This window comes from Streptomyces sp. NPDC003943 (assembly GCF_053605265.1).
On record NZ_JBSGIW010000053.1, the window covers coordinates 1 to 54,102 of the forward strand.

Annotated in this window: 46 protein-coding genes and 1 pseudogene; 28 read left to right on the forward strand and 19 right to left on the reverse strand. The window is 72.4% G+C overall.

Going from position 1 to position 54,102, the window contains the following annotated elements; all coding sequences use genetic code 11:
* Positions 1–876, forward strand: an 876-nt coding sequence (locus ACWEV0_RS21655; RefSeq protein WP_453151006.1) for a helix-turn-helix domain-containing protein, incomplete at its 5' end; no start/stop codon positions are given.
* Here ACWEV0_RS21655 and ACWEV0_RS21660 read toward each other — a convergent pair.
* From ACWEV0_RS21660 to ACWEV0_RS21670, 3 genes are read right to left on the reverse strand one after another with little or no spacing between them, the layout of a single operon-like run.
* Positions 877–1,062, reverse strand: a complete 186-nt coding sequence (locus ACWEV0_RS21660; RefSeq protein ID WP_453151007.1) for a DUF6191 domain-containing protein — start codon at positions 1,060–1,062, stop codon at positions 877–879.
* 21 nt (positions 1,063–1,083) lie between these two features.
* Entirely contained in the window at positions 1,084–2,214 is a 1,131-nt protein-coding gene (locus tag ACWEV0_RS21665; RefSeq protein ID WP_453151008.1) for a PQQ-dependent sugar dehydrogenase, read from the reverse strand.
* A 34-nt stretch (positions 2,215–2,248) separates the two neighbouring features.
* Positions 2,249–3,250, reverse strand: a complete 1,002-nt coding sequence (locus ACWEV0_RS21670) for an aldo/keto reductase (RefSeq protein WP_453151009.1) — start codon at positions 3,248–3,250, stop codon at positions 2,249–2,251.
* A gap of 76 nt (positions 3,251–3,326) precedes the next feature.
* Between ACWEV0_RS21670 and ACWEV0_RS21675 the strand changes: the two genes are divergently transcribed.
* The 7 genes from ACWEV0_RS21675 (at position 3,327) to ACWEV0_RS21705 (ending at position 14,476) form a co-directional block, all read left to right on the forward strand.
* Positions 3,327–4,301: a 2-hydroxyacid dehydrogenase gene (locus ACWEV0_RS21675; RefSeq protein ID WP_453151010.1), complete on the forward strand. Its 975-nt coding sequence runs from the start codon at positions 3,327–3,329 to the stop codon at positions 4,299–4,301.
* A gap of 1,062 nt (positions 4,302–5,363) precedes the next feature.
* Complete coding sequence (locus ACWEV0_RS21680; RefSeq protein WP_453151045.1) at positions 5,364–8,195, forward strand: putative bifunctional diguanylate cyclase/phosphodiesterase; 2,832 nt, start codon at positions 5,364–5,366, stop codon at positions 8,193–8,195.
* Positions 8,196–8,412: 217 nt separating this feature from the next.
* Positions 8,413–10,266 (forward strand): acetolactate synthase large subunit, encoded by a 1,854-nt coding sequence (locus ACWEV0_RS21685; RefSeq protein ID WP_453151011.1) that lies wholly within the window; start codon positions 8,413–8,415, stop codon positions 10,264–10,266.
* A gap of 41 nt (positions 10,267–10,307) precedes the next feature.
* Complete coding sequence (gene ilvN / locus ACWEV0_RS21690; protein ID WP_046905405.1) at positions 10,308–10,835, forward strand: acetolactate synthase small subunit; 528 nt, start codon at positions 10,308–10,310, stop codon at positions 10,833–10,835.
* Between the two features lie 127 nt (positions 10,836–10,962).
* On the forward strand, positions 10,963–11,964 hold the full coding sequence (gene ilvC / locus ACWEV0_RS21695) for a ketol-acid reductoisomerase (protein ID WP_403791815.1): 1,002 nt from the start codon (positions 10,963–10,965) through the stop codon (positions 11,962–11,964).
* Positions 11,965–12,222: 258 nt separating this feature from the next.
* Positions 12,223–13,812 carry a phosphoglycerate dehydrogenase gene (gene serA, locus ACWEV0_RS21700; RefSeq protein ID WP_453151012.1) on the forward strand — a complete coding sequence of 530 codons (1,590 nt, stop codon included), beginning with the start codon at positions 12,223–12,225 and terminating at the stop codon, positions 13,810–13,812.
* Positions 13,813–13,903: 91 nt separating this feature from the next.
* Positions 13,904–14,476 (forward strand): TetR/AcrR family transcriptional regulator, encoded by a 573-nt coding sequence (locus tag ACWEV0_RS21705; protein WP_453151013.1) that lies wholly within the window; start codon positions 13,904–13,906, stop codon positions 14,474–14,476.
* Positions 14,477–14,501: 25 nt separating this feature from the next.
* On the opposite strand, the gene ACWEV0_RS21710 is transcribed toward ACWEV0_RS21705, so the two are convergent.
* Positions 14,502–15,743, reverse strand: a complete 1,242-nt coding sequence (locus ACWEV0_RS21710; RefSeq protein WP_453151014.1) for a PucR family transcriptional regulator — start codon at positions 15,741–15,743, stop codon at positions 14,502–14,504.
* A gap of 195 nt (positions 15,744–15,938) precedes the next feature.
* Here ACWEV0_RS21710 and ACWEV0_RS21715 point away from each other — a divergent pair, with 195 nt between their 5' ends.
* From ACWEV0_RS21715 to ACWEV0_RS21725, 3 genes are all read left to right on the forward strand, one after another.
* Positions 15,939–16,865: a proline dehydrogenase family protein gene (locus ACWEV0_RS21715; protein WP_403791803.1), complete on the forward strand. Its 927-nt coding sequence runs from the start codon at positions 15,939–15,941 to the stop codon at positions 16,863–16,865.
* Between the two features lie 33 nt (positions 16,866–16,898).
* Positions 16,899–18,530 (forward strand): L-glutamate gamma-semialdehyde dehydrogenase, encoded by a 1,632-nt coding sequence (gene pruA / locus ACWEV0_RS21720; RefSeq protein WP_453151015.1) that lies wholly within the window; start codon positions 16,899–16,901, stop codon positions 18,528–18,530.
* Between the two features lie 120 nt (positions 18,531–18,650).
* Positions 18,651–19,187, forward strand: coding sequence for a GNAT family N-acetyltransferase (locus ACWEV0_RS21725; RefSeq protein ID WP_453151016.1), 537 nt, complete (start codon positions 18,651–18,653; stop codon positions 19,185–19,187).
* Positions 19,188–19,206: 19 nt separating this feature from the next.
* On the opposite strand, the gene ACWEV0_RS21730 is transcribed toward ACWEV0_RS21725, so the two are convergent.
* Both ACWEV0_RS21730 and ACWEV0_RS21735 read right to left on the reverse strand, forming a co-directional pair.
* On the reverse strand, positions 19,207–19,935 hold the full coding sequence (locus ACWEV0_RS21730) for a hypothetical protein (protein ID WP_453151017.1): 729 nt from the start codon (positions 19,933–19,935) through the stop codon (positions 19,207–19,209).
* On the reverse strand, positions 19,932–20,273 hold the full coding sequence (locus ACWEV0_RS21735) for a PadR family transcriptional regulator (RefSeq protein ID WP_453151018.1): 342 nt from the start codon (positions 20,271–20,273) through the stop codon (positions 19,932–19,934). The genes ACWEV0_RS21730 and ACWEV0_RS21735 overlap by 4 nt, the downstream gene beginning before the upstream one ends.
* Positions 20,274–20,590: 317 nt before the next feature.
* Between ACWEV0_RS21735 and ACWEV0_RS21740 the strand changes: the two genes are divergently transcribed.
* From ACWEV0_RS21740 to ACWEV0_RS21750, 3 genes are all read left to right on the forward strand, one after another.
* Entirely contained in the window at positions 20,591–20,722 is a 132-nt protein-coding gene (locus ACWEV0_RS21740; protein WP_361396577.1) for a hypothetical protein, read from the forward strand.
* A gap of 92 nt (positions 20,723–20,814) precedes the next feature.
* Positions 20,815–21,855: a 3-isopropylmalate dehydrogenase gene (locus ACWEV0_RS21745; RefSeq protein WP_453151020.1), complete on the forward strand. Its 1,041-nt coding sequence runs from the start codon at positions 20,815–20,817 to the stop codon at positions 21,853–21,855.
* 275 nt (positions 21,856–22,130) lie between these two features.
* Entirely contained in the window at positions 22,131–23,228 is a 1,098-nt protein-coding gene (locus ACWEV0_RS21750; protein ID WP_453151021.1) for a branched-chain amino acid aminotransferase, read from the forward strand.
* A gap of 48 nt (positions 23,229–23,276) precedes the next feature.
* On the opposite strand, the gene ACWEV0_RS21755 is transcribed toward ACWEV0_RS21750, so the two are convergent.
* Positions 23,277–24,740: a cytosine permease gene (locus ACWEV0_RS21755; RefSeq protein WP_453151022.1), complete on the reverse strand. Its 1,464-nt coding sequence runs from the start codon at positions 24,738–24,740 to the stop codon at positions 23,277–23,279.
* Between the two features lie 215 nt (positions 24,741–24,955).
* Between ACWEV0_RS21755 and ureA the strand changes: the two genes are divergently transcribed.
* The 8 genes from ureA (at position 24,956) to ACWEV0_RS21795 (ending at position 36,190) form a co-directional block, all read left to right on the forward strand.
* Entirely contained in the window at positions 24,956–25,690 is a 735-nt protein-coding gene (gene ureA / locus ACWEV0_RS21760; protein ID WP_453151023.1) for an urease subunit gamma, read from the forward strand.
* Positions 25,690–27,372 carry an urease subunit alpha gene (locus ACWEV0_RS21765; protein WP_453151025.1) on the forward strand — a complete coding sequence of 561 codons (1,683 nt, stop codon included), beginning with the start codon at positions 25,690–25,692 and terminating at the stop codon, positions 27,370–27,372. Before ureA ends, ACWEV0_RS21765 begins: the two co-directional genes overlap by 1 nt.
* A 17-nt stretch (positions 27,373–27,389) precedes the next feature.
* Complete coding sequence (locus ACWEV0_RS21770) at positions 27,390–28,409, forward strand: agmatine deiminase family protein (protein ID WP_453151026.1); 1,020 nt, start codon at positions 27,390–27,392, stop codon at positions 28,407–28,409.
* Between the two features lie 161 nt (positions 28,410–28,570).
* Positions 28,571–29,110, forward strand: coding sequence for a TetR/AcrR family transcriptional regulator (locus ACWEV0_RS21775; protein ID WP_453151046.1), 540 nt, complete (start codon positions 28,571–28,573; stop codon positions 29,108–29,110).
* Between the two features lie 81 nt (positions 29,111–29,191).
* Positions 29,192–30,523 carry an MFS transporter gene (locus ACWEV0_RS21780; protein WP_453151027.1) on the forward strand — a complete coding sequence of 444 codons (1,332 nt, stop codon included), beginning with the start codon at positions 29,192–29,194 and terminating at the stop codon, positions 30,521–30,523.
* Between the two features lie 283 nt (positions 30,524–30,806).
* Positions 30,807–32,423, forward strand: coding sequence for a citramalate synthase (cimA, locus tag ACWEV0_RS21785; protein ID WP_453151029.1), 1,617 nt, complete (start codon positions 30,807–30,809; stop codon positions 32,421–32,423).
* 50 nt (positions 32,424–32,473) lie between these two features.
* Positions 32,474–34,771 (forward strand): glycoside hydrolase family 3 protein, encoded by a 2,298-nt coding sequence (locus tag ACWEV0_RS21790; protein WP_453151030.1) that lies wholly within the window; start codon positions 32,474–32,476, stop codon positions 34,769–34,771.
* 57 nt (positions 34,772–34,828) lie between these two features.
* The gene (locus ACWEV0_RS21795) at positions 34,829–36,190 is read left to right on the forward strand and encodes a hypothetical protein (RefSeq protein ID WP_453151031.1); all 1,362 of its coding nucleotides are present in this window, start codon (positions 34,829–34,831) and stop codon (positions 36,188–36,190) included.
* Positions 36,191–36,199: 9 nt separating this feature from the next.
* Here the strand turns inward: ACWEV0_RS21795 and dnaN are convergent, their stop codons facing one another.
* Positions 36,200–37,318 carry a DNA polymerase III subunit beta gene (gene dnaN / locus ACWEV0_RS21800; RefSeq protein WP_453151033.1) on the reverse strand — a complete coding sequence of 373 codons (1,119 nt, stop codon included), beginning with the start codon at positions 37,316–37,318 and terminating at the stop codon, positions 36,200–36,202.
* 156 nt (positions 37,319–37,474) lie between these two features.
* Between dnaN and ACWEV0_RS21805 the strand changes: the two genes are divergently transcribed.
* Together ACWEV0_RS21805 and ACWEV0_RS21810 are read left to right on the forward strand one after the other, a co-directional pair.
* Entirely contained in the window at positions 37,475–38,635 is a 1,161-nt protein-coding gene (locus ACWEV0_RS21805; protein ID WP_453151034.1) for a serine hydrolase domain-containing protein, read from the forward strand.
* Positions 38,632–39,024: a hypothetical protein gene (locus tag ACWEV0_RS21810; protein WP_453151035.1), complete on the forward strand. Its 393-nt coding sequence runs from the start codon at positions 38,632–38,634 to the stop codon at positions 39,022–39,024. Before ACWEV0_RS21805 ends, ACWEV0_RS21810 begins: the two co-directional genes overlap by 4 nt.
* A gap of 84 nt (positions 39,025–39,108) precedes the next feature.
* Here ACWEV0_RS21810 and ACWEV0_RS21815 read toward each other — a convergent pair whose 3' ends face one another.
* Positions 39,109–39,723: a YceI family protein gene (locus ACWEV0_RS21815; RefSeq protein ID WP_453151036.1), complete on the reverse strand. Its 615-nt coding sequence runs from the start codon at positions 39,721–39,723 to the stop codon at positions 39,109–39,111.
* Positions 39,724–39,951: 228 nt separating this feature from the next.
* Between ACWEV0_RS21815 and ACWEV0_RS21820 the strand changes: the two genes are divergently transcribed.
* From ACWEV0_RS21820 to ACWEV0_RS21830, 3 genes are all read left to right on the forward strand, one after another.
* Positions 39,952–40,464, forward strand: coding sequence for a hypothetical protein (locus tag ACWEV0_RS21820; RefSeq protein ID WP_453151037.1), 513 nt, complete (start codon positions 39,952–39,954; stop codon positions 40,462–40,464).
* Between the two features lie 217 nt (positions 40,465–40,681).
* Positions 40,682–42,265, forward strand: coding sequence for an acyl-CoA carboxylase subunit beta (locus tag ACWEV0_RS21825; protein ID WP_453151038.1), 1,584 nt, complete (start codon positions 40,682–40,684; stop codon positions 42,263–42,265).
* A gap of 15 nt (positions 42,266–42,280) precedes the next feature.
* On the forward strand, positions 42,281–42,481 hold the full coding sequence (locus tag ACWEV0_RS21830; RefSeq protein WP_451607835.1) for an acyl-CoA carboxylase subunit epsilon: 201 nt from the start codon (positions 42,281–42,283) through the stop codon (positions 42,479–42,481).
* A gap of 60 nt (positions 42,482–42,541) precedes the next feature.
* Here the strand turns inward: ACWEV0_RS21830 and ACWEV0_RS21835 are convergent, their stop codons facing one another.
* The gene (locus ACWEV0_RS21835) at positions 42,542–43,843 is read right to left on the reverse strand and encodes a uracil-xanthine permease family protein (RefSeq protein WP_453151039.1); all 1,302 of its coding nucleotides are present in this window, start codon (positions 43,841–43,843) and stop codon (positions 42,542–42,544) included.
* The gene (locus ACWEV0_RS21840) at positions 43,840–44,964 is read right to left on the reverse strand and encodes an aryl-sulfate sulfotransferase (RefSeq protein WP_453151040.1); all 1,125 of its coding nucleotides are present in this window, start codon (positions 44,962–44,964) and stop codon (positions 43,840–43,842) included. Before ACWEV0_RS21840 ends, ACWEV0_RS21835 begins: the two co-directional genes overlap by 4 nt.
* 158 nt (positions 44,965–45,122) lie before the next feature.
* On the opposite strand from ACWEV0_RS21840, the gene ACWEV0_RS21845 reads away from it, so the two are divergent.
* On the forward strand, positions 45,123–45,677 hold the full coding sequence (locus tag ACWEV0_RS21845; RefSeq protein ID WP_453151041.1) for a helix-turn-helix domain-containing protein: 555 nt from the start codon (positions 45,123–45,125) through the stop codon (positions 45,675–45,677).
* A gap of 81 nt (positions 45,678–45,758) precedes the next feature.
* On the opposite strand, the gene ACWEV0_RS21850 is transcribed toward ACWEV0_RS21845, so the two are convergent.
* The 8 genes and pseudogenes from ACWEV0_RS21850 to ACWEV0_RS21885 all read right to left on the reverse strand — a co-directional run.
* The gene (locus tag ACWEV0_RS21850) at positions 45,759–46,340 is read right to left on the reverse strand and encodes a GTP-binding protein (RefSeq protein WP_399749970.1); all 582 of its coding nucleotides are present in this window, start codon (positions 46,338–46,340) and stop codon (positions 45,759–45,761) included.
* Positions 46,321–46,896: a DUF742 domain-containing protein gene (locus ACWEV0_RS21855; protein ID WP_453151042.1), complete on the reverse strand. Its 576-nt coding sequence runs from the start codon at positions 46,894–46,896 to the stop codon at positions 46,321–46,323. The genes ACWEV0_RS21850 and ACWEV0_RS21855 overlap by 20 nt, the downstream gene beginning before the upstream one ends.
* Positions 46,897–46,989: 93 nt before the next feature.
* On the reverse strand, positions 46,990–47,403 hold the full coding sequence (locus tag ACWEV0_RS21860) for a roadblock/LC7 domain-containing protein (RefSeq protein ID WP_362534025.1): 414 nt from the start codon (positions 47,401–47,403) through the stop codon (positions 46,990–46,992).
* 10 nt (positions 47,404–47,413) lie between these two features.
* Positions 47,414–50,707: a nitrate- and nitrite sensing domain-containing protein gene (locus ACWEV0_RS21865; protein ID WP_453151043.1), complete on the reverse strand. Its 3,294-nt coding sequence runs from the start codon at positions 50,705–50,707 to the stop codon at positions 47,414–47,416.
* Between the two features lie 353 nt (positions 50,708–51,060).
* Positions 51,061–51,651, reverse strand: coding sequence for a GTP-binding protein (locus tag ACWEV0_RS21870; RefSeq protein WP_453151044.1), 591 nt, complete (start codon positions 51,649–51,651; stop codon positions 51,061–51,063).
* The gene (locus ACWEV0_RS21875) at positions 51,632–52,039 is read right to left on the reverse strand and encodes a DUF742 domain-containing protein (RefSeq protein ID WP_451607841.1); all 408 of its coding nucleotides are present in this window, start codon (positions 52,037–52,039) and stop codon (positions 51,632–51,634) included. Before ACWEV0_RS21875 ends, ACWEV0_RS21870 begins: the two co-directional genes overlap by 20 nt.
* A gap of 158 nt (positions 52,040–52,197) precedes the next feature.
* The gene (locus ACWEV0_RS21880; protein ID WP_265864815.1) at positions 52,198–52,611 is read right to left on the reverse strand and encodes a roadblock/LC7 domain-containing protein; all 414 of its coding nucleotides are present in this window, start codon (positions 52,609–52,611) and stop codon (positions 52,198–52,200) included.
* A gap of 9 nt (positions 52,612–52,620) precedes the next feature.
* Positions 52,621–54,102: pseudogene (locus ACWEV0_RS21885) on the reverse strand (histidine kinase); the annotation flags it as partial.

The window sequence follows — 54,102 nt, forward strand, 5'->3', positions numbered from 1 at the left end:
ACCGCCGCGGCCGCCGCCCGCCTCGCCGAGGCCGACGAGCGCTACGGCCACGGCCGCGACCCGATACCGCAGTACAACCTGATCGTCGCGCACGTGACCGCCCTCCTCGCCGTCGCGGAAGGCCGGCTCGCCGACGTACGGACCGGGCTCGCCGCCGCCGCCGAGGCCGGCTTCCCGCCCGGCACCCACCGCTACGGCTGGCCGATCCTGCTCGCCGCCGCCACCGCCGAGGCCGACAACCTCGGCCTGCCCGCCGCCGCCGAGGGCCGCGCCGCCGCGCTCGACCTGATCCGCCGCAGCGCACGGGGCCTGGCCGCGCCCGCACCCGTCTGGCAGGCCCACTCGCTGCACGTCTCCGCCGAACTCGCCCGCGCCGAGGGACGCGACACCGCCGAGCGCTGGGCCGAGACCGTCGCCGCCTACGAGCCCCTCGACCGGCCCTACGACCTGGCCCGGGTCCGTCGGCGGCTCGCCGACGCGCTCCTCGCCGAGGGCGGCCGCCGCGACGAGGCCGCCGCGCTGCTCCGCGACGCCCACACCACCGCCGTACTCCTCGGGGCGCACCCGCTGCGCGAGGACATCGAACTGCTCGCCGCCCGCGCCCGGCTCGCCCCGGTCACCGGCGCGGCCGCGGCCCCCGAGCGGGCCGAGCCGGAGCAGGACGACGCCTTCGGTCTGACCCCGCGCGAACAGGACGTGCTGCGGCTCGTCGCCGAGGGCCGCACCAACCGGCAGATCGCCGAGGAGCTGTTCATCTCGCCGAAGACGGCCAGCGTCCACGTCTCCAACATCCTCGCGAAGCTGGGCGTCGCGGGGCGCGGCGAGGCGGCGGCGATGGCCCACCGGCTGCGCCTCCTGGAGGCCCCGCAGGTCTGATCAGCCGTGCTCGGCAGCGGGGGGCGCGGACGGTACGCGTATGGTCACCTTCCCGGAGGTCAGGTCTATCGGCCCCCGGGAAGGATCGCCGTCACCGAGGTCCTCCCGGGTCAGGGCGAGGCGCTGCCGCTCGTCCTCGGTGTGCTTGCGGCCGGGCGCGAAGAACTCGTCCATGGCGTTGAACATCGGCCTCGCCTTCCTCATCCGCTAGGGCGAGACCTCCAGGCGGAGGATGCGGTCGTCCCCCGGTTCCGGGGTGCCCCGGGTGTCGGTCTCGTTGGTCACCAGCCAGAGCCGGGTGCCGCCCGCGGTCGCCAGGACCGTGCGCAGCCGCCCGTACTCACCCTTCAGGAACGCCTGGGGCTCTCCGGAACGTTCCGCTCCGGAGAGCGGAACGCGCCACAGTCGCTGCCCCCGCAGCGCGGCCAGCCAGATCGCGCCGCGCGCGTACGCGATGCCGCTCGGCGACGCCTCGTCGGTGGGCCACTGGGCCACCGGGTCGGTGTAGCCGGCCCGCCCGGCGCGGCCCTCGGCCACCGGCCAGCCGTAGTTCCGCCCGGGCTCGATCAGGTTGAGCTCGTCCCAGGTGTCCTGGCCGAACTCCGACGCCCACAGCCGCCCGTCCGCGTCCCAGGCGAGCCCCTGGACGTTGCGGTGGCCGTACGACCAGACGACGGAGCCCGGGAACGGGTTGCCGGGCGCGGGGCGGCCCTCCGGAGTCATCCGCAGGATCTTGCCGCCGAGCGAGCCCCTGTCCTGGGCGAGGGCGCGCCGCCCGGTCTCGCCGGTCCCCGCGTACAGCATCCCGTCCGGCCCGAAGGCGATCCGGCCGCCGTTGTGGATCAGCCCCTTGGGGATGCCGGTGAGCACCGGCTCCGGCTTCCCGAGCCGGTCGCCCGCTCCGCCCCCGTACCGCATGCGGACGATCCGGTTGTCCGTGGCGGAGGTCAGGTAGGCGTACAGCAGGCCGTCCCGCAGCGCGAGCCCCAGCAGCCCGCCCTCGCCGCCCGGGACGACGCCCGGGACCTCGCCGAGCGAGGTCTTGCGGCCGGTCCTCGCGTCGACGCGGGTGATCGTCCGCTCGTCCCGTGAGGAGACGAGCAGATCGCCGCCGGGCAGCTCGACGAGCCCCCACGGGGACTTCAGGTCCCGGGTGAGGGTGCCGAGGACGCGGACGCGGACCGCCGTGGCGGGGTGCGCCGACGGTGCCGGCGGCGAGGAGGGGGAGGAGGGCGAGGCGGGCTTCGAGGGCTCCGAGGGCGAGGAGCACCCGGCGGCCAGCAACAGGGCGGCGACCGCGCCCGCCGCACCCCTCACCACGAATCCGCCTCTGCCCATGCTCCCGGTCCTCTCCGTAGTGCCCGGTCGTCCCTCAGTCCCACGAGCCCCGGGGCGCCGGCAGCCTCGCGATCTCCGCGAGGTCCGCCGCGTCCAGAACGAGCTCCGCAGCCCGCGCGTTCTCCACGGCCCACCGCTCCCGCTTCGCGCCCGGGATCGGGATCACGTGCCGGCCCTGCGCCAGCACCCACGCGAGCGCCACCTGCGCCGGTGTGACGTCCGCGCCGTGCCGGGCGGCGACCCGGCGCAGGCCCGCCACCAGCGGCTGGTTGGCGGCCATCATCTCGGCCGTGAAGCGCGGATGGCGGGCCCGCGGGTCGTCCGCCTCGAAGCCGCCGCCCGGCTTCAGGGTTCCGGTCAGATAGCCGCAGCCCAGCGGCATCGCGGCCAGGAAGCCCACCCCGCGCGCCGCGCACCAGGGCAGCAGCCGCTCCAGGGCCTCCGGCGACCACACCGACAGCTCGGCCTCGACCGCGCTGACCGGGAAGACCTGCTGGATCCGCTCCAGTTGCCGGATCGTTCCCTCATGGTCGCCGCCGCGCGTGCCCCGCCGGGTCGACCGGGCGTCCACCGCGCAGAGCCCGAGCGCCCGCACCTTGCCCGCCCGGACCAGCTCGGCCATGGCGCCCCAGGTCTCCTCGACCGGCACCTCGGGGTCGGCCCGGTGCAGCTGGTAGAGGTCGATCACATCGGTCTGGAGCCGCCGCAGCGAGGCGTCGCAGGCGCGCCGGACGTAGCCGGGGCGGCCGTTGGCCACGACGTGCCCGTCGCCCACCAGCAGCCCGCACTTCGTCGACACGAAGGCGTCGGCACGGCGTTCCTTGAGCACCCGGCCGAGCAGCAGCTCGTTGGTGAACGGGCCGTACATGTCGGCGGTGTCGAGCAGGTTCACCCCGGCGTCCAGGGCCGCGTGCACCGCCCGCAGCGAGCGGTCGCCCCGCCGCTCCGAGCCGCTGTACGCCCAGCTCATCGGCATACAGCCGAGACCCACCGCCCCCACCCCGAGCGCCGCCGCCCCGATCGTCCTGCGCTCCACCGTGCCGCTACCCCTCCCTGTGCCGTCCCCCAAAGTAACCAATGGGCCGCGGGATCCTTCGCATAGCCTCGCGGACATGACACTCGAACAGACCGCCCCCGCCGCCGCCACGGACGTGTGGCTTCCGATTCCGGCCGAGGAGATCGACGGACTCCCCGCGCCCGGCACGTCGGGCCTGAACTACCGTTACTGGGACGGCGAGCCGGACTTCCCGGCCGATCCCGCGAACTGCGCCTTCTATGTCGTGCCGTACATGAAGGGCGAGGCGATCGCCGTCCGGCCGCTCGCCGGGATGACCAACGTCCGGGCCGTGCAGACCCTGTCGGCCGGCATCGACCACGTCACGCCCGGGGTCGGCGCGCTGCGGCCGGGCGTGCGGCTGTGCAACGCCCGGGGCGTGCACGAGGCCAGCACGGCGGAGCTGACGCTCGCCCTGATCCTCGCCTCGCTGCGCGGCGTCCCGGGCTTCGTGCGCGGCCAGGACGCGGAGGAGTGGCGGGCCGGTTTCTACCCGGCGCTCGCCGACAAGTCGGTGCTGATCGTCGGGTACGGGTCGATCGGCGCCGCCATCGAGGACCGGCTCGCGCCGTTCGAGTGCGCGCGGGTCGTGCGCGTCGCGCGCTCCGCGCGTGCCACGGAGCGCGGCCCCGTGCACCCGCTCACCGAACTGCCCGCGCTCCTGCCCGAGGCCGACGTGGTCGTGCTCTCCGTGCCGCTGACCCCCGAGAGCCGTCACCTCGCCGACGCGGGCTTCCTCGGCCGGATGAAGGACGGCGCGCTGCTGGTCAACGTGGCGCGCGGCTCCGTGGTGGACACCGCGGCGCTCCTGAAGGAGGTGGAGAGCGGCCGGATCACGGCGGCGCTCGACGTCACCGACCCCGAACCGCTGCCCGCCGGCCATCCGCTGTGGCACGCTCCGGGCGTCCTCGTCACCCCTCATGTGGGCGGCTCCACCTCGGCGTTCATGCCCCGCGCGAAGCGCCTGCTCGCGGCCCAGCTGACGCGGTTCGCGGCGGGGGAGGAGCTGGCGAACGTCGTCCTGACCACGTGAGACCGCCCCGGGGCGCGCACGCCCCCGGAGTGCGCCGCACGCGAGCCCCCTGGTCATCACGCAGAGTACTTATCCCCTGTCCCTGAGTGACGATCCTGGTGTATCGTCCGGGAGCGGGGGACTGCGTCGAGGTACGGGCAGACGCTGGGGAGCGAAGTGACGGGTCATCAGATTCCGAGGGGGGCGACGGGTGAAACACGGCCGAGCGACCGCCGATCCGGCGCGGCCACGCCGCCGCCGGCCACCCTCCCCGACCGCACGGTCCCGGACCAACCCGCCACCTCCGCCAGACCGGCCGCACCCGAGCGCCACGTGCCCGGGGACCTCGACCGCCCCGCCGCGCCCGAACAGCCTCGCGCCGAGCGTCGCCCGCCTGGGGATGGCGGCCGGCCTGCCGCACCGGAACAGCCTTGCGGCGAGCGCCGTATGGGCGGGGGCCCCGGCCGGCCCGCTGCACCCGAACAGCCTCGCGCCGAGCGTCGCGTGCCCGGGGACCCCGGTCGGCCCGTCGCGCCCGAGCCGCCCTTCGTCGAGCGCCGCACGGCGGGGGCGTCCGGCCGCTCCCTCGCCGTCCCCGCGCCCCGCGCGAGCGACACCGCGACCGCCGACGGCCTCGCCTCCGTGCCGTCGCACCGCGACGGCGGTTCCCCCGCCTGTGGCACTCCGGTCGACCGCCAGGACGGCAGCCGGGACGGCGGCGCTGCCGGCGAGCCCGGCCGGGACGCGACGGTCGCCGACGCCGCCGCGCTCCGCGCGGGCGACGCATCCGGCAGAACCGGCAGCTCGGCCGACGGCCCCGCTGCGCCCGGCGCAGGTGACGACTCGGGCGGTGCGGCCGGCGGCCCCGCCGTGCCCCCCGTGGCGTGCTGCGACGGCGAGCCGGTCGGTGGATGTGGCGGACATGCCGGTGTGCGGTCGGAGGGTGGCGGGGACGGAGACGCGCCGCAGCGGGCGCACGGGCATCCGTGCGAGCTTTCGGAGGAGCCGGTGAGCACCGGGACGCTCGTCCGGCGTCGGGCCGGGTCCGGGGTCGGGGCAGGGGCAGGGGCGACGCGGCCCGGGGTGCCGCAGCGGCCCGCGGGCGGGGCCGGTGGGGTGCTCGCGCAGATCGGGCTCGGGCTCATCTGCGGCGGATACGCGACCGGCGCCGCGCTCGGCTGGGGCTCCGAGGAACTCGCGCTCGTCATGGGCGACTTCGGACTGAGCGCCGCCGCGCTCGCCGCCGCCGTCTCCTGCCTGCTCTACGCCCGCGGCCACCACCGCGTCTTCCGCCCCGCCTGGCTGCTCTTCGCCTTCTCGTCCTTCATGGCCTCCGCCGGGAACGCCGTCTGGGGCTGGTACGAGGTGGTGCTGCGCCGCCCCGTGCCCAGCCCCTCCGTCGCCGACCTGTGCTTCCTGCTCTTCGCCCCGCCCGCGATCGTCGGACTGCTCGTCCTCGCCAAGCGGCCGGTGACCCGGGCCGGCTGGGTCTGCCTGGGGCTCGACGCCTGGCTGATCGGCGGCTCGCTGCTCACCCTCTCGTGGAGCCTCGCCCTCGCGCACACGGCGTACGTGCCGGGCGAGAGCGTCGCGCGCGCCGCGCTCTCGCTCGCGTACCCGCTGCTCGACATCGTCCTCGTCAGCATGGTGCTGGCGCTGCACTTCCGCCGCTCCCACCTCAACCGCTCCGCGGTCAACACGGCCATCGCCGCGCTCGCGCTCACCGTACTGTCCGACGCCCTGTTCACCTCGCCGCTGCTGCGCGAGCACTACAGCTCCGGGCAGCTCCTGGACGCCGGCTGGTTCGCGGGCTCCCTGCTGCTCGCCTACGCGCCGTGGGGCGCGCGCCGGCACGTCGACCCGCTGCCCGCGCCGGCCCGCGCCGCCCGGCACCCGCACAGCCGCCCCCTCGCCGGATCGCTGGCCGCCCTCACGCCGTACCTCGCGGCGGCGGTCTGCACCCTGAGCATCCTGTACAACGTCGTCGAGGGACGCAGAGTGGACCGCGTCGTCGTCCTCACCGGCTGTGCGGTGGTGCTCGCCCTCGTCGTCCGGCAGGGCATCATGCTGCTCGACAACATCGCGCTCACCCACGAACTGGCCCAGAAGGAGAACCACTTCAGGTCGCTCGTGCAGGGCTCCAGCGACGTCATCATGATCGCCGCGCCCACCGGCATACTGCGGTACGTCAGCCCCGCCGCCGCCGGCGTGTACGGGCGCGAGGCGGAGGACCTGGTCGGCTCCGAGCTGGCCTCGCTCATCCACCCCGAGGACCTCGGCGCCGTCGTCCACGAGGTGCGCCGCTTCCTGGCCGCCTCGCCCGCCGACGAGCCCACCACCCGGATCGAGTGCCGCTTCCGCTCCGGCACCGGCGCCTGGCTGAACGTCGAGTCGACCGTCAACCGCCATCAGGGCGGCCTGCTCTTCAACAGCCGCGACGTCACGGAGCGGGTCCGCCTGCAGGCCCAGCTGCGGCACAACGCCGAGCACGACCCGCTCACCGACCTGCCCAACCGCGCCCTGTTCACCGAGCGGGTGCGCGGCGCGCTCGGCGGCCGCCGCGCCACCGACCCCGGCACCGCCGTGCTCTTCATCGACCTGGACGGCTTCAAGGCGGTCAACGACCGCCTCGGCCACCAGGCCGGCGACGAGCTGCTCGTCCAGGCCGCCCGCCGGCTCCAGGACGCCGTACGGGCCGGGGACACCGCCGCCAGGCTCGGCGGCGACGAGTTCGCCGCGCTCATCCTCGGCGACGGCACCCGCGACCAGGCCGCCCGCGAGTGCCGGGTCCACGACATCGCCGACCGGCTGCGGCTCCGGCTCTCCCAGCCGTACCGCCTGCAGGCGGGCAACGAGGTGCGGGTCGCCGCCTCGATCGGCGTCGCCTTCGCCGAGCCCGGCATCAGCGCCGGCGACCTGCTGCGCAACGCCGACCTCGCGATGTACCGCGCCAAGGCCGGCGGCAAGGACCGGGTCGAGCTCTACGCCCCGCAGATGCAGGCCGAGGTGGTCAAGCGCACCGAGCTCGCCGCCCGGCTGCGCACCGCCCTGCACGACGGCGAGTTCGCCCTGCTGCACCAGCCCGTGGTGGACCTGGCCACCGGCCGGATCACCGCCGTCGCCGCCCAGGCCCGGTGGCGCTCCGCGCAGGGCATCCTGTTCACCCCGGCGGAGTTCCTGCGGGCCGCCGACGACGGCGAGCGCACCGCCGAGCTCGGCCGCTGGCTCCTGGAGGAGGCCGTCGAGCAGGCCGCCGAACGGGCCGGGATCGGCCACCGCACCCCGGTCACCGTCCGGCTCTCCGCGCGCCGGCTGCTCGACCGCTCCATGCCGCTCGGCTCCGTCGAGGCCCTGCTCACCCGGCACGGGCTGCCCTCCGGGTCCCTGATCATCGAGCTCGCCGACACCGACCCCCGGGACCCCCGGGTGACCTTCGACGAGCTGGAGCAGCGGCTCGCCGCCCTGCGCCGGCTCGGCGTCCGGATCGCCCTCGACGGCTTCGGCAGCGGCCACGCCGCCATCAGCGCGCTGCGCCGGCTCCCCGTCGACCTGCTGAAGCTGGACCGGGGCCTGGTCGAGGGCGTGGTGGAATCGGCCAGACTCCGCAAGATCACCAGCGGTCTGCTGCGCATCGCCGGCGACCTCGGGATGCAGTCCGTCGCCGACGGCGTCGACATGCCCGAGCAGGTCCTCGCCCTGCGCGCCATGGGCTGCACCCACGGCCAGGGCATGGCCTTCTCCGGCCCGCTCGACGAGTACCGGCTGCGCCGCGCGCTCGTCCGGGACGAGTACCCGCTGCCGGGCGCGTCCGTTCCGGTGAACGCCGCGTCCGCCGTGACCCCCGTGAGCGCTCTGACCGCCGGAAACCGGCCTCCCGTGCGCTCACATAATGAGACGCCCGTCCCACCCACTTGACAGTGACTGCGCGTCGGGGGGAGGGTCAGTGCCATGCGCACCCGAATTCTCGTACTTGGCAAGCGCGTCGGCTGAGGCAGGCCCTCCAGAAGGTCCGCCTGAAAAGCACCCGACGCGCTCCCCTCGCTTGCCTCACGGCACGAGGGGTTTTTTGTTGCACCGGAACACCCCGAAGTCGTACCAAACCCTCGCAAAAACCCTCTGCTTCGAGAAGAGAATGCTGATGACCGAGCAGGCCACCGGGCACCATCCGCAGCCGCGACCCCGTAGCGGCGCACAGCCCGCCACCACCGTCGAGCACGTCACGGGTGCGCAGTCCCTCATTCGCTCTCTCGAGGAAGTGGGCGCCGACACCGTCTTCGGCATCCCGGGCGGCGCCATCCTCCCGGCGTACGACCCGATGATGGACTCGCAGCGGGTCCGCCACATCCTGGTCCGCCACGAGCAGGGCGCGGGCCACGCCGCCACCGGCTACGCCCAGGCCACCGGCAAGGTCGGCGTCTGCATGGCGACCTCCGGCCCGGGCGCCACCAACCTGGTCACGCCGATCGCCGACGCCCACATGGACTCGGTCCCGCTGGTCGCGATCACCGGCCAGGTCGCCTCCAAGGCGATCGGCACCGACGCCTTCCAGGAGGCGGACATCTGCGGCATCACGATGCCGATCACCAAGCACAACTTCCTGGTCACCAAGGCCGAGGACATCCCGCGGACGATCGCCGAGGCGTTCCACATCGCCTCGACCGGCCGCCCCGGCCCGGTCCTGGTCGACATCGCCAAGGACGCCCTCCAGGCGAAGACGGTCTTCAGCTGGCCGCCGCAGACCGACCTGCCCGGCTACCGCCCGGTCACCAAGCCGCACGCCAAGCAGATCCGCGAGGCCGCCAAGCTGATCACCGCCGCCAAGCGGCCCGTCCTGTACGTCGGCGGCGGCGTCATCAAGGCCGGCGCCACCGCCGAGCTGAAGGTCCTCGCCGAGCTCACCGGCGCCCCGGTCACCACCACCCTGATGGCGCTCGGCGCGTTCCCCGACAGCCACCCGCTGCACGTCGGCATGCCCGGCATGCACGGTGCCGTCACCGCCGTCACCGCCCTGCAGAAGGCCGACCTGATCGTCGCCCTCGGCGCCCGCTTCGACGACCGCGTCACCGGCAAGCTGGACAGCTTCGCCCCGTACGCCAAGATCGTCCACGCCGACATCGACCCGGCCGAGATCGGCAAGAACCGCGCCGCCGACGTCCCGATCGTCGGTGACGCCCGCGAGGTCATCGCCGACCTGGTCCAGGCCGTCCAGGCCGAGCACACCGAGGGCCACAAGGGCGACTACAGCGCCTGGTGGAGCGACCTCAGCCGGTGGCGCGAGACCTACCCGCTCGGCTACGACCTGCCCGAGGACGGCAGCCTGTCGCCGCAGCAGGTCATCCAGCGCGTCGGCGCGCTGGCGCCGGAGGGCACGATCTTCGCCGCCGGCGTCGGCCAGCACCAGATGTGGGCCGCGCACTTCGTCGACTACGAGCAGCCGCGCACCTGGCTCAACTCCGGCGGCGCCGGCACGATGGGCTACGCCGTCCCGGCCGCCATGGGCGCCAAGGCCGGCGCGCCGGACCGCACGGTCTGGGCCATCGACGGCGACGGCTGCTTCCAGATGACCAACCAGGAACTGGTCACCTGTGCCCTGAACAACATCCCGATCAAGGTCGCCATCATCAACAACGGCGCCCTCGGCATGGTCCGCCAGTGGCAGACGCTGTTCTACAACCAGCGCTACTCCAACACGGTGCTGCACTCCGGCCCGGACGACGTCAACCCGGACGCCCGGGGCACCCGTATCCCGGACTTCGTCAAGCTGTCCGAGGCCATGGGCTGTGTCGCGCTGCGCTGCGAGGACCCGGCCGACCTCGACAAGGTCATCGCCGAGGCCAACGCCATCAACGACCGCCCGGTCGTGATCGACTTCATCGTCCACGAGGACGCCCAGGTCTGGCCGATGGTCGCCGCGGGCACCTCCAACGACGAGGTCATGGCCGCGCGGGGCGTCCGCCCCGACTTCGGCGACGGCGAAGACGACTGAGCCGCAGAGCGAAGAAGAGCTAGAGGGAAGAGACCCACACCATGTCCACCAAGCACACGCTCTCCGTCCTGGTCGAGAACACCCCCGGCATCCTCGCCCGGATCGCCGCCCTGTTCTCCCGTCGCGGCTTCAACATCGACTCCCTCGCCGTCGGTGTCACCGAGCACCCCGACATCAGCCGCATCACCATCGTGGTCAATGTCGAGGACCTGCCCCTTGAGCAGGTGACCAAGCAGCTCAACAAGCTGGTCAACGTCCTGAAGATCGTCGAACTCGAGCCCAGCGCTGCGATCCAGCGCGAGCTCGTCCTGGTGAAGGTCCGCGCCGACAACGAGACCCGCTCCCAGATCGTCGAGATCGTCCAGCTCTTCCGAGCGAAGACCGTGGACGTCTCGCCGGAGGCGGTCACCATCGAGGCCACCGGTTCGAGTGACAAGCTCGAGGCGATGCTGAAGATGCTGGAGCAGTTCGGCATCAAGGAGCTCGTCCAGTCCGGCACCATCGCCATAGGGCGTGGCGCCCGGTCCATCACGGACCGGTCCCTGCGGGCCCTCGACCGCAGCGCGTGACACTCTCTGTCGTCAACAGGCCGTGACCGCCGGTCCACCCGGTGGTCCGCCTGGCGAGACCCGAAAACCTTCCTCCCGCACCCCGCCGTACGGTGGGAGCAACACCAGCACCTCAAGGAGATTCCCAGTGGCCGAGCTGTTCTACGACGCCGACGCCGACCTGTCCATCATCCAGGGCCGCAAGGTCGCGGTGATCGGCTACGGCAGCCAGGGACACGCCCACGCGCTGTCGCTCCGCGACTCGGGCGTGGACGTCCGCGTCGGTCTGCACGAGGGCTCCAAGTCCAAGGCCAAGGCCGAGGAGCAGGGCCTGCGCGTGGTGACGCCCGCCGAGGCCGCCGCCGAGGCCGACGTCATCATGATCCTCATCCCGGACCCGATCCAGGCCCAGGTCTACGAGGAGTCCATCGCCCCGAACCTGAAGGACGGCGACGCCCTCTTCTTCGCCCACGGCTTCAACGTCCGCTTCGGCTTCATCAAGCCCCCGGCCGGCGTCGACGTCGCCCTGGTCGCCCCGAAGGGCCCGGGCCACCTGGTCCGCCGCCAGTACGAGGAGGGTCGCGGCGTCCCGGCGATCGCCGCCGTCGAGAAGGACGCCACGGGCAACGCGTTCGCCCTGGCCCTGTCGTACGCCAAGGCGATCGGCGGCACCCGCGCCGGCGTCATCAAGACGACCTTCACCGAGGAGACCGAGACCGACCTCTTCGGCGAGCAGGCCGTCCTCTGCGGTGGCGCCAGCGCCCTGGTGAAGGCGGGCTTCGAGACCCTGGTCGAGGCCGGCTACCAGCCGGAGATCGCGTACTTCGAGTGCCTCCACGAGCTGAAGCTGATCGTGGACCTCATGTACGAGGGCGGCCTGGAGAAGATGCGCTGGTCCGTCTCCGAGACCGCCGAGTGGGGCGACTACATCACCGGCCCGCGCATCATCACGGACGCCACCAAGGCCGAGATGAAGAAGGTCCTCGCGGAGATCCAGGACGGCACCTTCGCCAAGAACTGGATGGACGAGTACCACGGCGGTCTGAAGAAGTACAACGAGTACAAGACCCAGGACGAGAAGCACCTCCTGGAGACCACCGGCAAGGAGCTGCGCAAGCTCATGAGCTGGGTGAACGACGAGGAGGCGTAAGCCTCCTGGGCGCGGGGTCGGGCGGTTCGTCCGGCCCCGTGCCACATCCTGGACACCTCGCCCCACGGCCTTGGACACCCCGTCCAACCACGGACGGGTGATCCTGCCAAGGAGGCGCAGGAACCGCGCCTGCGCACCACTACACTGCTCAACAACATCGCGTCTGGCCCACAGCGTCGTGCGCTTTCACGCGGCTAGCCCCCTCCACTGCTGCGGCCGTCGGGACGGCCGTCCGCACCGTCTCTGTGAGGACTCAACGTGAGCTCGAAACCCGTCGTACTCATCGCTGAAGAGCTGTCGCCCGCCACCGTCGACGCCCTGGGCCCGGACTTCGAGATCCGGCACTGCAACGGCGCGGACCGCGCCGAACTGCTGCCCGCGATCGCCGATGTCGACGCCATCCTGATCCGCTCCGCGACCAAGGTCGACGCGGAGGCCATCGCCGCCGCCAAGAAGCTGCGGGTCGTCGCCCGCGCCGGTGTCGGCCTGGACAACGTGGACGTCTCCGCCGCCACCAAGGCCGGCGTGATGGTCGTCAACGCCCCGACCTCCAACATCGTCACCGCCGCCGAGCTCGCGTGCGGTCTGCTCGTCGCCACCGCGCGCAACATCCCGCAGGCCAACACCGCGCTGAAGAACGGCGAGTGGAAGCGCTCGAAGTACACGGGCGTCGAGCTCAGCGAGAAGACCCTCGGTGTCGTCGGCCTCGGCCGCATCGGCGTCCTGGTCGCCCAGCGGATGTCCGCCTTCGGCATGAAGATCGTCGCGTACGACCCCTACGTGCAGCCGGCCCGCGCCGCCCAGATGGGCGTGAAGCTGCTGTCCCTGGACGAGCTGCTCGAGGTCGCCGACTTCATCACCGTCCACCTGCCGAAGACCCCGGAGACCCTCGGTCTCATCGGCGACGAGGCGCTGCACAAGGTCAAGCCGTCGGTCCGGATCGTCAACGCCGCGCGCGGCGGCATCGTGGACGAGGCGGCGCTGTACTCGGCGCTCAAGGAGGGCCGGGTCGCCGGCGCGGGCCTCGACGTGTACGCGAAGGAGCCCTGCACGGACTCCCCGCTCTTCGAGCTCGACCAGGTCGTCTGCACCCCGCACCTCGGCGCCTCCACGGACGAGGCCCAGGAGAAGGCCGGCATCGCGGTCGCCAGGTCGGTGCGCCTGGCGCTCGCCGGCGAGCTGGTCCCGGACGCGGTGAACGTCCAGGGCGGCGTCATCGCCGAGGACGTCAAGCCGGGTCTGCCGCTGGCCGAGAAGCTCGGCCGGATCTTCACGGCGCTAGCCGGTGAGGTCGCGGCCCGCCTCGACGTCGAGGTGTACGGCGAGATCACCCAGCACGACGTGAAGGTGCTCGAACTCTCCGCGCTCAAGGGCGTGTTCGAGGACGTGGTCGACGAGACCGTGTCGTACGTCAACGCGCCGCTGTTCGCGCAGGAGCGCGGTGTCGAGGTGCGCCTGACGACGAGCTCCGAGTCGCCCGACCACCGCAACATGGTCACCGTGCGCGGCACGCTGGCGAACGGTCAGGAGGTCTCGGTCTCCGGCACGCTGGCGGGCCCGAAGCACCTGCAGAAGATCGTCGCGGTCGGCGACTACGACGTGGACCTGGCGCTCGCCGACCACATGGCGGTGCTGCGCTACGAGGACCGTCCGGGCGTCGTCGGCACGGTGGGCCGGATCCTCGGCGAGGCCGGTCTGAACATCGCGGGCATGCAGGTCTCCCGGACGGTGGAGGGCGGCGAGGCGCTGGTCGTGCTCACCGTCGACGAGACCGTCCCGGCGAACGTGCTCGCGGACATCGCGGCGGAGATCGGCGCGGCCTCGGCCCGCTCGGTCAACCTGGTCTGATCCCCGTCCCACCGCACTGACCGCCGTACCGTACCCGGTGCGCTAGACGATCGTCTTACACGAATGTCTAGCGACCGGGTACAGTGCTGTCATGGGACACAAGGAAGAGCTGCTCGAAGGCGCCAAGCGCTGCCTCCTGGAGAAGGGCTACGCCCGCACCACCGCCCGTGACGTGGTGGCCGCCTCGGGCACCAACCTCGCCTCCATCGGCTACCACTACGGCTCCAAGGACGCCCTGCTCCAGCAGGCGTTCCTGGCGCTCACCGAGGAGTGGGGCGAGGAGGCCCTCGCGGCGGGCGCCGAGGGTGCGGCGGAGCTGCCGGCCGATCCGTACGAGCGCTTCCGCGCCGTCTGGGAGCAGGTCATCGCGGCCGCCGGGCCGAGCCGTCCGGTGTGGAAGCTGCAGACCGAGGTCGTCACCCGCATCGACGACGACGAGAAGCTGCGCGAGGCCATCAAGGAGCCCCAGCGCGAGGGCCGGCTCGGCATGGCCCAGGGCTTCACCGGCATCGACCCGGAGCAGGACCCCGAGAAGGCCCGGGTGGCCGGACTGCTCTGCCAGGCCCTGGTCGCGGGCGTGATGATCCAGTGGCTGGTGGACCCGGAGACGGCGCCGAGCGCGGACGACCTCACGGCGGGGCTCAAGGTCCTGATGGGCGAGTGAACCGCGAACGCGCCCAGGGCCGGTCCTAGAGCCGCGCCGACTTCAGCGCCATGTGCAGCAACAGGCGGTCCTCGCCCGCGTCCAGGTCGAGGCCGGTGAGCTGTTCGACGCGCGAGAGGCGGTAGTAGAGGGTCTGGCGGTGGATGCCGAGGGCCGTCGCCGTGCGGCCCGCCTGGCCCGCGTGGTCGAGGAACACCTCGGCCGTGCGGGCCAGTTCGGCATGGGCCGGGGCGAGCAGGGCGCGCACCGCCGGGTCCGGTTCGGCGGGCGGGAGGGCGGTGAGCATCCGGTACGGGCCGAGCGCGGCCCACTCGGCCAGCGGGCCGAGGTGCGGCTGGGCGCTCGCGGCCCGCGCGGCCGAGGCGGCCTCGCGCCAGGCGATGTCGAGGTCCGCGAGCCCGCGCCGCGGCGAGGCGATCCCGGCGACCGCCGCCGTACCCGCCGAGGTGCGCAGCCGGCCGGCCGCCGTGGTGGCGGGGGAGAGGTTGTCGCCCGAGCGCAGCCGGACGAGCGCGGCGAGGGCGCGGGCCCCGGCGGAGCCCGGGGCGTACGGAGCCGGCGCCGCGGGGTGGTCCGTGGGTGCGCCCGGGCCGGCGGCCGGGCCCGCGCCGAAGGCCGCCGCCGGGCCCGCCGTCGCCGGTCGCCACGGCACCGTGCAGAGCGCCGCCGCGCCCGGCACCGTACGCGGGGAGGGGGAGTCCTCGTCCGGCCAGGGGGCCAGGCAGACCAGGGCGTGCAGGCCGTCGGCGTCCGGGCCGAGGGCGGTGCGGAGGGCGGCGACCGCCATGTCGTACTGCCAGCCGCGTTCCGCCGTCAGGGTGGCGCGCAGTTCGCGGGAGAGGTCGGCGCCGGCCCGTTCCTCGTCGGCGAGCAGGTCGCCGATCCGGGCGGCGACCTCCATGGCGGCGTTCAGCTGGGCGTGCGAGGGGCCCGGCTCGGCGTCGAGCAGCCACACGTAACCGAGGACCACACCCCGATGGCGTACCGGCAGACAGATCCGGCCCCGGTTCACGCCCGCGTCCGGGGCGGCCGGGATGCGGACCGGACCGGTCGCCCGGGTGATGCCGAAGCCCTCGAACCAGGCGCGGACCGCCGGGGTGGACTTCCGGGTCAGGATCGAGCGGGTCCGGACCGGGTCCATGGCGCTGTCGTCCTCGGAGTCGTGCGCGCCGAAGGCGATCAGCCCGAAGTCCCGGTTCTCCAGGGTCGCGGGGGCGCCGAGCAGCGTCGAGATCTCGTCCACCAGGTCCTGGTAATCGCCCTTCACGGCGCCCATTCTCGCACCGTTCGCCCGCGCCTTCAGACAGATGTCTGAGAGCGTGGCCACGGATGCGTGACAGCTGTAGATGGCGGACGATCAGAGCGATCCTTAGGTTTCACGGTGGTTCTTCGTGCTGTTCCCGATTGGTTACGTACATTCGGGTACGGCACCTTTCGTCACCCTGCCCTCTGGAGGTGCCCCGTGCTGGGTCCCGTGATCCTCGCCGCGTCGCGCAGCGACAAGATGCGCCGTTTCGTGTCGGCCGCCCCCGGGACCAAGCAGGTCGTCGCCCGCTTCATCGCGGGCGAGACCGTCGGCGACGTCATCCCGATCGTGCAGGACCTCGCCGCCCGCGGCCTGGAGGTCACCCTCGACGTCGTCGGTGAGGACATCACCACCGTCGAGCAGTCCTACGCCGCCCGCGACGCCTACCTGGAGCTCATCGGCCGCCTCAAGGAGCTGGGCCTCGGCGCCCGCGCCGAGATGTCCGTGAAGCTCTCGATGTTCGGCCAGTCGCTGGAGAACGGCCACGAGCTGGCCCTCGCCAACGTCCGCCCGGTCGTCGCGGCCGCCGCCGAGATCGGCACCACGGTCACCCTGGACGCCGAGGACCACACCACCCTCGACTCGATGTTCGCCATCCACGAGGAGCTGCGGAAGGACTTCCCGCAGACCGGCTGCGTCATCCAGGCGTACCTCTTCCGCACCGAGGACGACGCCCGCCGCCTGGCCGCCAACGGCTCGCGCGTGCGCATCGTGAAGGGCGCCTACAAGGAGCCCGCGTCCGTCGCGATCCAGGACAAGCCCGAGATCGACAAGGCCTACGTCCGGATCATGAAGATCCTGATGGAGGGCGAGGGCTACCCGATGATCGGGTCCCACGACCCCCGGCTCATCTCCGTCGGCCAGGAGCTCGCCCGCCGCGCCGGGCGCAAGCTGGACGAGTACGAGTTCCAGATGCTGTACGGCATCCGCACCGAGGAGCAGAACCGGCTCGCGGCCGAGGGCCACCGGATGCGCGTCTACACCGCGTACGGCACCGACTGGTACGGCTACTTCATGCGCCGCCTGGCGGAGAAGCCGGCCAACCTCCTCTTCTTCGTCCGCTCCATCCTCACCAAGGGCTGAGCCCCACACCCCTCCGAAGGAGTTCCGAGACTCATGGACGCTGTGACCCAGGTCCCCACTCCCGTCAACGAGCCGGTGCACGGCTACGCCCCCGGCTCGCCCGAGCGCGCCCGCCTGGAGGCCAAGCTCAAGGAGCTGGCCGACAACCCGCGCGAGCTGCCGATGACCATCGGCGGCGTCAAGCGCATGGGCGGCGGCGAGCGTGTCGACGTCGTGCAGCCGCACAACCACAAGTCGGTCATCGGCACCTTCGCCGGCGCCACCCAGCAGGACGCCCAGGACGCCATCGACGCCGCCCTGGCCGCCGCCCCGGCCTGGCGCGCGATGTCCTTCGACGACCGCGCCGCGATCATCCTGCGCGCCGCCGAGCTGCTCGCCGGCCCCTGGCGCGAGACGCTGGCCGCCTCCACCATGCTCGGCCAGTCGAAGACCGCCCAGCAGGCCGAGATCGACACCCCCTGTGAGCTCGTCGACTTCTGGCGCTTCAACGTGGCCTACGCCCGCCAGATCCTCGCCGAGCAGCCGCCGGCGAACTCGCCCGGCGTGTGGAACCGCCTCGACCACCGCCCGCTCGAGGGCTTCGTCTACGCGATCACGCCGTTCAACTTCACGGCCATCGCGGGCAACCTGCCCACCGCCCCCGCCCTCATGGGCAACGTGGTGGTCTGGAAGCCGTCCCCGACCCAGACCCACTCCGCCGTGCTCCTCATGGAGCTCCTGGAGGAGGCCGGCCTGCCGAAGGGCGTCATCAACCTGGTGACCGGCGACGGCATCGCCGTCTCCGAGGTGGCCCTGAACCACCGGGACCTGGCCGGCATCCACTTCACCGGCTCGACCAGGACCTTCCAGCACCTGTGGAAGACGGTCGGCACCAACATCGAGAAGTACCGCTCCTACCCGCGGATCGTCGGCGAGACCGGCGGCAAGGACTTCGTCGTCGCCCACCCCAGCGCCGACCGCGCCGTCCTGAAGACCGCGCTGACCCGCGGCTCCTTCGAGTTCCAGGGCCAGAAGTGCTCCGCGTCCTCGCGTGCGTACATCCCGGCCTCCATCTGGAACGACGGCTTCAAGGAGGAGTTCGCGGCCGAGGTCGACGGCATCAAGATGGGTGACGTCACCGACCTGTCGAACTTCATCGGCGCCGTCATCGACGACCGTGCCTTCGCCAAGAACAAGGCCGCCATCGACCGCGCCAAGGCCGACGAGACCTGCACGATCGTCGCCGGTGGCACCTACGACGACTCCGAGGGCTACTTCGTCCGCCCGACGGTCATCGAGTGCACCGACCCGGAGAACGAGGTCTTCACGACCGAGTACTTCGGCCCGATCCTCGCGGTCCACGTGTACGAGGACGACAAGTACGACGAGATGCTGGCCCAGATGGAGTCCGTCTCCGACTACGCCCTCACCGGCTCGGTCATCTCGAACGACCGCGCCGCCGCCGCGTACACGATGGAGAAGCTGCGCTTCGCCGCCGGCAACTTCTACATCAACGACAAGTCGACCGGTGCCGTCGTCGGCCAGCAGCCCTTCGGCGGCGGCCGCGCCTCCGGCACCAACGACAAGGCCGGTGCCCCGCAGAACCTGATGCGCTGGACCCTGACCCGGGCCATCAAGGAGACGCTGGTCCCGCCGACCGAGTACGGCTACCCGCACATGGGCTGAGGCCCCCCCCGCGGGCCCCGATGAGGCCCGCCCCTGAACACCGCCCCCTTCCTTGGTCCCCCAACCGAGGTCGGGGGCGGTTTCCATTCCGGCGCTCACCGGCGGGAGGAGACTGGGGGCATGACCGTCTGGACCGCACCCACCCATGAGCTCGGCCCCGATCGTCTCCGCGCCGTGCGCGAGATGCTGGACGACGCCTTCGACGGGGACTTCTCCGACGAGGACTGGGACCACTCCCTCGGCGGCCTCCACGCCTGGACCGAGGACGAGTGGGGCATCGCCGCGCACGGCAGCCTGGTGATGCGGCGCGTGCTGCACCACGGGCGCTCGTACCGCGTCGGGTACGTGGAGGCCGTGGCCGTACGGGCCGAGCTGCGGCGGCAGGGTCTCGGCGGCCGGATCATGGGCGAGCTGGAGCGCGCGATCGACGGCGCCTACGCCTTCGGGGCGCTGTCCGCGTCGGAGGGCGCGTCCGGGCTCTACCGGGGGCGCGGGTGGCGGCTGTGGCGCGGGCGGATCGAGACGCTGAGCCCGGCGGGGATCGTGCGGCTGCCGGACGAGGAGGACTCGACGTATCTGCGGGCGGCGGCCGGGCGGCCGTTGCCGGACCCGGCCGAGCCGCTGGTCTTCGACTGGCGGGACGGGGACGTGATGTGAGTGCCCGTGGGTCGCTCCGTCAGTCCTTTCCGGTGGCGGTACGGGCGTTCACGGCCTTGCCCTTCCTCGTCTCCAGGTTCGCCGTGTACACCGCCGACAGCGCGCTGCCGACCGCGACCAGGATCGCGAACCCTGGCAGGCCGAGCGACAGGTACGCGGCGCCGCACGCCAGTGCCCACACCACGAGCAGCGCCTTGGCGCGGCGGCTCAGGAACCACACCTTCTCCGGCGCCGCCGGCGGCGCGTCCAGACTGCCCGCCGGTCCCGCGGTCGCCGCCTTGGGGCGCTTGAAGTAGCCGTACACCAACCACTCGCCGCACAACTCCCAGCCTTCCGGCTCCAGTTCGCCGAGCACTTTGGCGCGGCGCCGGCCGGCGATCACCTCGCGGCGGTACTCCCAGGCGAGCGCGACCCCGGGCGCCCGGCGGCACACGAAGCGGCCGAGCGAGTCGAGGTGTTCCACCTCCCAGCCCTGGTCGCCGTGGACCGCGAGCATCCGCCGGTCGTTGAAGAGGTCCGCCGTCCAGGTCCAGTGCTCCGCCGCCCGGTCCGGCTCGCCGGGCGCCGGGGCGGGCCCGCCGAGCGAGGCCGCGAACAGCGCGGCCGGGCCGAACTCCTCCTCCGGCGCCGTGCCCGACTCGGCGAGGTGGGCGCGCAGTTCGTCGACGGTCCGCGCGAGCTGCTCCTCGGGGACGCCGGACGTGCGCAGCGCCTCCGCGAGTTCGGTGAAATAGGCGTCGGTACTCATGAAGCGGTTCCCCCTGTGTGCAGCTTGCCTCGTACGGCCCGGTGGAACTCCGTCCAGGCCGCGCCCTCGGCCGCCAGATGCGTGCGCCCCCGCTCGGTGAGCCGGTAGTAGCGCCGCCCCGGCCCGCGATCGGCGGCCCGGAACTCGGCCTCCACCAGGCCCGCCTCCTCCAGGCGGTTCAGTACGGGGTACAGCGTCCCGCCCTTGATCTCGCCCAGGCCCGCCTCGGCGAGCGACTTGGCGATCTCGTACCCGTAACTCTCGCCGTCGGTCAGGCAGGAGAGGACGAGGAGGTCGAGGACTCCCTTGAGCCAGCTGGATCTGCGGTCTGCGGCCATGACGGCATTCCATCACTACCTAGGTAGGAAAGCAATCTAGCTAGCTGTCCAGTCCTTCCTTCGCGGGCAGCGCTGCGGGCTGCCCGCCGTCTCAGATAGTAGGAAGTCCGAGTAATTGTGGAGACAGAAGCGATCCGCTGGCCTAGCTTTGTAGAAGCCGAACGTCCCGCTCCATCGAGCGCAGGGCGGTCGAGAGCGCGACGCCCCTGAGCAGGCAACCCCTGCGGCGGCGCTCCCCGCCCCTTCCGGCGCCTTCGATCACCACACCCCTCCGTACCCGCACGTCCGGAGCACTGATCTCAAGGAGTCGATCCCTCATGGCCGCTCAGACCGCCCGCCGCGTCCGCCACTCCGCCGCCCGTCCCTCCGACGAGGCCCGCCAGAACGCCGCCGCCGCCCTCCAGCGCGCCCTCGACCGCCGTGACAACGGCGGCTCCACCGGTCACTGATCCGCAGGGACGTCCGTCCCGCCGTGACTGTCCGTTCGTCCACATGGTGGACGGAACGTGTCAGACGATGGGACGAAGAGTAGGGTGCCGACATGTCTCACAGCATCAATCTCGCAGTCATCCCCGGCGACGGCATCGGCCAGGAGGTCGTGGCCCAGGGCCTCAAGGTCCTCGCGGCCGCCCTTCCCGAGGATGTGAAGCTGGAGACGAAGGAGTACGACTTCGGCGCCCAGCGCTACCACGCCACCGGTGAGACCCTCACCGACGCCGACCTCGACGCCCTCAAGCAGCACGACGCGATCCTGCTCGGCGCGATCGGCGACCCGTCCGTCCCGTCCGGCGTCCTGGAGCGCGGCTTCCTCCTGAAGCTGCGCTTCGCCTTCGACCACCACGTCAACCTGCGCCCCTCGAAGCTGCTCCCCGGCGTCGCCACCCCGCTCGCCGGCCAGCCCGAGATCGACTTCGTCGTCGTCCGCGAGGGCACCGAGGGCCCGTACACCGGCAACGGCGGCACCATCCGCAAGGGCACCGAGCACGAGGTCGCCACCGAGGTGTCCGTGAACACGGCCTACGGTGTCGAGCGCGTGGTCCGGGACGCCTTCGCCCGCGCCCAGGCCCGCCCCCGCAAGAAGCTGACGCTGGTCCACAAGAACAACGTGCTGACCTTCGCGGGCCACCTGTGGACGAACATCTTCAACAAGGTCGCGGCCGAGTTCCCCGAGGTCACGACCGACTACCTGCACGTCGACGCCGCGACGATCTTCCTCGTCACCGACCCGGCCCGGTTCGACGTCATCGTCACCGACAACCTGTTCGGCGACATCATCACGGACCTCGCCGCGGCCGTCTCCGGCGGCATCGGCGTCGCCGCCTCGGGCAACATCAACCCGAGCGGCGAGTTCCCCTCCATGTTCGAGCCGGTCCACGGATCCGCGCCGGACATCGCGGGCCAGGGCAAGGCGGACCCGACGGCCACCGTGCTCTCGGTCGCCCTGCTGCTGCGCCACCTCGGCCACGAGACCGAGGCCGCCCGGATCGAGGAGGCCGTCGCCGCCGACCTCACGGAGCGCGGAGACAGCGTCCGTACGACGGACGAGATCGGCGACGCGCTCGCGGTACGCGTAGCGAGCTGACCCGACGCTGACATCCACCCAGCCGCCGGGTCGCAACCAGCACCCGGCGGCTGTTCCTGTGCGGTCGCCAGGTGCCACCATCGAATCCTTGGACCGCGCGCGCGTCTACACGCGTCTACGCGTACCCACCCGTTTCGTGCCGCGCTCGCGCGCGCGATAATCGGACGTGGGGCCGCGGCATGCGGGAAAGCTCGGACGTCCTAGCAGTGACCTGTGTGACTGCGGAGCGGCGTGAGCGCGGTCCGACCCACACAACCGGTGAAGGACAAGCACTCATGACGACGCCCACCATCGAGCTCAAGCCCTCCTCCAGCCCGCTGTCCGACGCGGAGCGAGAGGCGATCCTGGCCAACCCGGGGTTCGGCCGCCACTTCACCGACCACATGGTCACCGTCCGCTGGACCGAGGGCCGCGGCTGGCACGACGGCCAGCTCGTGCCGTACGGCCCGCTCTCCCTCGACCCGGCGACGAACGTCCTGCACTACGCCCAGGAGATCTTCGAGGGCCTGAAGGCGTACCGCCGCCCCGACGGTTCCGTCGCGTCCTTCCGCCCCGACGCCAACGCCCGCCGCTTCCAGTCGTCGGCGCGCCGGCTGGCGATGCCCGAGCTGCCGGTCGAGACCTTCATCGAGGCGTGTGACGTGCTGGTCCAGCAGGACAAGGCGTGGGTTCCGGAGCACGGCGGCGAGGCGTCCCTCTACCTGCGCCCGTTCATGATCGCGACCGAGGTCGGCCTGGGCGTCCGGCCGGCCAACGAGTACCTCTTCGTGGTCATCGCCTCCCCGGCCGGCCCGTACTTCCCGGGCGGCGTCAAGCCCGTCTCCATCTGGGCCTCCGAGGACCGGGTCCGCGCGGTCCCCGGCGGCATGGGCGACGCCAAGACCGGCGGCAACTACGCGGCCTCCCTGCTCGCGCAGGCCGAGGCGGCGGCCAAGGGCTGCGACCAGGTGTGCTATCTCGACGCGGTCGAGCACAAGTGGGTCGAGGAGCTCGGCGGCATGAACCTGTACTTCGTGTACGGGAACGAGAACAAGATCGTCACGCCGACCCTCTCCGGCTCCATCCTGGAGGGCATCACCCGCGACTCGCTCCTGCAGGTCGCGAACGACCTCGGCTACGAGTCCGTGGAGGCCCGCGTCTCCATCGACCAGTGGCAGGAGGACACGGCGAACGGCACCCTCACCGAGGTCTTCGCCTGCGGCACCGCCGCCGTCATCACCCCGGTCGGCACGGTCAAGTCCGCCCGGGGCGACTGGCAGCAGTCGGGCGGCGAGCCCGGCGAGGTCACGATGAAGCTGCGCGAGGCCCTGCTCGCCATCCAGACCGGGAAGTCCGAGGACGTCCACGGCTGGATGCACGAGCTGGGCAAGTGAGCGAGTAGCCCGGCTCACCGGCGGGTTCGAGCTGGTCGAGCGAGTGGCTCAGTCCACCAGAGCGCCCGGGACGGTCTCCGTCCCGGGCGCTTCCGCGTCCGCTCCGGGGGTCAGCGCGGGCTGCGCGGCCTTCGCCGCCGCCCCCGGCGTCAGCGCCATGTACAGCAGGCCGCCGACGATCCCCGAGAACACGAAGCTGCAGTCGATCCCGCCGGTCAGGGAGAGCAGCGGGCCCTCGTAGAGCGGGGTCGACACCGCGGTCAGGCCGACCGCCGCGCCGATCGCCCACGCGACCGTGGCGCGCGGGTGCCAGCCGGCCTTGTACCAGTAGATGCCGCCGCGCGAGCGCTGGTTGAAGACCTGGAGCGCCTCGGCGTCGTACTCGCCGCGACAGCGCCGGTGCCCGATCAGCGTGATGACCGCCCACGGCGTGCCGATGGCGGTCAGGAGCAGCACGAACGACGTCATCGCGGTCTGCGCGTCCGAGGCGAAGTGGCCGAGGAAGACGAAGCCGGTGGCGACGGCGGCGACGACGAGGGTGGCGCGGGCGCGGGTGGCCTTCGGCAGGATCGCGTCGAGGTCCAGGCCCATGGAGTAGAGCATCAGTCCGGCGTTGCCGACCGAGCCGGCGGTCGCGGAGAGCAGCAGCGGGACCAGGTACCAGAAGGGCGAGGCCGCGACGAGCGGTCCGGCGTAGTCGGTGCCGCCGCGGGCCGCGAGCGCCGTGAATGTACCGAAGAGCTGCGGCACGAGCAGGCCGATGACCAGGCCGATACAGGTGGCGCGCCAGATCTTCTTCGGGCTGTGCTTCGTCGGCGAGATGTAGCGGGTGTAGTCGCCGAGCAGGGTGATGAAGGCGACCGGGCCGCTGAGTCCGGCGGCGACCGCGGAGAGCAGCCAGGTCGGCCAGAAGGAGCCGAGCAGGTACGGGGTGTCCGGTACGGCCGCGGTGGTGAAGTCCCCGGCGTACGCGACGAGTCCGATGGCGAGCAGGATGGTCATGCCGATCGCGAGGGCCTGGCTCAGCTTGAGCAGCAGCCGGTAGCCGTAGACCGCGCCGACGACGGTGAGGGCGGCGAGGAGCGCGTAGACGGCCGCGTGCGCGGCGCCGCCGGTGGGCAGGCCGAGCAGGCGGTCCAGGGTGCCGACCATCACGTCGCCGCCGATCCACAGGGTCAGCGCGGTGTAGCCGAGCGAGAGCAGCAGACCGACCACCGAGCCGACCAGCCGGCCGCGGACGCCGAAGAAGGCGCCGGAGGAGGTGGAGAGGTTGGTGGCGGTGCGGAGCGAGACCAGCGCGAGCGGGGCGGTGACGGCCACGCCGACGAGGGTGCCGGCGACCACGGAGGTCACCGACGCCCACCAGCCGAGGCCGAAGGAGACCGGCAGCCAGCCGAAGACGATCACGCCGAGGCAGAGGTTGGAGCCGAGCAGGATCGAGACGAGGTCGCGGGGACCGCTGGTGCGTTCCGCCTCGGGGATGGTGTCGACTCCGCGCTGTTCTATCGCCATGGGAACTCCGGGAGGGGGTGGGGGACAGGGTGGGGCGTGGGGGGATTTCGGGGGCCTGATCGACTGCTGGATTTAGAGCGGCGCTCTATCAGGCTCAGTGGCCCAATGTGAACCACGCTTATTGGTCACGTCAATGCTTGGAAGATGCCGTCTCAACATTTAGAGTGTTGCTCAAAGTCGTTCGATCGGCTCGATTCGATCAGGAGGTGCACGGCGTGCGACTGACCCCCACGGAACGCGACCGGCTGCTGCTCTTCGGCGCCGCCGAGCTCGCTCGCGCCCGCCGGGCCCGTGGCCTGAAGCTCAACGTTCCCGAAGCCACCGCGCTCATCGCGGACACCGTCTGCGAGGCGGCCCGGGACGGCCGGCGGCTCGCCGAGGCCATCGAGGCGGCCCGCTCCGTCCTCGGCCCCGACGACGTCCTGCCCGGCGTGGCCGACGTGGTCACCGAGGTCCACGTCGAGGCCGTCTTCGACGACGGCTCCCGGCTCGCCGTGGTCTCCGACCCCATCGGCGGGGGCTCGCTGGGGGAGGACGCGCCCGGCGCGCTGCTCCCGGGGCCCGCGTACGAGGAGACCGAGCCGGCCCTCCGGCTGACCGTGCGCAACACGGCCGCCGTGCCGGTGAGCGTGACCTCGCACTTCCACTTCTTCGAGGCCAACCCGCGCCTCGACTTCGACCGCGCCGCCGCCTACGGGATGCGGCTCGCCGCCCCGGCCGGCGCCTCGACCCGCTTCGACCCGGGCGGCGAGGCCGAGGTCGGCCTCGTGCCGATCGGCGGCGCCCGCGTGGCGATCGGCTTCGCCGGCCTGGTCGACGGCCCGCTCGACGCGCCCGGCGCGAAGGAGGAGGCCCTGCGCAGGGCCGCGGCCTGCGGTTATCTCGGCGCGGGCGACACCCCCGACGACCTGTCCTCCGCCCCGTTCGAGTCCCCGAAGGAGGACAGCTGATGGACCCCTACGAGTACGCCTCCGTGCACGGCCCCCGGGCCGGCGACCGGGTCGTCCTGGGCGACTCCGGCCTCGTCGTGCGCGTCGAGTCCGACTCGCAGAAGCCGGGCGACGAGTTCCTCGCCGGCTTCGGCAAGACCGCCCGCGACGGCCTCCACCTGAAGGCCGCGGCCGTCCGCGAGACCTGCGACGTCGTGATCAGCAACGTGCTGCTCATGGACGCCGTGCAGGGCATCCGCAAGGTGTCCATCGGCATCCGCGAGGGCCGCATCCACGCCATCGGGCGGGCCGGCAACCCGGACACCCTCGACGGCGTCGACGTCGTCGTCGGCACCGGCACCTCGATCGTCTCCGGCGAGGGCCTGATCGCCACGGCCGGCGCCGTCGACACCCATGTGCACCTGCTCTCGCCCCGGATCATGGAGGCGTCCCTCGCCAGCGGCGTCACCACGATCATCGGCCAGGAGTTCGGCCCCGTGTGGGGCGTCGGCGTCAACTCGCCGTGGGCCCTGCGGCACGCCTTCAGCGCCTTCGACGCCTGGCCGGTCAACATCGGCTTCCTGGCCCGCGGCTCCTCCTCGGACCCGGCGCCGCTGGTCGAGGCGCTCGCCGAGGGCGGGGCGTCCGGCTTCAAGGTGCACGAGGACATGGGCGCCCACACCCGGGCCCTGGACACCGCGCTGCGCGTCGCCGAGGAACACGACGTGCAGGTCGCCCTGCACAGCGACGGCCTCAACGAGTGCCTGTCGGTCGAGGACACCCTGCGCGTCCTGGAAGGCCGGACGATCCACGCCTTCCACATCGAGGGCTGCGGCGGCGGGCACGTACCGAACGTGCTGAAGATGGCGGGCGTGCCGAACGTCATCGGCTCCTCCACCAACCCGACGCTCCCCTTCGGCCGCGACGCCGTCGCCGAGCACTACGGGATGATCGTCTCCGTCCACGACCTCAAGACCGACCTGCCCGGCGACGCCGCCATGGCGCGCGACCGGATCCGGGCCGGGACGATGGGCGCTGAGGACGTCCTGCACGACCTCGGCGCGATCGGCATCACCTCGTCCGACGCCCAGGGCATGGGCCGCGCGGGCGAGACCGTGCGCCGCACCTTCGCCATGGCCGGCAAGATGAAGGCCGAGCTGGGGCCCCTGGAGGGCGACGGCGCGCACGACGACAACGCGCGTGTGCTGCGCTACCTGGCCAAGCTCACCATCAACCCGGCGATCGCCCACGGCCTCGCGCACGAGATCGGCTCGGTCGAGGTCGGCAAGATGGCCGACATCGTGCTGTGGCGGCCGGAGTACTTCGGCGCCAAGCCGCAGCTGGTCATCAAGAACGGCTTCCCCGCGTGGGGCGTGACCGGCGACCCCAACGCCGCCACCGACACCTGCGAACCGCTCGTCCTCGGCCCGCTGTTCGGCGCGCACGGCGCCGCGCCCGCCGACCTCGCCGTCGCCTTCGTCGCGCAGGCCGCCGTCGACCTCGGGACGGACGCGCTGCCGACCCGCCGGCGCCGCGTCCCCGTGCGCGGCACCCGTGGCATCGGCCCCGCCGACCTGCTCCTCAACTCGCGCGTCGGCGACGTCCAGGTCGACGGCCACACCGGCCTCGTCTCGCTGGACGGCTCGCCCATCCGCTCGGAGGCGGCCGAGTCCGTCTCGCTCAACCGCCTCTACTTCCTCTGACCGCTTAGGACCCGTTGATGAACTACCGCATGCCCGCCGAGTGGACGCCGCACGAGCGCACCTGGATGGCCTGGCCCAGCCCCAACCCGACCTTCACCAACGACGAGGAGCTGGCCGTGGCCCGCGCCGCCTGGGCGAGCGTGGCCCGCGCCGTGCGCCGCTTCGAGCCGGTGACGATGGTCGTCGCGCCCGGTGACGGCGACTCCGCCCGCGCGCTGCTCGGCGACGACGTCGACCTGCTGGAGCGGGAGCTGGACGACGCCTGGATGCGCGACATCGGCCCCACCTTCGTCAAGGACGAGGAGGGCCGGCTGGCCGCCGTGGACTGGGTGTTCAACGGCTGGGGCGCGCAGGACTGGGCCCGCTGGGAGCACGACTCCAAGATCGCCCGCCATGTCGCGGACGCGGCGGGCGTACCGGTGGTGAGCAGCGCACTGGTGAACGAGGGCGGCGCCATCCACGTCGACGGCGAGGGCACCGTCCTGCTCACCGACACCGTCCAGCTGGGCGCGGGCCGCAACCCCGAGTGGAACCGCCAGGAGGTCGAGGCCGAGATCCACGCGAAGCTCGGCACGACGAAGGCCATCTGGCTGCCGCACGGCCTGGCCGGCGACTACGGCCTCTTCGGCACCCAGGGCCACGTCGACATCGTCGCCGCCTTCGCCCGCCCCGGCACCGTGCTGGTCCACAGCCAGCAGAACCCGCAGCACCCCGACTACGAGCGCTCCCGCCTCTACGTCAACATCCTCCGCGGCCAGACCGACGCCCAGGGCCGCCCCCTGGAGGTCATCGAGGTCCCGGCCCCCACCGTCCTCAAGGACGAGGAGGGCGACTGGGTCGACTACTCGTACATCAACCACTACCTGTGCAACGGCGGCGTGGTCCTCTGCGCCTTCGACGACCCGCACGACGAGCTCGCGGCCGAGATCTTCCGCCGTCTCTTCCCGGAGCGCGAGGTCGTGCTCGTCGACGCGCGCCCGATCTTCGCGGGCGGCGGCGGCATCCACTGCATCACCCAGCAGCAGCCGGCGGTCTGAGGCCGCCGGCAGGCATGGACCCGGCGGCCGGGCCTCCCGGCCGCCGCATCCTGTAGAACGTACGAGTGAGTCAGAGCAGCCCGCCCCACCCCGACCCCGCCCCCCACCCCCGCCGGCGCAACCAGGCCGCGCCGCCGCGGGAGGACGTGCTCGCCGCGGCGATGGACACCATCGCCGAGCGCGGGCTCGACGGGCTGACCATGGCCGGGCTCGGGCGGCAGGTGGGGATGAGCAGCGGGCATCTGCTCTATTACTTCCGCACCAAGGACGAGCTGCTGCTGCAGACGCTGGAGTGGAGCGAGGGGCGGCTCGGCGTCGAGCGCGGTGCGCTGCTCGCGAAGCCGGGCACGGCGCGGGAGCGGCTCGACGGATACGTGGACGTGTACGTGCCGGACGGGCCGCGCGATCCGCACTGGACGCTGTGGCTGGAGGTCTGGAACCGCTCGCAGAACGCCGACGCGGACGCCCGCGCCCGGCAGGCCGCCATCGAGGGGGCCTGGCACCGGGACCTGGTCGCGATCCTCGCCGAGGGCGTGTCGCGCGGCGAGTTCCGGCCGGTCGACCCGGACCGCTTCGCGCACCGGATGCGGGCCCTGCTCGACGGCTTCAGCGTGCACGTCGCCGTCGGCATCCCCGGTACCGGGCGGGAGCAAGTGCTCGCCCACGTAAGGGAGTTCATCGCCGAAACCCTTCTTCCGTGACCGTTAGGCACGCAAGTACTCCTGATCGTTGCCCCGTGCACCCTTGTTGGCCGGGGGCCGCCTCCGGCACGGTTCCTGCCCATGGGACGAGAGCACTGGAAGAAGATCTGGGTCGGGTCGGCCGGCAACATGGTCGAGTGGTTCGACTGGTTCGTGTACGCGAGCTTCGCGACCTACTTCGCGGGGGCGTTCTTCCCCGAGGGCGACGACACCGCCAAGCTCATGAACACCGCCGGCATCTTCGCCGTCGGCTTCTTCATGCGCCCGGTCGGCGGCTGGCTGCTCGGCCGGGTCGGTGACCGCAAGGGCCGCAAGGCGGCCCTCACCCTGACCGTCACGCTGATGTCGGCCTCGGCGGTCCTCATCGCCGTCGCTCCCACCTACGCCGTCGCGGGCTACGGCGGCGCCGCGGTGCTGCTGATCGCCCGCCTGCTCCAGGGCCTCTCCGTCGGCGGCGAGTACGCGGCCAGCGCCACGTACCTCACCGAGGCGTCCGCGCCCGACCGCCGCGGCTTCGCCTCCAGCTTCCAGTACGTGTCGATGACGGCCGGCCAGATCGTCGGCCTCGGCCTGCAGATCGTCCTCCAGCGGACCATGTCCGCCGAGGCCCTGCACAGCTGGGGCTGGCGCATCCCCTTCGTCATCGGCGCCCTCGGCGCGGCCGTCGTCTTCTACCTGCGCCGCACCATGCTGGAGACCGAGGTGTACGAGGAGACCGCCGACGACGGCGTCGGCAGCCGCGACAAGGGCACCCTCAAGGCCCTCTGGGCGCACAGGCGCGAGGCCCTCCTCGTCATAGCGCTCACCATGGGCGGCACGGTGGCCTACTACACGTACACCACCTACCTCACCAAGTACCTCTCCAACTCCGCCGGGCTGCCCAAGCAGACCGCCACCCTGGTCTCCTTCTGCGCGCTCATCGTCTTCGCGTGCCTGCAGCCGCTCGCCGGCCGCCTCTCCGACCGCATCGGGCGCCGTCCGCTCCTCATCACCTTCGCGGTCGGCTCCACCCTCCTCACCGTGCCGATCATGACGCTGCTGCGGCACGCGGGCTCCTTCTGGCCGGCCCTCGGCCTGTCCCTCCTCGCGCTCCTCGTCGTCACCGGCTACACCTCCATCAACGCCTGCGTGAAGGCCGAGCTCTTCCCGACCGGCGTCCGCGCCCTGGGCGTCGCCCTGCCGTACGCCATCGCCAACGCCCTCTTCGGCGGCACCGCCGAATACGTGGCGCTGTGGTTCAAGAACGCGGGGATCGAGTCCGGCTACTACTGGTACGTCGCCGGCTGCGCGGCCGTCTCCCTGATCGTCTATGTGACGATGCGCGAGACCCGTGACATCGATCTGGGCCGGGTGGGCACCGCGGCGTCGGTGAAGTCCTCCCGCGCGCCCGCCGCCGTCGATTCCGCATCGTGAGATTCGTGTCCGAAGCCGCGCGCGGGTATGGCAGACTGCCGACGTGCTTGCTACCACGATGATTATCGGCAGCAGCGCGCCGGTCCGCAGTGACCGCTGAACCGTGGGACTCCACCCCCACGGCAGCGGCCACCGTGCCCCAGACCCGCGCGCAGACCTCTCGCACCCGCGAGGGGTTTTTTCGTTTTCCGGCCCCACCACCGCCGGAAACGGACCGCGCGTGAGAATGGGGGCAAGTGGATCCAGACCTTCCGGAGCCACATCCGACAGGAGCCATCAAGTCATGACCACGGAGAACGGCGAGAGCCCGCGTCCCGACGACAGCTTCCACGTCTTCGACACCACGCTGCGCGACGGCGCCCAGCGTGAAGGAATCAACCTCACCGTCGCCGACAAGCTGACCATCGCGCGGCACCTCGACGACTTCGGCGTCGGCTTCATCGAGGGCGGCTGGCCCGGAGCCAACCCGCGCGACACCGAGTTCTTCGCCCGCGCCCGGCAGGAGATCCGGTTCAGGAACGCGCAGCTCGTCGCCTTCGGCGCGACCCGCCGGGCCGGTGCCAAGGCCGCCGACGACCCGCAGGTCAAGGCGCTGCTCGACTCCGGCGCCCCGGTCATCACCCTCGTCGCCAAGTCGCACGACCGGCACGTCGAACTGGCCCTGCGCACCACCCTCGACGAGAACCTGGAGATGGTCCGCGACACCGTCTCCTACCTGCGCTCCCAGGGTCGCCGCGTGTTCGTCGACTGCGAGCACTTCTTCGACGGCTACAAGGCCAACCCCGGCTACGCCAAGGCCGTCGTCAGCGCCGCGCACGAGGCCGGCGCCGACGTCGTCGTCCTCTGCGACACCAACGGCGGCATGCTGCCCGCCCAGGTCCAGGCCGTCGTCGCCACCGTCCTCGCCGACACCGGCGCCCGCCTCGGCATCCACGCCCAGGACGACACCGGCTGCGCCGTCGCCAACACCCTCGCCGCCGTCGACGCCGGCGCCACCCACGTCCAGTGCACCGCCAACGGCTACGGCGAGCGGGTCGGCAACGCCAACCTCTTCCCCGTGGTCGCGGCCCTGGAGCTGAAGTACGACAAGCGGGTGCTGCCCGCGGGCGCGCTCGCCGAGACGACCCGGATCTCGCACGCCATCGCCGAGGTCGTCAACCTCACCCCGTCCACCCACCAGCCGTACGTCGGCGTCTCCGCGTTCGCGCACAAGGCGGGCCTGCACGCCTCCGCGATCAAGGTGGACCCGGACCTCTACCAGCACATCGACCCCGAGCTGGTCGGCAACACCATGCGGATGCTCGTCTCCGACATGGCCGGCCGCGCCTCCATCGAGCTCAAGGGCAAGGAGCTCGGCGTCGACCTCGGTGACGACCGCGCCCTGGTCGCCCGCGTCGTCGAGCGGGTCAAGGAGCGTGAGCTCAAGGGCTACACGTACGAGGCCGCCGACGCCTCCTTCGAGCTGCTGCTGCGCGAGGAGGCCGAGGGCCGGCCGCGCCGCTACTTCCGTACGGAGTCCTGGCGCGCGATCGTCGAGGACCGCCCGGACGGCACCCACGCCAACGAGGCCACCGTGAAGCTGTGGTCCAAGGGCGAGCGGATCGTCGCCACCGCCGAGGGCAACGGCCCGGTCAACGCCCTCGACCGGGCCCTGCGCGTCGCCCTGGAGCGGATCTACCCGCAGCTCGCCAAGTTCGAGCTGACCGACTACAAGGTCCGCATCCTGGAGGGCCGCCACGGCACCGAGTCGACCACCCGGGTCCTGGTCACCACGAGCGACGGCAACGCCGAGTGGTCCACGGTCGGCGTCGGGACGAACGTCATCGCCGCCTCCTGGCAGGCCATCGAGGACGCCTTCACCTACGGGCTGCTGCGGGCGGGCGTCGACCCGGCGGAGTGACCGCGCGTCGTACCGGGGTTCCAGGGGCTCTACGCCCAAATATGTCCGGTATGACTAGTCGTACATTTCGTGCGGTGCGGCCGGGCGCGGTGGCGGCCGTCACCGCGGCCGCCCTGCTCACCGGAGACCTCACCGCCGTGGCGTCCACGCCCGGGACCGAGCGGAACCGGAACCCGGTGCGGCTCGTCGCCCCTCCGGTCACGACGGTGACCGAGGGCGGCACGGCCCGGGTCCGCCTCCGCGTCGACGCCACCCGCCCGCTGACCCGCCGGGTGACGGTCCGCTGGACGACGGCCGCCCGGCCGAGGGCGACGGCACCGGAACCCGCGGCGCGGGCCGCGGACCCCTCCCGTGACTACCGCGCCGCCTCCGGCACCGTCACCTTCCCGATCGGCACCCTGCCCGGAGCCGTACGCACCGTCGAGGTCCCCACCCTGCGCGACCCGACGCCCGAGACTGCCGAGACCGTGCCGGTCACCCTCGACGTCACCGGCGCCACCGCGCCCGCGCAGACCCCGCTGGTCGTGGTGGACGCCAACGACCTGCCGTACCTGGACCCGACCCGGTCCGTCCGGGAACGGGTCGCCGACCTGCTCGGACGGATGACCCTCGCCGAGAAGACCGGGCAGATGACCCAGGCCGCCCGCAACACCCTCGGCGCCGACCAGGACATCACCAGCTACGCCCTCGGCTCCGTCGTCCACGACTCCGCGGCCGACGGCGCGCCGGCCCGCACCGCCGAGGAGTGGCGGCAGACCACCGACGGCTACCAGGGGTACGCGCGCGCCACCCGCCTCCAGATCCCGCTGCTGCTCGCCACCGACGCCGTGCACGGCCACGCCCTGGTCAAGGGCGCCACGGTCATGCCGCACAACATCGGACTCGGCGCCGCCCGCGACCCCGCGCTCGTGGAGCGGCTCGCCGCGATCACCGCCGAGGAGGCGCGGGCGACCGGGATCGCCTGGAACTTCTCGCCCTGCGTCTGCGTCGTGCGCGACGTGCGCTGGGGCCGCACGTACGAGTCCTTCGGCGAGGACCCGGACCTGGTCTCCTCCCTGGCGGTCGCCGTCCGGGGGCTCCAGGGCGCCGCAGACGGCGGCGACCTCGCCCGCAGCGACAAGGTGCTGGCCACCGCCAAGCACTTCATCGGCGACGGCGGCACCTCCTACGGCTCCGGCCGGCCCCCGTACACCCTCGACCAGGGCGCCACCCTGATCGACCCGAACGAACTGGAGAAGGTGCACCTCGCCCCGTTCCGGCGGGCGGTCGCCCTCGGGGCCGGCTCGGTGATGCCCTCGTTCTCCTCGCTCGAAATCGTCGGCGAGCCCGGCGGTCCGGTGAAGATGCACGCCCACCGGAAGATGCTCAGCGGCGTCCTCAAGGGCGAGCTCGGCTTCCGTGGCATCGTCGTCAGCGACTGGGAGGCCGTCGACCAGATGCCGGGCGGCGCGGTCGACAACGTGCGCGACGCGGTCAACGCCGGGATCGACATCACCATGGCCCCGCTGACCTACCGGGACTTCGGCCGGATCGTCGCGGACGAGGTGGCCGCGGGCAGGATCCCGCTCTCCCGGATCGACGACGCGGTCAGCCGGATCCTGGAGAAGAAGTTCCTCCTCGGCCTCTTCGAGAAGCCGTACGCCGACACCGCCCACCTCGCCCGCGTCGGCTCCGCCGAGCATCGGGCGGCGGCCCGCGAGGCGGTGGCGAAGTCGCAGGTGCTCCTGAAGAACGAGGCGCAGCTGCTCCCGTTGCCGATGGGCCGGCGGCTGTACGTGGCCGGCTCCAACGCCGACGACCTCTCCGCCCAGGAGGGCGGCTGGACCATCGGCTGGCAGGGCGCCGCCGGCCGCGCGACCGACGGCACCACGATCCTGCAGGCCATCCGCAGGGCGGACCCGACGGCCCGCGTCACCTACTCCGAGGACGCCTCGGCCCCGATGAACGGGCACGACGTGGGCGTGGTCGTGGTCGGGGAGGACCCGTACGCGGAGGGGATGGGCGACGTCGGCGTGGAGGGCCACGACCTGGAGCTCTCGGCGGCGGACAAGCAGGCAGTCGACCGGGTCTGCACGCGGATGCGGTGCGTCGTCCTGGTCGTCTCCGGGCGCCCGCAGCTCATCGGTGACCGGCTCGGCGAGATCGGGGCGCTGGTCGCCTCCTGGCTGCCCGGCAGCGAGGGCGACGGCGTCGCCGACGTCCTCTACGGGCGCCGGGGCTTCACCGGCCGGCTGCCGCTGACCTGGCCGAAGTCCGAGGAGCAGCTGCCCCTGAAGCCGGCCGGCCGCGCGGGCGCCCCGCAGTTCCCGTACGGCTGGGGTCTGGTCACCCGGCCCCTCGGGCGCTGATCGCACGACTGTGCGATACAGGTCTGAATATGCCTCTTTGGGGGTAATCACGGTGATATGAGGACGAGGATCCCGATGCTGTCGGCCATCGGCGGACTGCTCCTGCTGCTGTTCCTGGCCCTGGCACCCCTCGCGGGCGCCAGGGCCACGGGGATCTCCGACGCGGCCGCCGCCCTGAAGCAGGGCCCGGTGTACGTGGACCCCGGTGCCGCCGGGCAGCTGTCGAAGGGGGACGCGGACGCCCTGGCGAAGAAGATCAAGGACGCGGACAAGCCGCTGTTCGTGGCCGTGCTGCCGGCGAACGCCCAGTTCCCGCCGCAGAACCTGTTCCGGAACCTGCGGACCGAGACCGGCATCACCGGCCTGTACGCCATCCGCCTCGGCAACGGCTTCGACGCCCGGGCCGACCGCTCGGTCATCTCCCGGAACGCCGTGGACAACCTCGTCGCCGACGTACGGCAGCCCGGTGCCGACGCGAAGACCGAGCTGAACGACTTCGTCGACCAGGCCCTGCCGAGCATGCGCGGCTCCGCGCCCGCCTCCTGGGGCGGGGTCGGCAAGGACAACGGGGTGCCGGTGGCCGGCCTGGTCACCGTGGGCGCGATCGTGGTGGCCGGCGGCGCCGGCCTGTACGCGCTCTCGCGGCGCAAGCGGCTCCGCCGGGAGGCCGAGGAGCGCGCGGCCCTGGACCGGCTGCGGGTCGTCGTCGACGAGGACATCACCGCCTTCGGCGAGGAGCTGGAGCGGCTCGACTTCCACCCGGCCGAGGCGGGCGCCACGGACGCCATGCGCGGTGACTACGAGCGGGCCCTCGACTCCTACGACCAGGCGAAGTCCCGGATGGGCGCGGTGACCCGGCCGCACGAGGTGCGCGGGGTCACCGAGGCCCTGGAGGACGGCCGCTTCTCGCTCGCCGTGCTCGCCGCCCGCCGCGAGGGCCGGCCGCTGCCCGAGCGGCGCGCGCCCTGCTTCTTCGACCCGCGCCACGGCCCGTCCGTCGCCGACCGCGGCTGGACCCCGGCGGGCGGCACGGCCCGCGAGGTCCCCGTCTGCGCCGCCGACGCGGCCCGGCTGGACGACGGGCTCGAACCGCAGGCCCGCACGGTCGAGACCGACGGCGGCCGCCGCCCGTACTGGGAGGCGGGACCGGCGTACGGCCCCTGGGCCGGCGGCTACTTCGGCGGCGGCATGCTGCCCGGCCTGCTCGTCGGCACCATGCTCGGCTCGATGCTCGCCACCCCCGCCTACGCCGCCGAGTACGGCGGCGGGGACTTCCAGCACTTCGAGGGCGGCGACTTCTCCGGCGCCGACTTCAACCCGGACGACTTCGGGCCGGGCGACTTCGGCGGCGGTGGCGGTGGCGACTTCGGCGGTGGCGGTGACTTCGGCGGCGGTGGCGACTTCGGCGGCGGCTTCTAGGGCCCCGGCCTACACCAGGGGCTTCACCGACATCAGCAGATGGCGGTGGGTCGAGGCCCCGCCGTCACCGACCGCCGTGATCAGCGCGCGCTGCCCCGGGCCGACGAGGTGGAGGCCCAGCTCCGGCGCGTCGAAGGAGCCGAGCGCGTCCAGGAGATAGCCCGGGTTGAACGCGACCGTCATCGCGTCGGTGCCGGTCAGCGCGGCCGGCAGCCGCTGCGAGGCCACGTCGTCCTCGTACCCGGCCTGGAGGTGGACCGTCGTGCCGTCGAACGCGAGCTGTACGGGGCTGTCGCCCTCCGCGACGACCGCGACCCGCTTCACGGCCTCGACCAGCGGGGCCCGCTCGGTGACCGCGACGGCGTGCTCGCCGAGCGCGAAGAGCTTGTCGTGCCGGGGGAGGCGGCCGTCGATGAGCCGGGTCGTGGTGCGCATGCCGCCGCTCTCGAAGCCGGCGGAGCCGCCGTCGAGAGCCAGCCGCACCGTGCCCGCGCCGGCGAGCGAGCGGGCGATCTCGGTGAGGCGTCTGGCCGGCACCACGACGTCGACCGGGGTGTCCGGCGGGTCCACGGGCCCGGCCGGCCGCCACTCCAGGGTGCGCACCGCGTAGCGGTAGCGGTCGGTCGCGGCCAGCGTCATCGTCGGGCCGTCCAGGCCGAGCCGTATGCCGGTGAGGATCGGCAGCGAGTCGTCCCGGCCGGCCGCCACCGCCACGTGCCCGACGGCCGCCGCGAAGGCGTCGGCGTCCACCGTGCCCTGCTGGGCGGGCAGCGCGGGCTGGGCCGGGTAGTCGTCCAGGGGCAGCAGCGAGAGCCCGAAGCGCGCGTCGCCGCCGGTCACCGCGAGCCGGGCGCCGTCGACCGCGCAGCCGACCGGGCCGTGCGGCAGCACCTTGCAGATGTCGAGGAGCCGCCGCCCGAGCACCAGGGCCCGGCCCTCCCGGAGGATGTCGGCGGCGACCTCGATCCGGGCGGACGCCTCGTAGTCCAGACCGGAGACGCGCAGCCGGCCGTCGGCCACCTCCAGGAGCAGACCGCCGAGGACGGGTACGGGGGAACGGGCGGGCAGCACCCGGGCGGCCCAGGCCACGGCCTCGGTCAACACGCCGCTGTCGATACGGAATTCCATGCCGCCGACGCTAGCGACCACCACTGACAATGCCGGCCGGCGACGGCGGCGCGGGACCGGGAATCCGCGCGGGCCCTTGATCGTTCGGCTCTCCGAGGGGCATCCGCGGACGCACGTCCGCGGATGGACATCCGCAGACGAAGGGGGAGGGCGGACGTGACTGACGTCCACGGCACCGTGGCGCCCGGATTCGAGCCGGTGCGCGAGGAGTTCGCCACCGTCGCCGCCGCCGAGGCGCGCGACGGCGGCGCCCAGCTCGCGGTCTACCACCGGGGCCGTCAGGTGGTCGACCTGTGGGGCGGCGACGGGGTCGACGGGGACTCGCTGCTCGCCCTGTACTCCTCCGCCAAGGGCGCCACGGCCCTGGTCGTCGCCCTCCTCGTGCAGGACGGCGCGCTCGACCTGGACCGCGAAGTGGCCTCCTGGTGGCCCGAGTTCGCCGCCGAGGGCAAGGGCGCCCTCACCCTGCGGGGACTGCTCGCGCACCGGTCCGGCGCCATCGGCGTCGAGGGCGGCTTCACCCTCGACGAGCTCACCGACGACCGGCTGGTCGCCGCCCGGATCGCCGCCCACCGCCCGTACTGGGAGCCGGACACCGGCCACGGCTATCACGCGCTCGCCTTCGGCGCCCTGGTCGGCGAGGTCGTCCTGCGGGCCACCGGCCGGACGGTCCAGGAGCAGTACGCGGAGCGGATCCGCGACCCGTACGAAGTGGACTACCACCTCGGCCTCCCCGAGGAGCTCGAAGCCCGCTTCCGCCCGGCCCTGCCGATGCTGCCCACCCCGCTCCAGAAGGCCTTCCTGGCGGCGAACCCGGTCGACCCGGCCGGCCTCCTGGCCGTCTCCTTCGGCCTGCACGGCGACCCGCCCGCCGACCTGGTCGCCTTCGGCAACTCCCGCGCCGTCCACGCCGCCGCCCCGCTCTCCGGCGGCGGCATCGGCAGCGCACGGGGCCTGGCCCGGATGTACGCGGCGGTCGCGGGCGAGCTGGCCGGCCGGCCGCCGCTGCTGAAGCCCGACGTCCTCGCCGAGGTCTCCCGGGTGCACTCCTCCGGCCGGGACCTGGTCACCGGCGAGTTCAACGCCTTCGGCCTCGGCTTCGTGCCGCTCGCCACCCGCCACCCCGAACTCGGCCCGACCGCGATCGGCCACAGCGGCGCCCCGGGCTCGCAGTCCTTCGCCGACCCTTCCCGCGCCCTCGCCTACAGCTACACCCGCCGCCGCTTCGCCTTCCTCGGCGGCCCCGGCGCCCTTGAGAACGCCCGCCTGGTCAGTGCGGTGACGGCGGCCGCCGATCGCATCGAGGAGCACGCATGACCGAGCTGGTCTTCTTCGCGGCCGTCGCCGCTCTGGTGGGGTGGCTGGTCCGCAGCGGGCAGCGGCGGCGGTCGGCCGCGTCCGCCGCGGGAGAGGCCGTCGCGGTGCCCGGCCTGCTCAAGGGGCCCGGCCAGGGGGCCCGCTGGCGGGCCGGGCGACTGGTGATCGGTGCGGAGCCGCCGCTCTGGCGGCCCTCCGGGGGCGGGCAGGAGCTCGCCCTGCCGGCGGACCTGCGGCCGGCGGGGACGCGTCCGCCCACGCTGCGCGAGGCCATCCGGTTCAATCCGAGGGCCCGGGTCGTGGCCTGCGAGTCCGCCGAGGGGCCCGTCCTGATCGCGGTCCTGCCGGAGGAGCTGGAGCAGGTGCTCGGCGCCCTGGAGCGCGGCTGAGGAAGGTGCGGGAACACCACCGCCCGGCAGCCGTGCCGGCTGCCGGGTTCGGGGTGCGTGCGCCGCGGGCCCGGAGGCCCGGGATCAGGCGGCGTTCTTGATCGCGGAGATGTCGAAGTTCAGCTTGACCTTGTCGCTGACCATGACGCCGCCGGTCTCCAGGGCCGCGTTCCAGGTCAGGCCCCAGTCGGAGCGCAGGATCTCGGCCGAGCCCTCGAAGCCGACGCGCTCGTTGCCGTAGACGTCGGTGGCGGTGCCGTTGAACTCCAGGTCGATCGCGAGCGGCTTGGTGACGTCCTTGATGGTCAGGTCGCCCTTGATCCGGTACTTGTCGCCGCCCAGGTGGGCCGCCTCGGTGGAGCGGAAGCTCATCAGCGGGAAGGTCTCGGCGTCGAAGAAGTCACCGCTGCGCAGGTGCCCGTCGCGGTCCGCGATGCCGGTGTCGATCGAGGCGATCTTCACGTCGATGGCGGCGCTGGAGGCGGCCGGCTCGGCGCCGTTCAGCTGCAGCGAGCCCTCGTGCTCGGCGAAGGTGCCGCGGACGTTGGTGACCATCGCGTGCCGGACGGTGAAGCCGATGCTGCTGTGGGCCGGGTCGATCGTGTAGTCGCCGGTCAGGGCGGCGAGGGCCGGGTCCACGGGGAGGGTGGCGACGGCGACGGCGGACTCGGTGTTGTTCTTGCGGTTGAACAGACCCATGACGTGCTCCTTGGGGACGGTGCGCAGAGGGGGAGGTGCGCTTTGTTGAACCTTCAACGAGAACGACTGTAGACCTATTCCGTTCAACTTTCAACATCTAGGTCGGGGTGTTCACCCGGACGACCCCGACGCCCTCTGGCGGACGCGCGTAGAACTGCGGCACCATGCGCGACGAGCACCACCTGCACAGCCGTCCCCAACCGACACGGTCATCCGCAGGAGGCATCCGTGAAACTCCGCTCCGTCCTCACCGCCCTCGCCCTGGTCCTGGGCGCCCTCTTCGCCCCGGGCTTCGGCGTCCTGGCCGGCGCCACCGACGCCCAGGCCGCCGTCACCAAGATCAGTCACGCCACCGCCACCTCGATGTTCCGCGAGGTCGGCATCACCTGGTCCTCGTCCGGCAACTGCTCGGACCGCTACAACTCGACCTGTACGTCCTTCGAGCAGCTCAACCTCGCCACCGCCCAGGGCGCCCAGACCCTCAAGCGCGCCAGTGGCTGCGCGATCAACATCACCGGCGGCACCGAGACCGGCCACGCCAGCGGTACCTACTCGCACTGGAACGGCTACAAGCTCGACATGAGCAAGTACACGTGCCTCGGCGGCTACATCAAGAACACCTTCAGCTACATCGGCCTGCGCGGCGACGGCGCCCCGCAGTGGAAGTCCGCCTCCGGCAACGTCTACGCCGACGAGGGCAGCCACTGGGACGTGACCTACTACAACTGCGGCGGCTGCTGAGCCGCCCGGTCCGGGCGGCCGGAGATCCCCCCGGGTGGCGCGGGCGCTCCACAGGCCGCGAGCTGCTTATGTGGAAACCCCACAATCACCTGGGGTGTCTGGCTGTTGACTCACGCCGGTGAGGCGAAGGTTCTGTCAAGCCTCACCAGGATTCGACACGCGAGACTGTACGGAGTGGACGGCGGGGTTTTCCCGACCGACTTCGTAGGGTCGGTACATGACCGTTGTGGACCAGATCCCGAGCGAGCCCGCCGACGCCCGTGGCCGTGTGGCCGAGCTGCACGAGCTGCGTGAGCAGGCTCGTCGTGGCCCGAGTGACCGGGCGACCGAGGCCCAGCACGCCAAGGGCAAGCTGACCGCTCGCGAGCGCATCGAGCTGCTGCTCGACCCTGGTTCCTTCAACGAGGTCGAGCAGCTGCGCCGGCACCGCGCGCAGGGCTTCGGCCTGGAGGCCAAGAAGCCGTACACCGACGGCGTCGTCACCGGCTGGGGCACGGTCGAGGGCCGTACGGTCTTCGTCTACGCGCACGACTTCCGGATCTTCGGCGGTGCCCTGGGCGAGGCCCACGCCACCAAGATCCACAAGATCATGGACATGGCCATCGCGGCCGGTGCCCCGCTGGTCTCCCTGAACGACGGCGCCGGCGCCCGCATCCAGGAGGGCGTCTCCGCCCTCGCCGGCTACGGCGGCATCTTCCAGCGCAACACCAAGGCGTCCGGAGTCATCCCGCAGATCAGCGTGATGCTCGGCCCGTGCGCCGGCGGCGCCGCCTACAGCCCCGCGCTGACCGACTTCGTCTTCATGGTCCGCGAGACCTCGCAGATGTTCATCACCGGCCCGGACGTCGTCAAGGCGGTCACCGGCGAGGAGATCACCCAGAACGGCCTGGGCGGCGCCGACGTGCACGCCGAGACCAGCGGCGTCGCGCACTTCGCGTACGACGACGAGGAGACCTGCATCGCCGAGGTGCGCTACCTCCTGTCGATGCTCCCGCAGAACAACCGCGAGAACCCGCCCGTCGTCGCCTCCGAGGACCCGGCCGACCGCCGCTCCGACGTGCTGCTCGACCTGGTGCCGGCCGACGGCAACCGCCCGTACGACATGCACAAGGTCATCGAGGAGCTCGTCGACGACGGCGACTACCTGGAGATCCACGAGCGCTGGGCCCGCAACATCATCTGCGCCCTGGCCCGGCTCGACGGCCAGGTCGTCGGCATCGTCGCCAACCAGCCGCAGACGCTGGCCGGCGTGCTCGACATCGAGGCGTCCGAGAAGGCCGCCCGCTTCGTGCAGATGTGCGACGCCTTCAACATCCCGATCGTCACCCTTCTGGACGTACCCGGCTTCCTGCCCGGCGTCGACCAGGAGCACGGTGGAATCATCCGCCACGGCGCGAAGCTGCTGTACGCGTACTGCAACGCGACCGTGCCCCGGATCTCGCTGATCCTGCGCAAGGCGTACGGCGGCGCTTACATCGTCATGGACTCCCAGTCCATCGGCGCCGACCTGACGTACGCCTGGCCCACCAACGAAATCGCGGTGATGGGCGCCGAGGGCGCCGCCAACGTCATCTTCCGCAAGCAGATCGCGGAGGCCGAGGACCCCGAGGCGATGCGCGCGCGCATGGTCAAGGAGTACAAGGCCGAGCTCATGCACCCGTACTACGCCGCGGAGCGCGGCCTGGTCGACGACGTCATCGACCCCGCCGAGACCCGCGAGGTGCTCGTGAAGTCCCTCGCCATGCTCCGCACCAAGCACGCCGACCTGCCGTCCCGCAAGCACGGCAACCCGCCTCAGTAAGAGGAGCCCACCGAAGTGACCACGCCTGCCACAGCCAACCTGCTCCGCGTCGAGAAGGGCCACGCCGACCCCGAGGAGCTCGCCGCCATCACCGCGGTCCTCCTCGCCCGCGCCGCCGCCCAGCCCGCCGAGCCCGCCCACCCCCGCCGCACCACGGCCGGCTGGCGCCGTCTGGAGCGCGAGAACGGCTTCCGCGCCCCGCACAGCTGGCGCTGACACGCGTACGAAGCCCCCGGCTCCTCCCGAGCCGGGGGCTTCGGCGTTGCCCGGCCACCCCTACCCGGTGGATTCCGCCGTGGTACGGGCTCCGGGCCGCGCCCTCGTCAGGACCGGGGTCAGCAGCACCGCCGTCAGGGTGCCCGCGACCACGCCGCTGCCCAGGACCGTGCGGGCCGTGGCCGGGAAACCGTCGTACAGGCCCGGGACGAGCAGCGGCAGCAGGCCGGCCGTGAGCGCGAGGGCCGCCGCCATCGCACCGCCGCCGGTGCCGGAGAGGTCGGCCCGCCGCAGCATCTCCACGCCCATCACGGCGATCACCGCGTACACGACGAGCGAGGAGCCGCCGACCACGGCCGGGGGCAGGCCGGCCACGGCCCGGGAGACCGGGGTGGCCAGGCCGAGCGCGACGAGGAGGACGCCCGCGCCCGCGGTGACGAACCGGCTGCGGACGCCGGTGAGCCGGACGATGCCGATGTTCTCCGCGCTGGTCACCATCAGCGACGTACCGAACAGGCCGCCGACCAGCGACACCAGCGCGTCGGCACGGGCGACCCGGGGCACGTCCCTGCCGGGGTCGGGAGTGCGGCCGACGGTCTCGCTGTTCAGCACCGTCTGGCCGGTGATCTCGGCCAGGGTGGTGAGGGCGAAGACGAGCAGCGGGAGCGCGGCCAGCGGATCGAAGCGGGGCATGCCGTACGGGAGCGGGGCGGGCAGCGAGAAGCCGCTGCCGGCGGCGGGCGTGAACGCGCCCAGGCCGGTGACGACGGCGATCAGCGTGCCCGCCGCCATGCCGATGAGGATCGCCGTCTGCCGCCACACCCCGCGCAGCAGCAGCGCGGCGGCGACCGTCGCGGCGACGGTGAGGCCGGCGAGCAGCACGGCGCGCGGTTCGCCGCTGCCGTCGGGGCCGGTGACGAGCCGGGCGGCGACCCGGATCATCGCGACGCCGATGAGCAGCACGGTGACGCCCATGACCAGCGGCGGGAAGAGCCGGACGATCCGTGCGTACAGCGGCAGCACGGCGATGAGCAGTGCCGCCGCGAGCAGCACGGAGCCGGTGGCGGTCGGCGCGCCGTGCTCCTGGGCGATCTGGAGGAACAGCGCCGTCGCCGCTCCGCCGGGCAGCATCACGAACGGCAGCCGGGCGCCGATCCGCCACCGGCCGAGCGACTGCAACAGCGCGCCCGCGCCGCACAGCACGAGCACGGCGCTGAGCAGGGACGCGGTGGCGCCGGGCGACAGACGCAGGGTGCCCGCGGTGAGGAAGACGGTGGAGACCGGGGCGGCGATCAGCGCCAGGACGTGCTGGGCGGCCAGCGGGACGAGGCGGTGCGGGGGGACCCGTTCGGACGTGGTCACGAGCCGGCTCCGAGCCACGGGAGGTCGGCCGCCCGGTAACGGTAGGCGCGGAAGACGGCGTTGGGCTCGGCGGGGAACAGGCCGCGCACCTCCTTCTCGCGGTACGGGGCGAAGTGCGGGACGACGTACTCCCAGCACAGGTAGCCGTCCCGGGTCACCTCGAAGAGCCGCCCGGAGGGGGAGTCGGTGACCAGGGTGTTGCCGTTCGGCAGCCGCTGCGCGGAGCCCATGAACGGGGCGAAGAAGAACTCGCGGGCCGGGTCGTGGTACTCCCACACCACCTTGCCGCTGCCCCGGTCGATCTCGATCACCCGGGAGTACGGGACGTCGCTGTGCGGCCGGAAGACGCCGTTGTCGAAGACGAGCAGCCGGCCGTCGGCGAGTTCGGTCGGCGCGTGCTGCTGGGAGACGGTGCCGGGCTCGGTCCGCCAGAGGATCTCTCCGGTGGCCCGGCTGATCACGACGACGGCGGAGACGCTGCGCAGACTCGCCAGGATGTTCCCGTCGGCGAGCGGGGTCACGCTGTTGATCAGGGGCCAGTGCTCCCGGGCGTACGCGGGGTGCAGCGGGTAGTCGGCGCGGTCGAGGTGGTCGGCGGCGCGCCAGGACCACGACAGGGTGCCGTCCGGGGCGACCTCGCGGATGGTGTCGGCCCACACCGTGCCGTCCTGCGCCTCGGAGCCGGGCACCCCGCCGCGTACGGAGGCGGCCTCGGCGCCGCGCAGGGGTTCGAGCGCGGTGTAGAGGATCCGTCCGTCGTCGAGGTGGTGGGCGTCGTGGTGCTGGAACGGGTCGCGGTGCTCGCCGAGCACGGTGCCGTCGGGCGCGGCCCGCAGCATCACGCCGCCGCGGTACTTGTGCCACATCGGGAACAGCGCCGGCTCGCCGGGCAGTACGCCGTTGTAGGCGAGGGTGCCGTCGGCGAGCAGCCGGGCGTGCCGGCCCGGCCGGTAGGGGAGCGTCCACTGGTGGACGGGCCTGCCGCGCAGGTCGACGAGGTAGACCTCGCCGGAGCCGGTCAGCGGGGCGAAGAGCGTGTAGCCGGGGGAGGCGGCCTCCTCGTCGAGGGCGATGAGGCCGGTGGGGCGCCGGCGGCGCGAGTTCTGGTCGACGACGGGCATGGCTGGACTCCTCAGCTGTCAAAGTTTCTTTGATGAGAGCAACTGGCTTTGACCGTAGAGGTGTGGTGTGACGGGCGTGTGTCAGGAGTACGAAACCGTGGCCGGGGTCGTCGCCCCCATCGCGTAGGGTGCCGGGAGCAGGGGGAAGGGAGGGGCCGATGGAGGAGACGAACACGCCGCGCGTGGGGGCCGCCGTGCGCCGGCGGCGCCGCGCCCTGGAGCTCACCCTGGCCGACGTGGCCGCCCGCAGCGGGCTGTCCTCGCCCTTCCTGAGCCAGATCGAGAACGACCGGGCCCGGCCCAGCATGCGCTCACTGCAGCGGATCGCGGACGCCCTCGACACCACGGCCGTGCAGCTGCTCGCCGCCTCGGACGAGACGCGCACGGTCGACGTCGTGCGCGCCGACGCCGACAGCGGCCTGCACCCCGATGCCCGGGTGCGGCCCGTGGTGCGCGGCCGTCACCAGTTGCACGCCCTGGAGTTCACCGGCGCGCAGGAGGCCGACCGCGAGTTCCGGCACCGCAACGACGAGCTGTTGTACGTCGCGGACGGCGCCGTGGAGGTCGAGGCCGAGGGCCGGGTGCACCGGCTCGGGCGCGGCGACACCATCCTGCTCTCCGGCGGGGTGCGGCACCGCTGGCGCACCACCGGTCCCGGCGCGCGGGTCCTGGTCGTGGCGGTGGGCGACCACGTCGAGGTCCTCGGCTCCTGACCGGCCCGCACGCATGCGAAGGCCCCGTACACCGGATCGGTGTACGGGGCCTTCGCGCAACTGTCCTCGGTCCGCCGGGACTTACCGCAGGCGCGCCATGAGCGCGTGCTCCACCAGGGTGATGAGCGCGCTCTTGGCGTCCGCGCGGTGGCGGGCGTCGGTCGTGATGATCGGGGTGTCGGGGCCGATCTGCAGGGCTTCGCGGACCTCGTCGGGGGTGTACGGCTGGTGGCCGTCGAAGCCGTTCAGGGCGATGACGAACGGCAGGCCCGAGTTCTCGAAGTAGTCGACCGCGGGGAAGCAGTCGGCGAGCCGCCGGGTGTCGACCAGGACGACGGCGCCGATGGCGCCCCGGACCAGGTCGTCCCACATGAACCAGAAGCGGTCCTGACCCGGCGTACCGAAGAGGTACAGGATCAGGTCCTGGTCCAGGGTGATGCGGCCGAAGTCCATGGCGACAGTCGTCGTCGTCTTGTCGCCGGTGTGGGTGAGGTCGTCGATGCCCGCGGAGGCGGAGGTCATCACGGCCTCGGTTCGGAGCGGGTTGATCTCGGAGACGGCGCCGACGAATGTGGTCTTGCCCACGCCGAAGCCGCCCGCCACCACGATCTTCGCGCTGGTGGTAGAACGAGCCGCACCGCCGTTAGAGCTTGCGAAGTCCACTGAGCACCCTTTCGAGCAGTGTCACGTCTGGCTGACCGCCGGCGGCCTCGTCGCCGCCGGGCTGGTGGATGGCGACAAGTCCGGCCTCCGCCAGGTCGGCGACGAGAATCCGGGCGACGCCGAGGGGGATGGAGAGAAGTGCCGAGATCTCGGCGACCGACTTGATCTCGAAGCACAGTCGGCAGATCCGCTGGTGCTCGGGCAACTGCCCCTGCAGCCGGGCCGGATCGGCCGTCGTACTGACCAGCGCCTCGATGGCGAGCTGGTACCGGGGCCGGGTACGGCCACCGGTCATCGCGTACGGACGGACGAGCGGGTTGTGCCCGCCCGAACCGCCCGCGGAGCCGGGCCGGCGGCCGGGCGCGGCGGGCGCGCTCGGGGAGCCGGCGGCGGTGTGCTGGACGTGCTGCGGGGCCTGGGGCTGCTGGTAGGGCTGCGACATGCCCTGTCTGCTCGGCGCGGAAGGGAAGTTGTAGCGGTTCTGCGCGGCGTCGCCCAGCGGCGCCTGATGTGCGTCATAACCGTTGTAAGGGCTCGCGCCCGGGGGTGTGCCCACGTCTCCTCCTCCGACTGCCTCGCGGCCCCATGTCCCTTGGAACCGCGCCACCGCACACTACGGTGCGGTGACGAGAAACGCACTGTCTGTCTGTTAGTTGAGAAGACTTCCCTGAAGTTCCGCCCGCAGGTCGGGCGTCAGCACGCTGCCCGCGCGGTCGACCAGCAGCGCCATCTCGTAACCCACGAGACCGATGTCGGACTCGGGGTGGGAGAGCACCGCCAGCGAGGAGCCGTCGGAGATGGACATGATGAAGAGGAAGCCGCGCTCCATCTCCACCACGGTCTGGTTGACCGCGCCGCCCTCGAAGATCCGGGACGCGCCCGCGGTCAGCGACGTCAGACCGGACGCGACCGCCGCAAGCTGGTCGGCGCGGTCCCGGGGGAACCCGTCGGACATCGCCAGCAGGAGGCCGTCGGCGGAGACCACCACCGTGTGGGACACCCCGGGGGTGTTGTCCACGAAGTTGGTGATCAACCAGTTCAGATTCTGCGCCGCCTGGCTCATCGCGCTCACACTAACGCTCCTGGTTGTAGGTGTTGCCCGGGCCGAGGCCCGATCCGTTCGTGTCCGTACCCGCACTGCGTCCCTGCTGGATGCCGCGGCGCAGGTTGCTCAACCTGCCCCGGACGTCCTCCGGTGCGCGGGAGACCTGGGGGCCGCCCTGCGGGGTGTGCTCCGCCGCGCCCTCGACCAGATTGGCCTTGGGGACCCGTCGCGGAAGGCCGGAGGAGGTGACCCCGCCCGCCTTCGGGTCGCGGAGCTTCTCGGCCCGCTTCCAGCGCTCGTCGTTGGCCGAGCGCCAGTCGTCGGAACCGTCGGCGGCGATGCCGTTGCCGGCCTCGCCGCCGTGGCCGCCATTGCTGGCGGCGCTGCCGTTGCCGGCGTTGCCGCCGTGGTGGACGTCGCCGACCGGTCGCGCGGGCTGGGCCGGCGACGCCTGGGGGGCGACGCCGCCGCGGCGCGGCAGTCCGGCGTCGGTCAGTGCGTGGCCGGCGTCCGGGACCGGGTTCGGCGTGGCACCCGGACGGTCGAAGCCTACGCGGTCACCGTCCTGTTCGGGAGCGCCCCGGAGAGATTCCGATTCCGACCCGAACTGCTGCGCGTAGCCGTCGGCGTAGCCGGTCTGCTGCGGCCAGTCGTCCTGCTGGGCCTGGGGTTCGAAGCCGTTGGCGTAGCCCTGCCGGCCGTCCGCCGGGGCCTCGTACGCGGCTTCCGCATACGCCTGCTCCGGGTAACCGTCGACCTGCTGTTCGTACCCCTCGTACGCCTGCTGCGCCGGGTAGCCCTGCGCTGCGTCGTAGCCCTGCTGGGGGAAGCCGTAGGCGTCCTGCGGCTGGGCGTAGGCGTCCTGCCCCTGAGCGTAGTCGCCCGGGTACTCCGCGGCGTACTCCTGCTCGTGCTCCTGCGGTACGTAACCCTGCTGCGCGCCGCCGAGGTCGGTCCCGTCCTGGAACAGCGCGGCGTCGCCGCCGGGCTGGGCCTGGGCCTCCAGGGCCGCGCGGCGCTCCTCGCGCATCAGCGAGCGGTTGACCGGGTCGAGCTGGCGCTCGTCGGCCGGCTCCTCGTAGCGCGAGTCGTCGAAGCCGAGCTCGGCCGCGGTGCGCATCGGCTGCGTCTGCGGGTCGAAGGACGGCTGCTCCTGCTGCGGCATCATCTGCGAGACGGTGAAGCCGTCCTGCAGCGGCTGGTCGCCACCGCCACCGTGCGTGATCGCGTCCGGCAGCATGACGAGCGAGGTGGTGCCGGCCTGCTCGCCCGAGGGGCGCAGCTGGACCCGGACACCGTGCCGGTCGGCGAGCCGGCCGACCACGAACAGGCCCATGCGCTGCGAGATCGCGGCGTCCACGGTCGGCGGGTTGGCCAGCTTGTGGTTGATGTCCGCGAAGTCCTCGGCGGTGAGGCCGATGCCCTTGTCGTGGATCTCGACCATGACGCGGCCGTCGGGCAGCCGGGTCGCGGTGACCCGGACCTTGGTCTGCGGGGAGGAGAACGTGGTGGCGTTCTCCAGGAGCTCGGCGAGCAGGTGCACGAGGTCGGTCACGGCCTGGCCGTGGATGTCGGCCTCCGGCACGCCCTCGATGTCGATGCGCTCGTACTGCTCCACCTCGGAGGCGGCGGCGCGCATGACGTCGACCAGCGGGACCGGCTGGTCCCAGCGGCGGCCCGGCTCCTGGCCGGCGAGGACCAGGAGGTTCTCGCCGTTGCGGCGCATACGGGTGGCCAGGTGGTCCAGGCGGAAGAGGTTCTCCAGCTGGTCCGGGTCGGCCTCGTTGTTCTCCAGGTCGGTGATGAGGGTCAGCTGGCCCTCGATCAGCGACTGGTTGCGCTGCGACAGGTTGGTGAAGATCGCGTTGATGTTGCCGCGGAGCAGGGCCTGCTCGGCGGCGAGCCGGACGGCCTCGCGGTGCACCTGGTCGAAGGCGCGGGCGACCTCGCCGATCTCGTCGGTGGTGTCGATCGGGATGGGCTGGACGCGGGTGTCGACCCGGCCCGGCTCGGTACGGGACAGCTGGTCGACGAGCATCGGCAGGCGCTGCTCGGCGATGCCGAAGGCGGCGGAGCGCAGCTCGCGCATCGAGCGGCCCATCTGGCGGGCCATGAGACCGGCGATGACGAACGCGGCGAGCAGGGCGACCACGACGACGCCACCGTTGACCCAGGCGTCGGTCTGGGCGCTGTCGGAGATGTCGGCGGCCTCGGTCACGGCCTTGTCGACGAGTTCCTTCTCGACCTCGGTGTAGCCGTCGAACTTGGCGGTGGAGACCGCCATCCAGGTGTCGGCGGTGATGCCTTCCTGCTTCAGCGAGTCGATGGCGTCGGCGTCCTTGGACCGGCCGATCGCCTGCGCCACGCCGGCGTAGACGGACGGGTCCTGGCCGCCGCCCTTGGGCAGCTCGATGCCGAGCGCGGCCATCTTCTTGGAGCCCTCGGCGGCCTTGCCCGCCATGACCTCCTTGAGCCGGTCCACGTCCTCCTGGGTACCGCCGGAGTTGTACTCGCCGAGGGCGATCTGCTCCAGGTAGTTGTACGAGTTGAACGCAACCGTCTGCTGCGCGAAGACGTCCTCCTTCTTGGAAGGACGGACGAGCAGCTGGGTGCCGATCGAGCGCTGGAGGGACTCGGCGGCCTTGGCCAGCTGGATCGCGTAGACCGTACGGCCGTAGCTGGTGATGTTCCCGGTGCCCAGACCGAGCTCGTTGGAGAACTCCATCAGGTAGTGCTGGACCTCGGTGTAACCGAGCTGGGTGTTCACCGGGTCCATGGCACGGGTGTAGGCGACCTTGCGCAGCTCCTGCAGCTTGGGCTCGGTCTTGCGGAACAGCCCGAGGCGGCGCTCCAGGCCCTGCCCGCCCGGCATGTTCTGCACGGCCTGGTCGAACTTGGCCTTGGCCTCGTCGGTGGCGGCGTACGCCTGGGTGACCTCGTCGCTCTGGCGGTCCTCGGCGCTCTTGGCCTTGAGCAGCGGAGCGGCGGTCAGGTCGCGCTCGTTGAGCAGTGCCTGGCCGTAGTCCGACGCGGCACGCACGATGAGCGCCGTCTTCTCGGCGTCCTGCGCCTCCTGCCAGGTGTCGATGGACGTCTTCACCTGGAAGCCGCCCATGACGAGGCCGACGAGCGCGGGTATGAGGAGGATCGCGTTCAGACGCGTGGGCACGCGCCAGTTGCGCGGGGCCAGCTTGCTGGAGCTGCCCTTGCGGCCGGTGGCCGGGGGTGGAAGCTCTTCCGCGAACTGCGGCACCGCGTGGGACGGCGGCGTGAAGTTGCCCCGCGCCTGCGGTTCCGCGGAGCTTTCCTTGCTTCGCCTCACTCGACCAACAACCTCTCGGCGTCGGCACCTACGTTGTGCCGGGTGTTTCGTTTCAGGGCCGTACTACTCGGGAGTTCATGAATTGCAGCACGTGAGGGGGGCCGCATCCAAACAGTGCGAAGCAGCCGGTTTTCCGTGCTCACGCCACAGATAAAACGGGCATAAAGAGCGAGCCCCGCCAAAAGGCAGGGCTCATGTGAGCACAGCGATACCGCTTGGATGCGTCGGGTGTCCGACCCGCCCCGATTCTCTGTCGGATTGTTATGAACGTGGGGGTGGCCGTGTCGAAGGACACAGACCACCCCCAAAACCTCTACGACAACTGCCGTATATCGACTTCTACTTGATGTGTACTACTTCAAGCGGGCCATGAGCGCGTGCTCGACGAGGGTGATGAGCGCGCTCTTGGCGTCCGCACGGTGGCGGGCGTCGGTCGTGATGATCGGCGCGTCGGGCCCGATCTGCAGCGCCTCCCGGACCTCGTCCGGCGTGTACGGCTGCTGCCCGTCGAAACCGTTGAGCGCGATCACGAAGGGGAGGCCCGAGTTCTCGAAGTAGTCCACGGCCGGGAAGCAGTCGGCGAGCCGCCGCGTGTCCACCAGGACCACGGCACCGATCGCACCGCGCACCAGGTCGTCCCACATGAACCAGAAACGGTCCTGCCCGGGCGTGCCGAACAGGTACAGGATCAGGTCCTGGTCGAGGGTGATGCGGCCGAAGTCCATCGCCACCGTCGTGGTGGTCTTCCCGCCGGTGTGCGTCAGGTCGTCGATGCCCGCCGAGGCGGAGGTCATCACGGCCTCGGTCCGCAGCGGGTTGATCTCGGAGACGGCGCCGACGAACGTGGTCTTGCCCACGCCGAAGCCGCCGGCCACCACGATCTTCGCGCTGGTGGTCGACCGGCCCGCCGAGGCGGAACCGGCGCTAGAGCTTGCGAAGTCCACTGAGCACCCTTTCGAGCAGTGTCACGTCCGGCGTGCCGCCGGCCTCTCCGTTGCCCGGCTGGTGGATGGCCACCATGCCGGCCTCGGCCAGGTCGGCCACGAGGATGCGCGCCACACCGAGCGGCATCGACAGCAGGGCCGAGACCTCCGCCACCGACTTCACCTCACGGCACAGGTGGCAGATCCGCTGGTGCTCGGGGAGCAGGGTGGCCAGGTGTGCCGGGTCGGCCGTGGTGCTGACCAGCGCCTCGATGGCGAGCTGGTAGCGCGGCCGGGTCCGGCCGCCGGTCATCGCATAGGGACGGACCAGCGGCTGGTCGCCTTCCGCTCCGTACGGATCGTCTATGGAGACGCCGTACGGATCGTGAGAGGCGGGGGGCGGGGTCATGAATCCTCCGGGCGTGACAGCAGAACCTTCTGCCGTCTGATGGGGCCGGTGGGGGGCCGGATGGGGCGGCCGGACGGTGAACGGTCCGGAGGCGGTGCGGAGGGGCGCACCGCCCTGGGCACGTCGGTTCGGTTTGCGGATACGAGTAAGGGGTCGGCTTAGCGGAGCAGGCTGCCCTGGAGCTCGGCCCGAAGGTCGGGGGTGAGCACGCTGCCCGCACGGTCGACGAGCAGCGCCATCTCGTAGCCCACGAGGCCGATGTCGCACTCCGGGTGCGCGAGCACGGCCATCGAGGAGCCGTCGGAGACGGACATGATGAAGAGGAAGCCGCGCTCCATCTCCACCACGGTCTGGGCCACGGGTCCGCCCTCGAAGATCCGGGACGCCCCCGCGGTCAGCGAGGTCAGTCCGGACGCGACCGCCGCCAGCTGGTCGGCACGGTCGCGGGGGAACCCTTCGGACATGGCAAGGAGCAGTCCGTCGGCGGAGACCACCACCGTGTGGGACACCCCGGGGGTGTTGTCCACGAAGTTGGTGATCAACCAGTTCAGATTCTGCGCCGCCTGGCTCATCGCGCTCAACTAACGCTCCTGCTGCTGGGTCGGACCGACGTGGAAGGAACCCGTGGTGGAGTTGCCCGCCTGACGGCCCTGCTGGATACCGCGGCGCAGATTGGTGAGCCGGCCGCGGACGTCGTCGGGTGCGCGGGAGACCTGGGGGCCGGCCGTGTTGGCCTGCTCCTGGGCGGTCCCGGGCACGAGGTTGGCCCGCGGCACGCGCCGCGGAAGCCCGGAGGTGGTGACGCCGCCGGCCGCGGGCTTGCGCGCCCGCTCCGCCTGGCGCACCAGCTCGTCGTTGGGCGAGGTCCGCCAGGCGGCCGCGCCGTTCTGCCGCCCGGCCTCCGGCTGCTGCGGGGCCGCCGGGGCGGGCCGCTGCGGGACCACCGGGGTCTGCATGGTCCGCTCGACGTCCGGCACCCGCGGGGCCGGGGCGGCCTGACGCGGCGCCGGGGCCTGCTGCGGGCGGGCGCCCTGCTGACCCTGCTGGGCCTGGGCCTGCTGGGCCTGGTCCTGGTGGAACCAGTTGGTCTCCAGCGTGTCGTACAGCGGGGTACGGCCGTCACCGGCGGGCGGCGCCGGCGGCAGGGCCTCCGGCTGACGCGGCTGCTGGAGCTGCGGCTGCCGGGGCTGCTGCGGCTGGGCCGGCTGGTTCGCCGGACGCTGCTGCGGCGCGGGGGCCGGAGCGTGCTGCTGCGGGGCCTGTGCCTGCGGCACGTACGGCTGGTGGCCGAACGCCTGCTGCTGCGGGGCCTGCTGGTGCTGCGGCGCCTGCGGCATCCCGTAGTCCTGCTGCGGGAACTGGCCGGTGGAGGCCGGGTCCTGGTGCGGGAACTGGCCGGTGGAGGCCGGGTCCTGGTGCGGGAACTGTCCGGTGGACGCCGGGTCCTGGTAGCCCTGCGGGGCCTGGGGCATCCCGTAGTCGGGGCGGGCGAACTGTCCGGTGGAGCCGGGGCCCTCGGGGTAGCCCGGGACCGGCTGCGGGTAGCCGCCGGTGGTCTCCGGGTCCTCGTGGCCGCGCGGCGCGTCCAGCGGGCTCATGTCCTGCTGCGGCCGGCGGACCGGCTGCACCGGGTCGTTGCCCCAGCTGGTGGCCTGCGGGCGCGGCTGCTGCGGGTTGCCACCGGGCAGCTCGGCACGCGGGAAGCCGTTCTGGCCCTGCGCCGCCGGCTGCTGCCGGTCCTGCGGAGCCTGCTGGGCCTGGCCGCCCCAGATGTCCGTACGGGACGGGATCGCGCTCTGCGCGCCGCCGACGAAACCGCCGGGCACCCCGCCGCCGAGACCCGGCTGCTGCGGGTCCTGCGGTACGGGCGGCAGCTGCGCGGTCTCCGGACCCCGGTCCTGGGACCGGTCCTGGGACGGGGTCGGCGCCTGCGAGCGCTCCTGGAAGAGGTTCGGACCCTGCGGCTGCTGCGGAGCCTGGCCGTTCGGCCGCTGGCCGCCCTGGCCGGGCAGCGCGCCACGGGCCGGGCCCGCGCCGAGCCGGCCGCCGGGCGCGGACGGGGC

Coding starts and splice junctions, on each gene's coding strand:
- ACWEV0_RS21660 (WP_453151007.1), bottom strand. CDS start 1,062: ATGTTCAACGCCATGGACGAGTTCTTCGCGCCCGGCCGCAAGCACACC.
- ACWEV0_RS21665 (WP_453151008.1), bottom strand. CDS start 2,214: ATGGGCAGAGGCGGATTCGTGGTGAGGGGTGCGGCGGGCGCGGTCGCC.
- ACWEV0_RS21675 (WP_453151010.1), top strand. CDS start 3,327: ATGACACTCGAACAGACCGCCCCCGCCGCCGCCACGGACGTGTGGCTT.
- ACWEV0_RS21685 (WP_453151011.1), top strand. CDS start 8,413: ATGCTGATGACCGAGCAGGCCACCGGGCACCATCCGCAGCCGCGACCC.
- ilvN (WP_046905405.1), top strand. CDS start 10,308: ATGTCCACCAAGCACACGCTCTCCGTCCTGGTCGAGAACACCCCCGGC.
- ACWEV0_RS21705 (WP_453151013.1), top strand. CDS start 13,904: ATGGGACACAAGGAAGAGCTGCTCGAAGGCGCCAAGCGCTGCCTCCTG.
- pruA (WP_453151015.1), top strand. CDS start 16,899: ATGGACGCTGTGACCCAGGTCCCCACTCCCGTCAACGAGCCGGTGCAC.
- ACWEV0_RS21725 (WP_453151016.1), top strand. CDS start 18,651: ATGACCGTCTGGACCGCACCCACCCATGAGCTCGGCCCCGATCGTCTC.
- ACWEV0_RS21730 (WP_453151017.1), bottom strand. CDS start 19,935: ATGAGTACCGACGCCTATTTCACCGAACTCGCGGAGGCGCTGCGCACG.
- ACWEV0_RS21735 (WP_453151018.1), bottom strand. CDS start 20,273: ATGGCCGCAGACCGCAGATCCAGCTGGCTCAAGGGAGTCCTCGACCTC.
- ACWEV0_RS21740 (WP_361396577.1), top strand. CDS start 20,591: ATGGCCGCTCAGACCGCCCGCCGCGTCCGCCACTCCGCCGCCCGTCCC.
- ACWEV0_RS21745 (WP_453151020.1), top strand. CDS start 20,815: ATGTCTCACAGCATCAATCTCGCAGTCATCCCCGGCGACGGCATCGGC.
- ACWEV0_RS21750 (WP_453151021.1), top strand. CDS start 22,131: ATGACGACGCCCACCATCGAGCTCAAGCCCTCCTCCAGCCCGCTGTCC.
- ACWEV0_RS21755 (WP_453151022.1), bottom strand. CDS start 24,740: ATGGCGATAGAACAGCGCGGAGTCGACACCATCCCCGAGGCGGAACGC.
- ACWEV0_RS21765 (WP_453151025.1), top strand. CDS start 25,690: ATGGACCCCTACGAGTACGCCTCCGTGCACGGCCCCCGGGCCGGCGAC.
- ACWEV0_RS21770 (WP_453151026.1), top strand. CDS start 27,390: ATGAACTACCGCATGCCCGCCGAGTGGACGCCGCACGAGCGCACCTGG.
- ACWEV0_RS21775 (WP_453151046.1), top strand. CDS start 28,571: ATGGACACCATCGCCGAGCGCGGGCTCGACGGGCTGACCATGGCCGGG.
- ACWEV0_RS21780 (WP_453151027.1), top strand. CDS start 29,192: ATGGGACGAGAGCACTGGAAGAAGATCTGGGTCGGGTCGGCCGGCAAC.
- cimA (WP_453151029.1), top strand. CDS start 30,807: ATGACCACGGAGAACGGCGAGAGCCCGCGTCCCGACGACAGCTTCCAC.
- ACWEV0_RS21790 (WP_453151030.1), top strand. CDS start 32,474: ATGACTAGTCGTACATTTCGTGCGGTGCGGCCGGGCGCGGTGGCGGCC.
- ACWEV0_RS21795 (WP_453151031.1), top strand. CDS start 34,829: ATGAGGACGAGGATCCCGATGCTGTCGGCCATCGGCGGACTGCTCCTG.
- dnaN (WP_453151033.1), bottom strand. CDS start 37,318: ATGGAATTCCGTATCGACAGCGGCGTGTTGACCGAGGCCGTGGCCTGG.
- ACWEV0_RS21810 (WP_453151035.1), top strand. CDS start 38,632: ATGACCGAGCTGGTCTTCTTCGCGGCCGTCGCCGCTCTGGTGGGGTGG.
- ACWEV0_RS21815 (WP_453151036.1), bottom strand. CDS start 39,723: ATGGGTCTGTTCAACCGCAAGAACAACACCGAGTCCGCCGTCGCCGTC.
- ACWEV0_RS21825 (WP_453151038.1), top strand. CDS start 40,682: ATGACCGTTGTGGACCAGATCCCGAGCGAGCCCGCCGACGCCCGTGGC.
- ACWEV0_RS21840 (WP_453151040.1), bottom strand. CDS start 44,964: ATGCCCGTCGTCGACCAGAACTCGCGCCGCCGGCGCCCCACCGGCCTC.
- ACWEV0_RS21845 (WP_453151041.1), top strand. CDS start 45,123: ATGGAGGAGACGAACACGCCGCGCGTGGGGGCCGCCGTGCGCCGGCGG.
- ACWEV0_RS21860 (WP_362534025.1), bottom strand. CDS start 47,403: ATGAGCCAGGCGGCGCAGAATCTGAACTGGTTGATCACCAACTTCGTG.
- ACWEV0_RS21875 (WP_451607841.1), bottom strand. CDS start 52,039: ATGACCCCGCCCCCCGCCTCTCACGATCCGTACGGCGTCTCCATAGAC.
- ACWEV0_RS21880 (WP_265864815.1), bottom strand. CDS start 52,611: ATGAGCCAGGCGGCGCAGAATCTGAACTGGTTGATCACCAACTTCGTG.